This is a genomic window from Caballeronia sp. INML2, assembly GCF_023631365.1.
GTDB lineage: Bacteria > Pseudomonadota > Gammaproteobacteria > Burkholderiales > Burkholderiaceae > Caballeronia > Caballeronia turbans.
Window position 1 is genome coordinate 1 of sequence record NZ_JALQDH010000004.1, and the last position, 55674, is coordinate 55674.

Annotated in this window: 60 protein-coding genes (1 of these 60 only partly in view); 43 read left to right on the plus strand and 17 right to left on the minus strand. The window is 64.2% G+C overall.

Going from position 1 to position 55674, the window contains the following annotated elements; all coding sequences use genetic code 11:
- The 3 genes from NCT32_RS00825 to NCT32_RS00835 all read right to left on the minus strand — a co-directional run.
- The coding region (locus NCT32_RS00825; protein WP_250489844.1) for an alpha/beta fold hydrolase at positions 1-295 on the minus strand (295 nt) is incomplete at its 3' end.
- A gap of 94 nt (positions 296-389) precedes the next feature.
- Complete coding sequence (locus NCT32_RS00830) at positions 390-1613, minus strand: DUF3108 domain-containing protein (RefSeq protein WP_250476191.1); 1224 nt, start codon at positions 1611-1613, stop codon at positions 390-392.
- 93 nt (positions 1614-1706) lie between these two features.
- Positions 1707-2525: an IclR family transcriptional regulator gene (locus NCT32_RS00835; RefSeq protein WP_409241413.1), complete on the minus strand. Its 819-nt coding sequence runs from the start codon at positions 2523-2525 to the stop codon at positions 1707-1709.
- An 83-nt stretch (positions 2526-2608) separates the two neighbouring features.
- Here NCT32_RS00835 and NCT32_RS00840 point away from each other — a divergent pair, with 83 nt between their 5' ends.
- The 7 genes from NCT32_RS00840 to rfaE2 all read left to right on the plus strand — a co-directional run bounded on the left by NCT32_RS00840 (position 2609) and on the right by rfaE2 (position 9675).
- A complete protein-coding gene (locus tag NCT32_RS00840) occupies positions 2609-3595 on the plus strand; it encodes a fumarylacetoacetate hydrolase family protein (protein WP_250476193.1) in 987 nt (328 codons plus the stop codon).
- A 109-nt stretch (positions 3596-3704) separates the two neighbouring features.
- Positions 3705-4874, plus strand: a complete 1170-nt coding sequence (locus tag NCT32_RS00845) for an ABC transporter substrate-binding protein (RefSeq protein WP_250489845.1) — start codon at positions 3705-3707, stop codon at positions 4872-4874.
- A gap of 19 nt (positions 4875-4893) precedes the next feature.
- The gene (locus tag NCT32_RS00850; RefSeq protein WP_061116822.1) at positions 4894-5721 is read left to right on the plus strand and encodes an enoyl-CoA hydratase/isomerase family protein; all 828 of its coding nucleotides are present in this window, start codon (positions 4894-4896) and stop codon (positions 5719-5721) included.
- A gap of 40 nt (positions 5722-5761) precedes the next feature.
- Positions 5762-6526 (plus strand): PhaM family polyhydroxyalkanoate granule multifunctional regulatory protein, encoded by a 765-nt coding sequence (locus tag NCT32_RS00855; protein ID WP_061116823.1) that lies wholly within the window; start codon positions 5762-5764, stop codon positions 6524-6526.
- Between the two features lie 258 nt (positions 6527-6784).
- Positions 6785-7789, plus strand: a complete 1005-nt coding sequence (locus NCT32_RS00860; RefSeq protein ID WP_061116824.1) for a MerR family transcriptional regulator — start codon at positions 6785-6787, stop codon at positions 7787-7789.
- Between the two features lie 382 nt (positions 7790-8171).
- Complete coding sequence (locus NCT32_RS00865) at positions 8172-9047, plus strand: acyl-ACP desaturase (protein WP_061116825.1); 876 nt, start codon at positions 8172-8174, stop codon at positions 9045-9047.
- A gap of 145 nt (positions 9048-9192) precedes the next feature.
- A complete protein-coding gene (gene rfaE2, locus NCT32_RS00870; RefSeq protein ID WP_250476195.1) occupies positions 9193-9675 on the plus strand; it encodes a D-glycero-beta-D-manno-heptose 1-phosphate adenylyltransferase in 483 nt (160 codons plus the stop codon).
- Between the two features lie 15 nt (positions 9676-9690).
- Here rfaE2 and NCT32_RS00875 read toward each other — a convergent pair whose 3' ends face one another.
- Genes NCT32_RS00875 through NCT32_RS00885 form a run of 3 tightly spaced genes read right to left on the minus strand, consistent with a single transcriptional unit; the run spans position 9691 to position 11656 of the window.
- Positions 9691-9930 carry a hypothetical protein gene (locus NCT32_RS00875; protein ID WP_061116826.1) on the minus strand — a complete coding sequence of 80 codons (240 nt, stop codon included), beginning with the start codon at positions 9928-9930 and terminating at the stop codon, positions 9691-9693.
- Positions 9931-9962: 32 nt separating this feature from the next.
- Positions 9963-10772, minus strand: a complete 810-nt coding sequence (locus tag NCT32_RS00880) for a type III pantothenate kinase (RefSeq protein WP_250489846.1) — start codon at positions 10770-10772, stop codon at positions 9963-9965.
- Entirely contained in the window at positions 10769-11656 is an 888-nt protein-coding gene (locus tag NCT32_RS00885; RefSeq protein WP_061116828.1) for a biotin--[acetyl-CoA-carboxylase] ligase, read from the minus strand. The genes NCT32_RS00880 and NCT32_RS00885 overlap by 4 nt, the downstream gene beginning before the upstream one ends.
- A gap of 230 nt (positions 11657-11886) precedes the next feature.
- On the opposite strand from NCT32_RS00885, the gene NCT32_RS00890 reads away from it, so the two are divergent.
- From NCT32_RS00890 to NCT32_RS00920, 7 genes are all read left to right on the plus strand, one after another.
- Complete coding sequence (locus NCT32_RS00890) at positions 11887-13014, plus strand: ABC transporter permease (protein WP_061116829.1); 1128 nt, start codon at positions 11887-11889, stop codon at positions 13012-13014.
- A gap of 5 nt (positions 13015-13019) precedes the next feature.
- The gene (locus NCT32_RS00895; protein ID WP_061116830.1) at positions 13020-13898 is read left to right on the plus strand and encodes an ABC transporter ATP-binding protein; all 879 of its coding nucleotides are present in this window, start codon (positions 13020-13022) and stop codon (positions 13896-13898) included.
- A 48-nt stretch (positions 13899-13946) separates the two neighbouring features.
- Complete coding sequence (locus NCT32_RS00900; RefSeq protein ID WP_061116831.1) at positions 13947-14906, plus strand: MlaD family protein; 960 nt, start codon at positions 13947-13949, stop codon at positions 14904-14906.
- A 13-nt stretch (positions 14907-14919) separates the two neighbouring features.
- Positions 14920-15546 carry an ABC-type transport auxiliary lipoprotein family protein gene (locus tag NCT32_RS00905; RefSeq protein ID WP_061116832.1) on the plus strand — a complete coding sequence of 209 codons (627 nt, stop codon included), beginning with the start codon at positions 14920-14922 and terminating at the stop codon, positions 15544-15546.
- Between the two features lie 49 nt (positions 15547-15595).
- Positions 15596-16768: a VanZ family protein gene (locus tag NCT32_RS00910; RefSeq protein WP_250476197.1), complete on the plus strand. Its 1173-nt coding sequence runs from the start codon at positions 15596-15598 to the stop codon at positions 16766-16768.
- 71 nt (positions 16769-16839) lie between these two features.
- Positions 16840-17169 (plus strand): ferredoxin, encoded by a 330-nt coding sequence (locus NCT32_RS00915; RefSeq protein WP_061116834.1) that lies wholly within the window; start codon positions 16840-16842, stop codon positions 17167-17169.
- Positions 17166-17792, plus strand: coding sequence for an alpha/beta hydrolase (locus tag NCT32_RS00920; protein ID WP_061116835.1), 627 nt, complete (start codon positions 17166-17168; stop codon positions 17790-17792). The genes NCT32_RS00915 and NCT32_RS00920 overlap by 4 nt, the downstream gene beginning before the upstream one ends.
- Here the strand turns inward: NCT32_RS00920 and NCT32_RS00925 are convergent.
- Positions 17761-18012, minus strand: a complete 252-nt coding sequence (locus NCT32_RS00925) for a hypothetical protein (protein WP_143756291.1) — start codon at positions 18010-18012, stop codon at positions 17761-17763. The two genes, NCT32_RS00920 and NCT32_RS00925, sit on opposite strands and share 32 nt — an antisense overlap.
- Before the next feature lie 193 nt (positions 18013-18205).
- On the opposite strand from NCT32_RS00925, the gene NCT32_RS00930 reads away from it, so the two are divergent.
- The 3 genes from NCT32_RS00930 to NCT32_RS00940 are packed head-to-tail and all read left to right on the plus strand — an operon-like array spanning position 18206 to position 20713.
- Positions 18206-19420 carry a D-alanyl-D-alanine carboxypeptidase family protein gene (locus NCT32_RS00930; RefSeq protein WP_061116944.1) on the plus strand — a complete coding sequence of 405 codons (1215 nt, stop codon included), beginning with the start codon at positions 18206-18208 and terminating at the stop codon, positions 19418-19420.
- A gap of 49 nt (positions 19421-19469) precedes the next feature.
- Positions 19470-20393, plus strand: coding sequence for a D-amino acid aminotransferase (locus NCT32_RS00935; RefSeq protein WP_250476198.1), 924 nt, complete (start codon positions 19470-19472; stop codon positions 20391-20393).
- Between the two features lie 11 nt (positions 20394-20404).
- Positions 20405-20713: a DUF493 family protein gene (locus NCT32_RS00940; protein ID WP_250489847.1), complete on the plus strand. Its 309-nt coding sequence runs from the start codon at positions 20405-20407 to the stop codon at positions 20711-20713.
- Here the strand turns inward: NCT32_RS00940 and NCT32_RS00945 are convergent.
- The gene (locus NCT32_RS00945; RefSeq protein WP_061116838.1) at positions 20697-21650 is read right to left on the minus strand and encodes a transcriptional regulator GcvA; all 954 of its coding nucleotides are present in this window, start codon (positions 21648-21650) and stop codon (positions 20697-20699) included. The two genes, NCT32_RS00940 and NCT32_RS00945, sit on opposite strands and share 17 nt — an antisense overlap.
- Positions 21651-21773: 123 nt before the next feature.
- On the opposite strand from NCT32_RS00945, the gene NCT32_RS00950 reads away from it, so the two are divergent.
- From NCT32_RS00950 to NCT32_RS00975, 6 genes are all read left to right on the plus strand, one after another.
- Positions 21774-22100 carry a DUF2917 domain-containing protein gene (locus NCT32_RS00950; RefSeq protein WP_061116839.1) on the plus strand — a complete coding sequence of 109 codons (327 nt, stop codon included), beginning with the start codon at positions 21774-21776 and terminating at the stop codon, positions 22098-22100.
- Between the two features lie 82 nt (positions 22101-22182).
- A complete protein-coding gene (gene lipB / locus NCT32_RS00955; RefSeq protein ID WP_250476199.1) occupies positions 22183-22965 on the plus strand; it encodes a lipoyl(octanoyl) transferase LipB in 783 nt (260 codons plus the stop codon).
- Positions 22962-23948 carry a lipoyl synthase gene (gene lipA / locus NCT32_RS00960; protein WP_061116841.1) on the plus strand — a complete coding sequence of 329 codons (987 nt, stop codon included), beginning with the start codon at positions 22962-22964 and terminating at the stop codon, positions 23946-23948. The genes lipB and lipA overlap by 4 nt, the downstream gene beginning before the upstream one ends.
- 426 nt (positions 23949-24374) lie before the next feature.
- Positions 24375-25664 carry a dicarboxylate/amino acid:cation symporter gene (locus NCT32_RS00965; protein ID WP_061116842.1) on the plus strand — a complete coding sequence of 430 codons (1290 nt, stop codon included), beginning with the start codon at positions 24375-24377 and terminating at the stop codon, positions 25662-25664.
- A 33-nt stretch (positions 25665-25697) separates the two neighbouring features.
- Complete coding sequence (locus tag NCT32_RS00970) at positions 25698-27689, plus strand: ATP-binding protein (RefSeq protein WP_409219247.1); 1992 nt, start codon at positions 25698-25700, stop codon at positions 27687-27689.
- A gap of 29 nt (positions 27690-27718) precedes the next feature.
- Positions 27719-29053, plus strand: a complete 1335-nt coding sequence (locus NCT32_RS00975) for a sigma-54 dependent transcriptional regulator (protein WP_250476201.1) — start codon at positions 27719-27721, stop codon at positions 29051-29053.
- A 55-nt stretch (positions 29054-29108) separates the two neighbouring features.
- Here NCT32_RS00975 and NCT32_RS00980 read toward each other — a convergent pair whose 3' ends face one another.
- On the minus strand, positions 29109-29645 hold the full coding sequence (locus NCT32_RS00980) for a peroxiredoxin (protein ID WP_061116845.1): 537 nt from the start codon (positions 29643-29645) through the stop codon (positions 29109-29111).
- A 311-nt stretch (positions 29646-29956) separates the two neighbouring features.
- Between NCT32_RS00980 and NCT32_RS00985 the strand changes: the two genes are divergently transcribed.
- A complete protein-coding gene (locus tag NCT32_RS00985; RefSeq protein WP_250476202.1) occupies positions 29957-30406 on the plus strand; it encodes a hypothetical protein in 450 nt (149 codons plus the stop codon).
- A 379-nt stretch (positions 30407-30785) separates the two neighbouring features.
- Here the strand turns inward: NCT32_RS00985 and NCT32_RS00990 are convergent, their stop codons facing one another.
- Positions 30786-32330, minus strand: coding sequence for a YifB family Mg chelatase-like AAA ATPase (locus NCT32_RS00990; RefSeq protein ID WP_061116846.1), 1545 nt, complete (start codon positions 32328-32330; stop codon positions 30786-30788).
- Between the two features lie 86 nt (positions 32331-32416).
- Positions 32417-32683: an accessory factor UbiK family protein gene (locus NCT32_RS00995; protein WP_061116946.1), complete on the minus strand. Its 267-nt coding sequence runs from the start codon at positions 32681-32683 to the stop codon at positions 32417-32419.
- 445 nt (positions 32684-33128) lie between these two features.
- Here NCT32_RS00995 and NCT32_RS01000 point away from each other — a divergent pair, with 445 nt between their 5' ends.
- The 7 genes from NCT32_RS01000 to ptsP all read left to right on the plus strand — a co-directional run bounded on the left by NCT32_RS01000 (position 33129) and on the right by ptsP (position 40611).
- A complete protein-coding gene (locus NCT32_RS01000; RefSeq protein ID WP_014190273.1) occupies positions 33129-33467 on the plus strand; it encodes a P-II family nitrogen regulator in 339 nt (112 codons plus the stop codon).
- 31 nt (positions 33468-33498) lie between these two features.
- Positions 33499-34974 carry an ammonium transporter gene (locus NCT32_RS01005; RefSeq protein WP_061116847.1) on the plus strand — a complete coding sequence of 492 codons (1476 nt, stop codon included), beginning with the start codon at positions 33499-33501 and terminating at the stop codon, positions 34972-34974.
- Between the two features lie 276 nt (positions 34975-35250).
- Positions 35251-36540: a glutamate--cysteine ligase gene (gene gshA / locus NCT32_RS01010; RefSeq protein ID WP_061116848.1), complete on the plus strand. Its 1290-nt coding sequence runs from the start codon at positions 35251-35253 to the stop codon at positions 36538-36540.
- 52 nt (positions 36541-36592) lie between these two features.
- A complete protein-coding gene (gshB, locus tag NCT32_RS01015; RefSeq protein WP_061116849.1) occupies positions 36593-37549 on the plus strand; it encodes a glutathione synthase in 957 nt (318 codons plus the stop codon).
- Positions 37550-37834: 285 nt separating this feature from the next.
- Positions 37835-38323 (plus strand): PTS sugar transporter subunit IIA, encoded by a 489-nt coding sequence (locus NCT32_RS01020; protein WP_061116850.1) that lies wholly within the window; start codon positions 37835-37837, stop codon positions 38321-38323.
- A 36-nt stretch (positions 38324-38359) separates the two neighbouring features.
- Positions 38360-38629: an HPr family phosphocarrier protein gene (locus NCT32_RS01025; protein WP_061116851.1), complete on the plus strand. Its 270-nt coding sequence runs from the start codon at positions 38360-38362 to the stop codon at positions 38627-38629.
- A 221-nt stretch (positions 38630-38850) separates the two neighbouring features.
- Positions 38851-40611, plus strand: a complete 1761-nt coding sequence (gene ptsP / locus NCT32_RS01030) for a phosphoenolpyruvate--protein phosphotransferase (RefSeq protein ID WP_250476223.1) — start codon at positions 38851-38853, stop codon at positions 40609-40611.
- Here ptsP and NCT32_RS01035 read toward each other — a convergent pair.
- The 4 genes from NCT32_RS01035 to gpmA all read right to left on the minus strand — a co-directional run bounded on the left by NCT32_RS01035 (position 40608) and on the right by gpmA (position 45399).
- Positions 40608-41825, minus strand: coding sequence for an autotransporter strand-loop-strand O-heptosyltransferase (locus NCT32_RS01035; RefSeq protein ID WP_250489848.1), 1218 nt, complete (start codon positions 41823-41825; stop codon positions 40608-40610). The genes ptsP and NCT32_RS01035 overlap by 4 nt on opposite strands.
- Positions 41826-41928: 103 nt before the next feature.
- Positions 41929-42699 carry a molybdopterin-synthase adenylyltransferase MoeB gene (locus NCT32_RS01040; protein ID WP_061116947.1) on the minus strand — a complete coding sequence of 257 codons (771 nt, stop codon included), beginning with the start codon at positions 42697-42699 and terminating at the stop codon, positions 41929-41931.
- Positions 42700-42802: 103 nt separating this feature from the next.
- Positions 42803-44386, minus strand: a complete 1584-nt coding sequence (locus NCT32_RS01045) for a S41 family peptidase (protein WP_061116854.1) — start codon at positions 44384-44386, stop codon at positions 42803-42805.
- 266 nt (positions 44387-44652) lie between these two features.
- Positions 44653-45399 carry a 2,3-diphosphoglycerate-dependent phosphoglycerate mutase gene (gene gpmA, locus NCT32_RS01050; RefSeq protein WP_250476226.1) on the minus strand — a complete coding sequence of 249 codons (747 nt, stop codon included), beginning with the start codon at positions 45397-45399 and terminating at the stop codon, positions 44653-44655.
- Between the two features lie 182 nt (positions 45400-45581).
- Here gpmA and NCT32_RS01055 point away from each other — a divergent pair, with 182 nt between their 5' ends.
- The 5 genes from NCT32_RS01055 to NCT32_RS01075 all read left to right on the plus strand — a co-directional run bounded on the left by NCT32_RS01055 (position 45582) and on the right by NCT32_RS01075 (position 48386).
- Positions 45582-46007, plus strand: coding sequence for a rhodanese-like domain-containing protein (locus NCT32_RS01055; RefSeq protein ID WP_061116856.1), 426 nt, complete (start codon positions 45582-45584; stop codon positions 46005-46007).
- Positions 46004-46264, plus strand: a complete 261-nt coding sequence (gene grxC, locus NCT32_RS01060; RefSeq protein ID WP_061116857.1) for a glutaredoxin 3 — start codon at positions 46004-46006, stop codon at positions 46262-46264. The genes NCT32_RS01055 and grxC overlap by 4 nt, the downstream gene beginning before the upstream one ends.
- A 64-nt stretch (positions 46265-46328) precedes the next feature.
- Positions 46329-46799 carry a protein-export chaperone SecB gene (secB, locus tag NCT32_RS01065; protein WP_061116858.1) on the plus strand — a complete coding sequence of 157 codons (471 nt, stop codon included), beginning with the start codon at positions 46329-46331 and terminating at the stop codon, positions 46797-46799.
- Between the two features lie 28 nt (positions 46800-46827).
- Complete coding sequence (locus NCT32_RS01070; RefSeq protein ID WP_061116859.1) at positions 46828-47826, plus strand: NAD(P)H-dependent glycerol-3-phosphate dehydrogenase; 999 nt, start codon at positions 46828-46830, stop codon at positions 47824-47826.
- A 29-nt stretch (positions 47827-47855) separates the two neighbouring features.
- Complete coding sequence (locus NCT32_RS01075; RefSeq protein WP_250476227.1) at positions 47856-48386, plus strand: O-acetyl-ADP-ribose deacetylase; 531 nt, start codon at positions 47856-47858, stop codon at positions 48384-48386.
- Here the strand turns inward: NCT32_RS01075 and trmL are convergent.
- Together trmL and NCT32_RS01085 are read right to left on the minus strand one after the other, a co-directional pair.
- Positions 48359-48829, minus strand: a complete 471-nt coding sequence (gene trmL / locus NCT32_RS01080) for a tRNA (uridine(34)/cytosine(34)/5-carboxymethylaminomethyluridine(34)-2'-O)-methyltransferase TrmL (protein ID WP_250489849.1) — start codon at positions 48827-48829, stop codon at positions 48359-48361. The two genes, NCT32_RS01075 and trmL, sit on opposite strands and share 28 nt — an antisense overlap.
- A 22-nt stretch (positions 48830-48851) precedes the next feature.
- Positions 48852-49610, minus strand: coding sequence for a phosphoribosyltransferase family protein (locus NCT32_RS01085; protein WP_409241417.1), 759 nt, complete (start codon positions 49608-49610; stop codon positions 48852-48854).
- Between the two features lie 175 nt (positions 49611-49785).
- Here NCT32_RS01085 and NCT32_RS01090 point away from each other — a divergent pair, with 175 nt between their 5' ends.
- The 7 genes from NCT32_RS01090 to NCT32_RS01120 form a co-directional block, all read left to right on the plus strand.
- Positions 49786-50766: a methyltransferase domain-containing protein gene (locus tag NCT32_RS01090; protein ID WP_250476229.1), complete on the plus strand. Its 981-nt coding sequence runs from the start codon at positions 49786-49788 to the stop codon at positions 50764-50766.
- A 232-nt stretch (positions 50767-50998) separates the two neighbouring features.
- A complete protein-coding gene (locus NCT32_RS01095) occupies positions 50999-51472 on the plus strand; it encodes a DUF2244 domain-containing protein (RefSeq protein ID WP_250489852.1) in 474 nt (157 codons plus the stop codon).
- Between the two features lie 44 nt (positions 51473-51516).
- The gene (gene coxB / locus NCT32_RS01100; protein WP_061116863.1) at positions 51517-53130 is read left to right on the plus strand and encodes a cytochrome c oxidase subunit II; all 1614 of its coding nucleotides are present in this window, start codon (positions 51517-51519) and stop codon (positions 53128-53130) included.
- A 95-nt stretch (positions 53131-53225) separates the two neighbouring features.
- Positions 53226-54836, plus strand: a complete 1611-nt coding sequence (gene ctaD / locus NCT32_RS01105) for a cytochrome c oxidase subunit I (RefSeq protein ID WP_061116950.1) — start codon at positions 53226-53228, stop codon at positions 54834-54836.
- A 63-nt stretch (positions 54837-54899) separates the two neighbouring features.
- Complete coding sequence (locus NCT32_RS01110) at positions 54900-55040, plus strand: cytochrome oxidase small assembly protein (RefSeq protein ID WP_008351762.1); 141 nt, start codon at positions 54900-54902, stop codon at positions 55038-55040.
- Positions 55041-55049: 9 nt separating this feature from the next.
- The gene (locus NCT32_RS01115; RefSeq protein ID WP_061116864.1) at positions 55050-55622 is read left to right on the plus strand and encodes a cytochrome c oxidase assembly protein; all 573 of its coding nucleotides are present in this window, start codon (positions 55050-55052) and stop codon (positions 55620-55622) included.
- Between the two features lie 4 nt (positions 55623-55626).
- Positions 55627-55674: the 5' end (the start) of a DUF2970 domain-containing protein gene (locus tag NCT32_RS01120; RefSeq protein WP_061116865.1), read on the plus strand. It continues 156 nt past the right edge of the window; only the first 48 of its 204 coding nucleotides appear in the window; its start codon is at positions 55627-55629; the stop codon falls past the right edge of the window.

The window sequence follows — 55674 nt, forward strand, 5'->3', positions numbered from 1 at the left end:
CCTGAGCGCCGCTCGACAGCCCGACGACAGGCGCCGCCGGCGCGCCTAGCCTCTCGAGCAGAACCGCGCGATCGTCGGCGAGGTCGTCGATCGGGAACGGACCCCGCGACCCGGCCGTGGCGCCGTGGCCGCGCAAGTCATAGCGCAGGACAGTAAAGTCGTTGCGGAAGTAGCCGGCCATCTGATCCCAGACGGAGAGGTCGCCGGCAAGCTGATGGATGAAGACGAGCCAGGGACCGCCGCCTTCGTTGTCGAGAACATAGCGTGTGTCGATGCCATTGATCGTCAGCTGCATATCGGTTCCGTAAGAGTGCGGTTTGCGATGCTGTTACCGAAGCAAAGCACTGCGCTTCGGCCGTGAACCCGTGTCACGCAGTGTGACGGCCGCGTTACGGTTTGTCCGGCTGGGACGTCGCAGGCGGGGCGGGCGCGGTTTCCTCAGACGCATCTTGCGTGCCCGAGGTGACACCTTGTCCTGCCGACGAAGGCATGCTGAGGCTGCCGGCCCAGAGCAGCTCGATCTGCATTCCGTTCGGTTCGGTTTGCAGAATCCGCACGGGCAGCCAGCCGATCGACGGCGCGAGCCAGATGTCGAGCTTACGGCGGTCGCCTTCCTTGCGGGGCAGACGCGTGAAATGGCGGGCGCTCGTAAAGCCGCCGCGCGCCTGCACGGTTTCATCGCCGACGGTTTCTATCGGCCAGATCTCGTTGCTGTCGTTGTCCGCGACGCTGAATTGCCGCGTGACGCCCGGCTTGTATGTGTCCGGCGCGCCGCGCACGAGACTCGCCAGCTGCATGACGACGCTGAAGCGGTCCTGGGCGCCATCCGCGAGCGGCTGACTCTGCGGCGTCTTCGTATAGACGATCTGCTTCGCCTCGCGATTGAAGATGGCGACGTCGGCGGCGCGGCGGCCGCGCTGTTCCGAATACTGTTCCGGCGCAATGCCGAAGCCGTCGATATGACCCTTGCTCGAATACACATATGGACCGACGAAAGGCAACGGGATCGACACGACCATTTCGTAATGCTGGCCGTCGTTGATCCAGTGGATCGTGCCGGTCTGGTTCATCATGCCGTTCACGAGCGTGTCGTAACGCAACTCGCCCGAGGGCGGAACGCTGAGCTTGTCGCCGGAGACGGCGGCGGGTTGCGCCGCGGGCGATGGCGATGGCGCTTGCGCCTGTGCTTGCGCTTGCGCGGGCGCCGACGCCGACGCCGCCACGCCTGCGTCCGCCGCCGGCGCGTCCGGCTGAGGCGTCGCCGCGGTCAACACCGGAGCGGGAGCGGGCGCCGCTGTGGGCGCGGGGGCGGCTGGCTTGCGCGGCGTCGGAGTGGGCACGCGATCGGCCGGTTTGGGCGGCTGCGGCTGCGGCGCGGGCGGCGCAATCGGCTTGGGCGTCAGCAATTCGACCTGTACGGGCGGCGCCTCCGGCGGCACATTCGTCGGCTGCCGATTGTGCTCGATCCACCGCATCGCGCTCCAGTGCAGGCCCGCGACGATCAGTACGACCAGCACCCAGCGCCCACAGCGGCGCGGAATGGCGGAATCGAAAACAGCGTGGGGCGGCTCGCCCGACGCGGGGCGAGGACGGCGGAATTGAAACAGTGACATCGTGGAGGCGTGAAAGGGAGCAGTGCGGGCCAGGCGAAACGCGTAAGACACGCGCAATGAAAGCGATGTTCCTTACCGCATCGACGGGCGCGGTCAGCGCTCGCCCGCTTTATATCCCAATTCGTACGACAGGCCGCGCGCGCATTCTCGCAGGGCGGAATCGATTTCGCCGCCCCAACGCGTATCGAAGGTGCCTTCGTGACCGAGCGCGATAAGCCCGAGCGCGAGCTCGCCGGTCGAGTCGAAGACCGGCGTGCAGAACGCGTGGATCGTCGGCAGCAGCATGCCTTCGACGCGCGCCGCGCCGTGCTCGCGCACCTCGGCGAGAAGCGGCTCGACGTCGGCCATCGTCTGCTTCATGGCGGCGAGTTCGCGGTCGAGCATCGGTTGTGTCTTGCTGCGCGGCAGATAGGCGGCGAAAAGCAGGCCGGTCGCGGACGAGAGCAGCGGCATCACGTCGCCGAGCTTGAGCGACGCCTTCGCCGGATGACTCGATTCCATCCAGTGCACGACCGTCGGTCCCTGATTGCCCCACACGGCAATGCCGACCGTCTGATCGAGCCGGTCGCGCATCTGCGCGAGCGCGATGCGCGCGAGCCTCACGCCGTCGACGCGCGCGAGCCGCGCCAGTCCCATCTGCAACGCGAATCCGCCGAGTTCGTAGCGCCCCGACACCGGATCCTGCGACGCCACGCCAAGCCGCAGGAAACTCACGAGATAGCGATGCGCCTTCGCCGGGCTCATGCCCGCGCGCTGCGCGAGATCGCGCAGCATCATCGCGCGCGGCTCGTTGGTGAGCACGTCGAGCAGCCGGAAGCCGACTTCGATCGATTGAATGCCGGAGCGCGTTTTCTCCTCGGTGGCGTCGAGGTGGTCTTCGTCGTCGGGAAGAGCGGATTGGGTCGATTGCATGAAGCGCGAAATCACAGCCAGGGGATTCACCATCGTAAAATAGATTTCCCTTAACGTCATCTCAAGTCAACGACTCCCGCTCTATGAAACTTGCCACGCTGAAGGACGGCACGCGCGACGGCCAACTGATCGTCGTCTCGCGCGAGCTGCGCACGGCGGCCATCGCCGATGAAATCGTTTCGACGCTGCAACGCGCGCTCGACGACTGGACCTTCTACGCGCCGCAACTCATGGACGTCTACGAGGCGCTGAACGCCGGCCGCGCGCGCAACACGTTTCAGTTCGATCCGAAAGCCTGCATGGCGCCGCTGCCGCGTGCGTTCCAGTGGGCGGACGGCTCGGCGTACGTGAATCACGTGGAGCTCGTGCGCCGCGCGCGCAACGCGGAAATGCCGCCCGAATTCTGGACCGATCCGCTCATGTACCAGGGCGGCAGCGATGATTTCATCGGCCCGACGGACGACATCGTGTGCGCGACCGAATCGTATGGCATCGACTTCGAGGCGGAAGTCGCCGTCATCACGTCCGATGTCCACATGGCCGCGATGCCCGACGAAGCGCTCCGCAGCGTGCGTCTGCTGATGCTCGTGAACGACGTGTCGCTGCGCAATCTCATTCCCGCGGAACTCGCGAAGGGCTTCGGCTTCTTCCAGAGCAAGCCCGCGACCGCGTTCTCGCCCGTCGCCGTGACGCCCGACGAGCTCGGCGACGGGTGGCGCGATGGGCGGGTGCATCGGCCGATGATCGTGCACTGGAACGGCAAAAAGGTCGGCCAGCCGGATTGCGGCACGGACATGGTGTTCCACTTCGGGCAACTGATCGCGCACGCGGCGAAGACGCGCAACCTGCGCGCGGGCTCGATCGTCGGCTCGGGCACGATCTCGAACAAGGACGCGAAGCGCGGCTACTGCTGCATCGCCGAGAAGCGGTGTCTCGAAACCATCGAGCACGGCGCGCCGCAGACGGACTTTATGAAGTTCGGCGACAGCGTGAAGATCGAGATGTTCGACGAAAGCGGCAAGTCGATCTTCGGCGCGATCGATCAGGCGATCGTCCCGCCCGGGCACTGAATCCACGCATCGCAACGGGTTTCGCCCGATGCGATGCGCGCAAGCCTCGCCTTACACTTTGCCGGCTGCATGTGCGCGGCAGAAGAACTATCAAAAAAAGGAGACTCGGATGGCGGCAGGCAAGTGGAAATTTCTGGCGGGCGCGGCGCTCACGGTCGCCGCAACGACAGCGGCATTCGCGCAAACGGCGCAGCACGTGAAGATCGGCCTCGTGTTGTCGCTCACGGGGCCGGCCGCGTCGCTCGGCATTCCCGCGCGTGACACCGTCGCGCTGCTGCCGAAAGAGATGGGCGGCAAGCCGGTCGATTACATCGTGCTCGACGATGCTTCCGACACCACGCAAGCCGTTCAGTCGACCAAGAAGCTCATCAGCGAGGATCAGGTCGATGCGATCATCGGCTCGTCGATCACGCCGAACTCGCTCGCGATGATCGATGTCGTCGCGCAAGGGCAGACGCCGATGATCTCGCTCGCGTCGTCGTCGAAGATCATCGAGCCTGTCGACGACAAGCGCCGCTGGGTGTTCAAGACACCGCAAACCGACGCGATGATGGCCTCCGCGATCGCCGAACACGCGAGCAATCACGGCGTGAAGACGCTCGCGTACATCGGACAGGCGGACGCGCTCGGCGAGACCTTCTACGCCGAAGTCGCGAAGTTCGCGCAATTGCACAAGATCGAAGTGGTCGCGAACGAGCGCTTCAACCGCACCGATCCGAGCGTGACCGGGCAAATCCTCAAGATTCTCGCGGCGAAGCCGGATGCGGTGGTCGTCGGCGCGGCCGGCACGCCCGCCGCGTTGCCGCCGAAGACCCTCGCGCAGCGCGGCTACAAAGGCAAGGTCTATCACAATCACGGCGTGGGCAATCGCGACTTCCTGCGCGTGTGCGGCGCGGACTGCAACGGCACGTTCCTGCCCGCGAGCCCGGTGCTCGTCGCCGCGCAGTTGCCCGACGATCATCCGGCCAAGCGCCTCGCGCTCGAATACATCAAACTGTACGAAGCGAAGCAGGGCGCGGGCACGGTATCGGCGTTCGGCTCGTATGCGTGGGACGCGGGCATGCTGCTCAATCGCGCGGTGCCGATCGCCCTGAAGGCGGGCGCGCCGGGCACGCCGGCATTCCGTGGCGCGTTGCGCGATGCGCTCGAAGGCACGAAGAATTTCTCCGATACCAACGGGCAGGCCAACATGACGCCCAACGATCACATCGGCCTCGATCAGCGCGCGCGCGTGATGGTCGAGATCCGCGACGGCAAGTGGATCTATCAGCCGCGCTAACTCTCGATTGAACAGAACCATGAGCGATCTCTCCTTCTACGCGAGCTACAAGTCGCTGGAGTTGCGCCGCCGTCCGCACGGCGTGCTCGAAGTGGTGATGCCCGGCGCGGGCGCGAACAAGAGCGGCCTGTCTACCGCCGACGCCAACATGCATCGTGAGCTGGCGGATATCTGGCGCGACATCGATCGCGATCCCGAAACACGCGTCGCGCTGATCCGCGGCGAAGGCAAGGGCTTTTCGGCGGGCGGCGATCTCGGGCTCGTCGAGGAGATGGCGAACGACTTCGATGTGCGCGCGCGCGTATGGCGCGAGGCGCGCGATCTCGTCTATAACGTGATCAACTGCGGCAAGCCGATCGTCTCCGCGATGCATGGCCCCGCGGTCGGCGCGGGACTGGTCGCGGGCCTGCTCGCGGATATCTCGATCGCGACGAAGTCGGCGCGCATCATCGACGGGCACACGCGCCTCGGCGTCGCAGCGGGCGATCACGCGGCGATCGTCTGGCCGCTGCTGTGCGGCATGGCGAAGGCCAAGTACTATCTGCTGCTATGCGAGCCGGTGAGCGGCGAGGAAGCGGAGCGCATCGGTCTGGTGTCGCTCGCCGTCGACGAGAACGAACTGATGCCGAAGGCGATCGAGGTGGCGAATCGTCTTGCACAAGGCTCGCAAACCGCGATCCGCTGGACCAAGTACGCGCTGAACAACTGGCTGCGCTCGGCGGGGCCGACCTTCGATGCGTCGCTCGCGCTCGAATTCATGGGTTTCGCGGGGCCGGACGTCCACGAAGGCATGCGCTCGCTGCGCGAGCGGCGCGCGCCGGACTTTCCGGGCGGCGCGCCGTTCTGAGCTACGCGAATCTCACACGCACGAAAACAAGGAGAGTCGAATGACCGATAACACTGGCGGCACGCCGCCCTACACGATTCCCGGTTTTCCCGGATTCGGCCAGGCCGACATGATGGGCAAGATGTGGGAACTGATGCGCCTGAATCCGTTCGCCGCCGCGATGCCGGGCGGCGGGCAGGGCGTGGGTCCTTCCCTCTCGATGATGTCCGACATGCTCGCGCCGCTCACGAACATCGAAGAACTCGACAAGCGCGTGACGGACATGCGCGCCGTCGAGCACTGGCTGAAGCTTAATCTCAATATGCTGCAATCGGCGATTCAGGCGCTCGAAGTGCAGCGCGCGACGCTCGCGACGCTGCGCGCGTTCGGGGCGTTTGCGCAGTCGTCTGTCGAGGGTGCGCAAAGCGCGGCCACCGAGAATGCGAAGGCCGCGACCGCAGGCTGGCCGATGAGCGGCGCGGCCAAAGCGGACGCGCCGAAACAGGAGCCCGTGCGCGAAGCGCCGGCGAGCGGAACATCGGCGCAAGGCGAGACGGCGGCGGGCGACGCGTCCGCACCGCCGCCCGGCTTCGACCCTGCCGGCTGGTGGAACGTGCTGCAATCACAGTTCAATCAACTGGCGCATCTCGCCATGCTGCAGCCGGGCATGACTGGCCCGCTGAACCCGACGGGCGAATCGGGCGAGCAGCCCGCCGCAGACGAGACCGACGCCGGGCAGCCGGCGCACGGCGACGCGGATAAATCCGAGGCCGCCGCGAAAAAAGCGCCCGCTCGCAAGGCTGCGCCGCGCAAGAAGCCCGTCTGAGTTCGCGTCTACTGGCGCTCCCGTTCTGATCCCATGCCGGCGGCGCGCAATGCGCCGCCAGTTCCTTCGATGCGCAACGTTGCATCGAACCGCGTCTCGCGCCATTGCTTCGTCTACGTGCCGAAATGTATTTCAGCCCCGACGAGCGTCTCGATTTTGTCTATGATGAAACATCGACGTCGATAGGACTTGTCCACCTTTAATACCGGGCACGTAATCTGCATCGAACGCGACGTGTGGTTTCGAAACGATTTGTCCATGACGAACTCATCAGAACAAGACTTCGATTCAGAGCCGGTTTCCGATGGCGCCGACGCGCCGGAACCCGACCCGCCGCGCACTGCGGCGACGGGCGTCACGGGAATCGGCATTGGCGCAATCGCTCAGGAGATTGGTCTGACGAAGGACACGCTGCGTGTCTGGGAGCGCCGTTACGGCTTTCCGCAGCCGATGCGGTCGCCCGGCGGCGAGCGGCTCTATCCGCAGGAGCAGGTGACGAAGCTGCGGCTCGTGAAGCGCCTGCTCGACGCGGGGCACCGGCCGAGCAAGGTGCTCGGGCAATCCATCGATTTATTGCAGCAGCTGGCCGAGAGTTCGGGCGTCGGGCAGGACGCGCCGGACGCCGAGCTGGATCATCTGATCGCGCTGTTGCGTACGAGCGCTTACGACGAGTTCCGCTTCGTGCTTCTCAAACGCGCGACGCGCGACGGGCTCGAGCGTTTCGTGCTGGATGTCGCGGCGCCGTTGTCGGCGCGGATCGGCAATGCGTGGGCGGCGGGCACCTTGCAGGTCTATCACGAGCATCTGTTCAGCGAAGCGATCCAGTCGGCGATGCGCACGCTGTTGCGTCCGCTCTCCGACGCCGTGCGCGGGCGCGGCGGCCGTCCGCGCGTACTGCTCACGACGCTCTCCGGCGAGGGCCACGGCCTCGGCATCCTGATGGCCGAAGCGATGTTCACGCTCTCCGAGTGCGATTGTGTCCAGCTCGGCCTGCAGACGCCGTTGCACGATATCGTCAATGCAGTAGCGGCGCATGACGTCGATATCGTTGCGCTGTCGTTTACCGCGGTGCTGCCGGCGCAGTCCATCGCGAACGGCCTCACCGACCTGCGCAACCTGCTTCCGCCGCATGTGCGCATCTGGGTCGGCGGAAGCAGCCCGGCGCTGCGTCGCAAGCTCGACGATGGCGTGCAACACGTCGCAGGGTTGACCCCGATCGATGAAACTGTCGCGCAATGGCGTGAATCGACCGTGCTAAGATGAAAAACGCTCGCCGCGGCGAGCTTTAAGCGCGGAGTTCGCGTGGCATGCGCGTCGCTGTCATGTGAGCACGTCATACTGGCCGGCCCGCACGGTTTCGGCGGCAGGATCGCGCCACTTGAAGATACCCCAGGCACAGGTTTCGCTCCTCACCCACGGTAGAACAAGACGCACAACAGCAACATCTGCACGGGGAAGTGCAGTGTTTCGCAGGGCGCGAGCGTCCCGCAGCGCCAAATTTGCGCGCTCGTTGTCGCTTTTCGGCTTTGGCCGACCGAATCCCGCGTAAAATTGAAAGCTTGGCTGCTTGCGTGCAAGCTTTTCGCGCAACTCAGCCAAAGTCAATACAGATATAACGTCGCATAAGTGGCATCAGGGGTGGACAATGAACACCATGCTTTATCCGGAACTTTATAAATCGCTGGAATCCGTCCGCTGGGATATGGAGAAGGACATTCCTTGGGACAAATTCGATGCGTCCCTGCTCACCGACGAGCAGGCCAGGACGATCAAGATGAACGCGATCACTGAATGGTCCGCTCTCCCCGCAACGGAAATGTTCCTGCGTGACAACCACGATGACAGCGACTTCTCCGCTTTCATGAGCGTGTGGTTCTTCGAGGAACAGAAGCACTCGCTGGTACTGATGGAGTATCTGCGGCGCTTCAAGCCCGACATGGTGCCGACCGAAGAGGAACTGCACGCGGTGCGCTTCGAATTCGACCCGGCGCCGCCGCTTGAAACCTTGATGCTGCATTTCTGCGGTGAAATCCGTCTGAACCACTGGTATCGCCGCGCGGCCGAATGGCACACGGAACCGGTCATCAAGCACATCTACGAAACCATTTCGCGCGATGAAGCCCGCCACGGCGGTGCGTATCTGCGCTACATGAAAAAGGCGCTCGCGAATGCGGGCGACACCGCGCGCGCCGCGTTCGCGAAGATCGGCGTGCTGATGGCCTCCGCGCGCCGCACGGAAAAGCCGCTGCATCCGACCAATCTGCATGTGAATCAGGCGCTCTTCCCGCGCGATACCGTGCAGTCGCGCCTGCCCGACCCGGAATGGCTCGAGCGCTGGCTCGACGACCAGATCCGCTTCGACGACAGCTGGGAGAAGAAGGTCGTCGAACGTATCTTGCACAACCTGTCGATTCTGTTCGAGCGTTCGTTTGCGACCGCACAGGAGCTGAATCGCTATCGCAAGGAAGTGACGCAGCGTCTGCAAGCCGCGTCGGGCGGGGCGGCCGAGCAACCGGCCTGAGCGTCAGGCCTCCACGCCTTGAAGACGAGACGGCCCGCCGGGTAGAACCGGCGGGCCGTTTGCATGTGTGTCCGCATCGATTCGAATTGCGTGCAAAGCGCCGTGGCACAATGCGCGCTTTCAGCACATCGCAACCCGCGCCGCCATGCCCGCCATTTTCGAACGCAAGATCACCACGCGCGAAGCGCTCGCCGCGCGCCGTCCGGCCCTTACCGGTCCCGTCGTCTTCACCAATGGGGTCTTCGACATTCTTCATCGCGGTCACGTGACCTATCTCGCCGACGCGAAAGCGCTCGGCGCGACGCTCATTGTCGGCGTGAACAGCGATGCCTCCGTGCGCACGCTCGGCAAGGGCGACGATCGCCCGATCAATCGCGAGGACGATCGCATGGCGCTGCTCGCGGCGCTGGAGAGCGTCGACTGGGTCGTAAAGTTCGAAGAATCGACGCCGCTGGAACTCATCGGCGCCTTGCGCCCGGACGTGCTCGTGAAAGGCGGCGACTACGACATGGACAAGCTGGCGGAATCGGCGCTCGTGCGCGGCTGGGGCGGCAAGGCGCTCGCCATCGCGTTCGAGCACGATCGATCGACGACCGCGCTGCTCAAAAAGGTCCGCGCGCAGTCCTGATTCGCGCTCGCGATTTCATTGCCCGAGCGGCGCGGCCTGCACGTTGGCGGCAGGCGCCGGTCCGCCGACACGCGGCTGATCGAACGCTTCCTCGGGCCCGAGCGGGCGCGTCGCGAGCGCTTCGGGATGGACCTGCTGCAACAGATGATGCGGCTCGCGCGCGCCCGCGGCGGGAAGCGGGCCGAACATGCCGCGCATGACCGCGAACATCAGCAAGTTGGCGAGAATCAGAAGGGCGATCAGCCAGCGCAGCATTCTTTGCTCCGTCCGTCAGTCAAATCAGTTAATCAGGATGAATGCCGCGCCGTCGCGTCGCGCGCAATGAGCGCGAGCCCGGACAGCACGAGGGAATCGTGGCGCGTATGCGGCACGTCGAGCGCGCCCGCGATTTCATTTGCGGCGCCGCCGCCGAGCACCAACCGGACGTCAGCTTGCCAGTCCGCTTTCAGGTCATGCCACGCGCGCTCGATGAGCGACGCCTGCGCGAGCAGGCAGCCGGCCGAAAGCGCGGCGGCGGTATCGGTGGCGAAGAGACTGCGCGTCTGATTCAGCGCCTCGCGCGCCGATGCGGCGTCGAGCGTCGGCAATTGCGCGGTGTGGCTGCCGAGCGATTCCATCATCAGCGACCAGCCGGGCGCGATCAGGCCGCCCGTGAAGACGCCGTCGGCGCGTAATGCTTCGAGCGTCGTCGCGGTGCCGAAGGTCGCGACGAGCAGATGCTCGCCGGGATACGCGGCGCGCGCGGCGATCATGCCGGCCCAGCGATCGCTGCCGAGACGCGTCGGGTCGGCGTAACTGTTGATCACGCCGCACTGCTCGGCGCGCGCGCGCACGACGGTGCGCGGCAGCGTCGGCCAGCGCGCGTCGATCAAACGTTGCATGCGGTTCTGCACCGGCATGCCCGCGACGTTCGAAATCCATGCGCTCGCCGGCGTCGGCAACTCGGACCATTCGCCGAGCGCGGCGTCATCGGCGACGGTCGAATGATGCGCGTGCTCGAAGGCGCCGGTCGTCAGCGACGCGCCGGTTTCATCGACGAGCGACCACTTGATGCGGCTGTTGCCCGCGTCGATGAGCAGATACGGCGCTTCGCTCACGGACGCTCCCTCGCGAGGCGCAGCGTGAGTTCGCCGGTCGTGACGGTGCGCGGGCCCTCGGGCGCGTCGATCAGCAACTGGCCGCTCTCGTCGACGCCCGATGCGATCCCGCGCGTCACTTCCATGCCTTGATCGATCAGCACGACCTCGCGCCCGGCCCACGCGTGCGCGTCGAGCCAGCGCTGGCGAAACGGCCTGAAGCCTTCGGCTTCGAAACGCGGCAGCGCCGCGTCGAGCGCGTTGAGGAGCGCGGCGAGGGTGTCGGTGAGATTGGCGTCGGGCCATGCGCGCGCGAGCGTGGCGGGCGCGGTGCCGGGCGCGGACTGCGAGGCCTTGCGATTCGCATCGTCGACCTGGGCGGCGAGCTGTTCCGCGCCATGCAGGTTCAAGCCGATGCCGATCACGACCGCCGTCGCGTCCGGCGTGTTCCACGCGGTTTCGATCAGGATGCCGGCGAGCTTCCCGTCGTCGAGCAGGACGTCGTTCGGCCATTTCAGCGCGGGCCGTGCGGAAGGCGAAAGCGGCAGATGCGCAAGCGCATCGAGCACCGCGACGCCGATGGCGAGACTCAGCCCCGACAGCCCTTCGATCGGCCGCTTCAGCACGCAGCCGACCGACATCAACAGCGCATTGCCCGGTTCGGCGAGCCACGCGCGGCCGCGCCGTCCGCGTCCGGCGGTCTGCGAATACGCGACGCGAGCTATCGGCGCGGGCGTGCTGCCGCGACGCGACGCGCGCAAGCGCTCCATCAGGTCGGCGTTCGTCGAGCCCGTTTCGTCGACGATGTCGATGGTCCAGTCGCGGGCGGGCCGTTCGGCGAGCGTCGCGAGCCGGGTGCGGTCGATGCGCCAGGGCGCGTCGGGGGCGAAGGGAGTTGAGTTCATGGCGGATATTGTAGCGGCGCGATGGGCGTTTTTCGCCTGCTGCGGCGGCGTCCGCTCCGCGCGCCCGAACCTCGCCTCGTAACGTGCGGCGCCGGGTCCGGGCGCCTGCTGCGCGGGACCGCCCGCGAATTTGTCCGTTCGCCATGCGCGCCACCATCGCCGCGCCTCGATGGCACACTTCGCTACAATGTCCTCTCCCTTTCAACCGCGTCTCACCGCGCCATCGATCCTTGGACTTCGACACGCCGCCGCGCCTAAGAGTGGAAGCCGGCCAGCACGGCAAGGTGGTCCGGCTCTCGGGCCAGTGGACCGCGCTCGCGCTCGCCCGCGACCGCGCGAAGAGCGGCGTCACGCGGCGGCTGCGCGCCATCGGGCGTGAGGCGATCAGCCAGTGGGATCTGTTGTCCGTCGAGCGGCTCGATCACGTCGGCGGTCAGGCGCTGTGGCGTGTCTGGGGCCGCAGGATGCCTGCGACCGTCGCACTGTCGGATACCCAGCGCGAAATCTTCGAGCGCGTCGCGCTGCTCGATGCAGAGCGCGAGGAACCCGAGCCCGTCGATCGCGTCGATCCCGTCACGCGCCTCGGCCAGCTGATCTTCGGTTTCTTCGATCACCTCTACGACGGTCTCGCAATGTTCGGCGGCTTCATGCTCGATCTCGCCGGGCTCGTCCGGCGTCCGCAGCGCATTCCGTGGACGGAAATCTCGGCGAACATCTACAGCGCCGGCGCACAGGCGCTCGCGATCACCGCGCTCGTCGCGTTTCTGATCGGCATCGTGCTGAGCTATCTGTCCGCGCAGCAGTTGCAGGCGTTCGGCGCAAATCAGTACATCGTGAATATTCTCGGGCTGTCGGTGATCCGCGAGCTCGGACCGGTGCTCTCCGCGATTCTCGTCGCCGGGCGCTCGGGTTCGGCGATCACCGCGCAGATCGGCGTCATGCGCGTCACGGAGGAACTCGACGCGATGCAGGTCATGGGCATTCCCCACGGCCTGCGGCTCGTGCTGCCGCGCGTGGTCGCGCTCGGCGTCGCGATGCCGCTGCTCGTCATGTGGACCAACATCATTGCGTTGACGGGCGGCGCGCTCGCGGCGAAGCTCGTGCTGTCCATCGACATGAACTTCTTCATCCGCTCGCTGCCGTCGGTGGTGCCGATCGCCAATCTGTGGATCGGGCTCGGCAAGGGCGTCGTGTTCGGCATGCTGATCGCGCTCGCCGCGTGTCATTTCGGCTTCCGCATCAAGGCGAATTCGCAGAGTCTCGGCGAAGGCACGACGACGTCCGTCGTGACGTCGATCACCATCGTCATTCTCGCGGACGCCGTGTTCGCGATCCTGTTTCAGCACGTCGGACTCTGACCGCCATGTCGACCACGCTCGCCACCGCCGTTCGCCATCAGCCGCCGCCCGTCATCGCGGAGCCGGTGATCGAGGTGCGCGATGTCACCAAGCGCTACGGGCGCACGGTGATCCACGAGCATCTGAATCTGGATGTGCGGCGTGGCGAGATCGTTGCGCTCCTGGGCGGATCGGGCTCGGGCAAGACGACCCTCGTGCGGCAGATTCTCGGGCTGGAATCGCCGACATCGGGCACCATTCGCGTGCTCGGCGAGGAATGGGCGCGCATGGACGAAGAAACGGCGAAAATGCTGCGCACGCGCTCCGGCATGATGTTCCAGCAAGGCGCGCTGTTCTCGTCGCTGACTGTATACGACAACATCGCCCAGCCGTTTCGCGAGCTCGGCAAGATTCCCGAGGATCTGATCCGCGAATTCGTGATGCTGAAGCTCGAGATGGTCGGGCTGTCGTGCAAGCATGCGAGCAAGATGCCGTCGGCGCTGTCGGGCGGGATGGTGAAGCGCGTGGGCATCGCGCGGGCGATCGCGCTCGAACCCGAGCTGCTCTTTCTCGACGAACCGACCGCCGGCCTCGACCCGAAGGCATCCGACGAGTTCGTCGATCTGATCGCCACGCTGCATCGCGCGCTCGGGCTGACCGTCGTCATGGTCACGCACGATCTCGATACGATGGTCGCGCTCTCGACGCGCGTCGCCGTGCTCGCGGACCGGCGCGTGCTCGTCGCGGCGCCGGTGGAGGAGGCGTGCGCGGTGGATCATCCGTTCATTCGCGAGTATTTTCTCGGGCGGCGCGGGCGTCGCGCGCTGCAGGCGCTGCCGCCCGAGCGTCGCGCGAAACTGCCGCCGGCCGCGCTCGAGGACGCGCCGATCGCCGTCAACAAATAGCCGAACGACGCTCCACCGACGCCGCCGCGAAGTCAAAGGAATCTGCCGATGGAAAACAAATCACACGCGTTCTGGACCGGGCTCTTCACGATCGCCCTCGTGCTGGCCATCGCTTTCGCCGTGTTTTTCTTCAACGTGGATCGCACCGTGCGCGTGCCCTACGACCTGATCGCGCGCACCAACGTGACCGGCCTTTTCACGGACGCGTCCGTGCGTTATCGCGGTCTGGGCGTCGGCAAGGTGGAGTCGATCCGCTTCGACAAGGCGCATCCGGGGCAGATCCGAATCCGCATTCTCGTCGACAAGAACGCGCCGATGACGCATTCGACCTTCGCGACGCTCGGCTTTCAGGGCGTGACCGGCATCGCGTTCGTGCAGCTCGACGACACCGGCAATGATCCGAGTCCGCTTGCTTCGTCGCCGCAGCACGTCGCCGAAGTGCCGATGCGACCGGGTCTTTTCGAACAGTTGCAGCAGCGCGGCGACGTGATCCTGAAGAAGTTCGAGCGCCTGTCCGAAGACGCCGACAAGTTCCTCTCCGACGACGTGCGCAATCAGCTCATGGCCACGACGAAGAGCCTGCAGGGCGCGGCGGACAGCATCGCGACGCTTGCGGGGCAGGTGCAGCCGGTCACGGCGCAGTTGCCGCAGACGCTGAAGCAGATCAACACCACGCTCGCCTCGACCAACCAGCTCGTGCAGAACCTGAATCGTCCGGATGGCCCGTTCGTCATCAATCTGAACAAGGCGGGCAAGGCCGCCGAGGACGCGAGCGCCGCGCTAGCGGACATGAACGAGTCGCTGCGCTTCGTGACGGCGCGCGTCGGCTTCGAGGCGTTGCCGCGCTTCTATTCGTTCAGCGACGACGTGAGCGCGGCCGCGCGTTCGGTCGATCGCGCCGCCGACGCGTTCAGCACCAATCCGCGCAGCGTGCTCTTCGGCGCGCCGCAAAAGGAGCCGGGACCGGGCGAGCCGGGCTTCACGTGGCCCGCGAAAGCGGCGCATTGATCGAGAAAAACACATGGCAGACATCGACATGAAAGGAGCAGTCGCGGCGTTCGCGCTCGCTTGCGTCACCTTGCTCGCGGGCTGTGGATCGACGTCCACCGCGATGCCGAACGCGCATTACGACCTCGGCGCGCCGCCTGCGGCCGGCGCGACGGCCAACGCCTTGCCGACGCCGCCGGTGAAGGTGCTCGCGGTGGCCGCGCCGCGCAGCCTGGAAACCGATGCGTTCGCGTATCGCCTGAGCTACGTAGACGCCCAGCGCACGGGCAGCTATTCGGACAGCCACTGGACGATGCCGCCCGCGCAGCTCCTCACGCAGCGTCTGCGCAACGCGCTCGCGGCGCGCGGCCCGATCCTGTCGGGCGCCGATCCGGTGCGCGCCGTGCCGCTGCTCGAAGTCGAGCTGACGAGCTTCGAACAGGTCTTCGACGCGCCCGAGCAAAGCCATGGCCTCGTGTCCGTGCGCGCGACGCTGACGCAGCAAGGCCGCGTGGTCGGACAGCGTAGTTTCGCCGCGAGCGCGCCTGCGCCGAGCGCCGATGCATCCGGCGGCGCGCGGGCGCTCGCGGCCGCATCGGACGATGTAATCGCGCAGCTTTCCGCGTGGCTCGCCGCACAACCCCTTTCCGCTTCGCGATGACCTTCTGTTGTTTCACCATCCGCCCAGCGCGGAGGCGTCCGGGCGGCTCATGACGATCAAGCAATGGCAGCGCCGCCCGTCGGCGTTTTCCCGGCAGGCGCTCGCCGCATACGCGGCGCTCGTGGTCTACGGTTCGCTCTATCCGTTCTCGGGCTGGCGCTCGCTGGGCCTGAGTCCGTTCGCGTATCTCGCCGATCCGCTGCCGCAGTATCTGACCGCCTTCGATGTCATCACGAACGTGCTCGGCTACATGCCGCTCGGCTCGCTGATCGTGCTCGCGCTCTATCCGCGCTTTCGCGGCACGCTCGCGGTGGGCGCGGCGCTCGCCGGCGGCGCGTTGCTGTCCGGCACGATGGAAGCCATTCAGACGTATTTGCCGACGCGCGTCGCCTCGAATCTCGATCTCGCCGCCAATGCGTTCGGCGCGCTCGTCGGCGGCGTGCTCATCGCGCCCGCGACGAGTGCGCTGCTCGACCGCGGCCTGCTGCGGCGCATCCGCTTCACGTGGTACGAGCGCGACGCGGCGTATGTCATCGGGCTGTCGGCGCTGTGGCCGTTCGCGGCGATGTTCCCCGCGCCGTATCTCTTCGGCGGCGGCGACCTGCCGCGCGTGCTATGGGACGAGCTCGACCCGTCGATGCAAGACGCGATCCTCGCGTGGACGCCTGCGCCATGGGACATCGAAAGCTGGCCCGACCGGTTGGGCGCGCTGCTCCCGGACGACGCCTGGGAAGCGCTGATCACGTCGACGAGCCTCTTTGCGGCGCTCGTGCTCGCGACGCTGCTCACGCGCAAGCGCGCGCCGCGCATCCGGCTGATGCTCAGCCTCGTCGCGATGACGCTCTTCGCGAAAGCGGGCGCGACTTTCCTGCAATCGCGCGCGGGCCTGACCTTCGACTGGGCGACGGACGGCGCGCTCGAAGGCATTGCCATCGCGGTGACGGCGGGCGTGCTGTCGGTGTCGCTGCCGCGCGGACTGCGCGCGGCGCTCGCGGGCGCCGCGCTCGTCGCCTCGCTCGCGCTCGTCAATCTGCTGCCGGTGAATCCGTATTTCGACATCGTGCTCGCCGACTGGCGGCAGGGACGCTACCTGCATTTCAACGGGCTCGCGCACTGGCTCGCGTGGGTCTGGCCGTATGCGGCGCTCGGCTGGCTCGCGTCCGCGGCCGAGCGCGCGTGGCTCGCGCGGCGTCGCGCGCGCAAGGCGAGCCGCCCGGCGTGACGCCCGGCGTGTCGCGGCGGGCACGAACATCGCTCGCTATAATCGACCGACACTCTCATCGCACCCCGCTCATGGATTCCTTCTACAAGTATCACGTGTTCTTTTGCCTGAATCAGCGCGACGCCGATGCGCCGCGCCCCAGTTGCGCGAACTGCAACGCACAGGCCATGCAGGAGCACGCGAAAAAACGCGTGAAGCAACTCGGCCTCGCGGGCGAAGGCAAAGTGCGCATCAACAAGGCCGGGTGTCTGGACCGCTGCGAGCTCGGGCCGGTCGTGGTCGTGTATCCGCAAGGCACGTGGTACACGTATGTCGATGAAACCGATATCGACGAAATCGTGGAGTCGCATCTGGCCAACGGAAAAATCGTCGAACGTCTTCTCATCGATCAACCGGCATGAACGCGCAAACCGAAAAATTTCTGATCGACGGGCCGGTCGGCAAGATCGAATGCGCGCTCGACCGTACCGATTCAGCGCCGCGCGGCATCGCGCTCGTCGCGCATCCGCATCCGCTCTTCGGCGGCACGATGGACAACAAGGTCGCGCAGACGCTCGCGCGCACTTTCGTTCAGCTCGGCTACACGACGTATCGCTCGAATTTTCGCGGCGTCGGCGCGACGGGCGGCGAGCATGACAACGGCATCGGCGAGCAGGACGATCTGCTCGCGCTGATCGACCACATGCGCGCGCAACCCGGGCAGGCCGACGTGCCGATCGTGCTCGCGGGCTTTTCATTCGGCACCTTCGTGCTGTCGCATGTCGCGAAGCGCATGCTCGAAGCGGGCAAGCAAATCGAGCGGATGGTGTTCGTCGGCACGGCCGCGAGCCGCTGGGAGGTCGCGCCAGTGCCGGACACCACCCTCGTGATCCACGGCGAAGTCGATGACACCGTGCCGATTCAATCCGTCTACGACTGGGCGCGGCCGCAGGAACTGCCGGTCGTCGTGATTCCGGGCGGCGAGCATTTCTTTCACCGCAAGCTGCATATTCTCAAGCGCGTGATCGTCGACGCGTGGCGCTGAGCACGCGCTCGACCCGCGAGCGGCGCAAGGCTTCTGAAGGGCTGTGCGCGCGCATCGTTTCCTGATCGGTAAAAGCGGCTAAGCGCAGCCTGAAAAACGTTAAAACGCGCGGCAGAAGGGCAGATTCAAAGGAAAACGGAAGCGGGCCACGCGTATAATGGCGCAGAATTTTTTCGCTGTTTCCGGCCGTGCGATGCTCCGACGAACTTGTCGCGGTCATCGAAACTCCGGCTTCCGAGAACCGTTTTCGCGTCCGTCTGTCGAACGAGCGCTTTTCGCCGCGGCGCCCCGTGCCGCTGTCCTGGCGATCAGCCCGACCGACAGCGACGGTCAGCCTGTTCAACCCGTGCTTCGCCGATCATCCGATCCCCGATCGTCCTCGTCGCAGCCTGCTTTTTCCGCCGATCGATCCTATGCGCTTTGTCCCTGCCGGCCTGTCTCTCCCTTCTGTTTCCATCGTTCAACATCGCGCCATCAAAGCCGCACTCGTGCTGCCGGCCGTGCTGGCCGCCGCGAGCGCCTTCGCGCAAGTGCCGCCGCCCGACGTGACCGCGCGCTCGTGGGTGCTCGTCGATGCCACCAGCAATCAGGTGCTCGCGTCGGGCAATCCCGATGAGCGCGTCGAGCCCGCATCGCTCACGAAGCTGATGACCGCGTATCTCGTCTTCGACGCGCTGAAGGCGAAGAAGATCAACATGGATCAGACCGTCATGCCGAGCGAGGCCGTGCGCCGCGTGCGCACGGACGAGTCGCGCATGTTCATCGAGGCGAACAAGCCGGTCACCGTGCACGATCTCGTCTACGGCATGATCGTGCAGTCGGGCAACGATGCGGCCATCGCGCTGGCCGAACTCGTCGGCGGCAGCGAAAGCAACTTCGTGCAGTTGATGAACGCGGCAGCGAAGCGCATCGGCATGACTCACACGAACTTCGCCGATGTGAACGGCATGCCCGATCCGCAGCACTACACGACCGCCGGCGATCTCGCCGTGCTGTCCACGCGCCTCGTGCGCGACTTCCCCGAGTACTACAGCATCTTCTCGGTGAAGGAATTCACGTACAACAAGATCAAGCAGCCGAACCGTAACCGCCTGCTGTGGCTCGATCCGACCGTCGATGGCCTCAAGACCGGCCACACGAAGGCCGCGGGCTATTGCCTGATCGCGACCGCGAAGCGCTCGCTCGTCGGCGTGCCCGATGCGAGCCGCCGTCTCGTCGCCGTGGTGATGGGCGAGCCCAAAGAGCACAACCGCGTGCAGGACAGCCTGAAGATGCTGAACTACGGCTACACCGCGTACGACGCACTGCGTCTGTACAAGGCGAATCAGGTGATCGAATCGCCGCGCGTGTACAAGGGCGCCGCGGACAACGTGCAGGCGGGCGTCACGACGGATCAGTACATCACCGTGCCGAAGGGTTTGGGCGAGAAGGTCAAGCCGACCGTCACGCACAACGATCTGATCGTCGCGCCTATCAAGAAAGGCCAGCAGATCGGAACCGTCAAGATGATGGCGGACGGCAAGGAGGTCGCGCAGTTCCCGCTCGTGGCGCTGCAGGACGTGCCGGAAGCGGGCATCTTCGGCCGCCTGTGGGATTCGGCGCTGCTCTGGTGGCAGAAGCGCAAATAATCGAAGTCAGCGAAGTTTGAGCGGCAGTTTTGAGAAAGGAGCGGTCCCGATGAGCCAAGCCGAAGTTTTCGATCCGACGGTTTATCTGAACGGTGAGTGGGGGCCGCTTTCCGAAGCGCGCATTCCCGTGCTCGACCGCGGGTTCATCTTCGGCGACGGCGTGTATGAAGTCGTGCCGCTCTACGGGCAAGCCGATGGCACGCGCCTGCCGTTCCGGCTCAAACAGCATCTCGCGCGGCTGAATCGCAGTCTCGGCAAGATCCGTATCGACAATCCGTTCGACGATGCCGGCTGGCGTGCGTTGATCGATCGCGCGATCAGCGAAAACGCCGGCAACGGCGACGCGCTCGTCTACATTCAGGTCACGCGCGGCGTCGCGAAGCGGCGCGGGCATGCATTTCCGGCCGGCCTCACGCCGACCGTGTTCGTCATGCTCGGCCAGCTCGTTTTTCCGAGCGTGGCGGATCGCGCACGCGGCGCGGTGGCCGTGACCGCCGAGGACAAGCGCTGGCTGCATTGCGACATCAAGTCGGTGTCGCTGCTCGGCAATGTGCTGATGGCGCAGCACGCCGCGGAAAACGACGCGCTCGAAACCATCCAGTTGCGCGATGGCTTGCTGACCGAAGGTTCGTCCTCGAATGTGTGGGTCGTGAAGCGCGGCACGCTGCTCGGCGCGCCGCGCGGACCGCGCATCCTGGAAGGCATCCGCTACGGGCTCATCGAGGAGCTGGCGAGCGAGGCGGGCATTCCATTCGAGGAGCGCGACATCACGGAAGCCGAATTGCGTTCGGCCGACGAAGTCATGATCAGCTCCGCGACGAAGGAAGTCATGCCGATCACGACGCTCGATGGAAAAAGCGTCGGCGACGGCCGTCCCGGTCCAATCTATGCTGCGCTGTACGACGCCTACCAGCGGGCCAAGGCGCGCGAGTTCGCGCACGAGGCCGCGCGAGCCAAGCCAGGCGCGAAGTAAAGGAGAACGCCATGTCTGCCAAGCCACAATCCACCGATCCAACAGATTCCGCCGCGCACAGCGCCGACGAACTGTTCGACTTTCCCTGCGACTTCCCGATCAAGGTAATGGGCAAGACGCATCCGGAATTCCACGACACGATCGTCAGCCTGCTCAAGGAGTTCGACCAGGATTTCGACGCCTCGCGTGTCGAGGCCCGTCCGTCGTCCGGCGGTAATTACACCGGTCTCACCTGCACCGTGCGTGCGCGGAATCGTCCGCATCTCGACGACATCTATCGCGCGCTCACCGGCCATCCGATGGTCAAGGTAGTGCTTTGAGCTTACTCGCCGGCGCGTCGCACACCGCCGGCGTGCGCTCGTAGAGCAGCCTGAACTGCTCGGCTTCCTCGAACACCCATTCCCTGAACGCCTGCACGCGCTTCGTCTGAAGGAGCGCCGTCGGACACACGAAGTAGTACTTCCACGGACTCGGGCCGTCTATGTTGAAGAGGCGCACGAGCCGTCCCGCGATGATCTCCTGCATCGCGAGCGATCGCCGCACGAGTGCGACGCCTTGTCCGTCGATGGCCGCCTGCAGCAGATTCGACGAATCTTCATACAGCACGCCGCGCTTCGGCTCCGGAAGATCCGTGAGGCCGGCCGCGTCGAACCACGGGCGCCACAATTCCTCATCCGACCGCAAGAGCGGCGTGGCCGCCAGATCGCCGGGCACGCGCGGCAACGCGCCGCCGCGAAAATTCGGCGAGCACGCGGGAAAGAACACCTCGTCCAGCAACTCCTCCGCGTGCAGACCCGCGTACTTGCCGTAGCCGAAACGGATGGCGACATCCACATCGTCGCGGTTGAAGTCGGTGAGCGCGTTCGTCGACAGCAATTCGAGATCGACTTCCGGATGTTTCTCGATAAACCGGCCGACGCGCGGCGTCAGCCACCGCGCCGAAAACGACGACAGCATCGACACGATCAGCCGCCGGTCGCGATCGCCCGAGCGGATGCGGCGCGTGGATTCGGCCAATGCGACCAAGGCCGCGCGCACCTCCGCGGCGTATTGCCTGCCCCGGTCGGTGAGACGCACGCGCTTGCCGTCGCGCGCGAAGAGCGACACGCCCAGTTCGGCCTCCAGCGCGCGGATCTGATGACTGACCGCGCCGTGCGTGACGAAAAGCTCGTCGGCGGCGCGGGAGAAGCTCTCGTGACGGGCGGCGGCCTCGAAGGCACGCAACGCGTTCAGGGCGGGAAGCTGTCGGAGGTCCATGTGGATCGTTGGCGTGGTCGTTGTCAATACAGCTCACATAGCGGTGAAAATTGATCGTTTTGTCTGATGCCTTGCCACGCCTAGGATTGTAGTCATCGAAACGTTCCTCTGGCGGAGTGGATCATGCGAGAAATATCAACAAGCGTCACCTTCGAAATCAAGCCCGGCGAAACCGTGCCGATGCGCATCGCGCGAGGCTCGCGTCTGACGGTCCACGGCACCGCCGTCTGGGCGACGCGCAGCAACGACATCGAAGACTACTGGCTCGTCCCCGGCGACCACCTCAAGCTGCGCGAACGCGAGCGGCTCTGGCTTTCCGTCGAAGGCGACCGTCCGGCGCACGTCGTCTTCACGATCCTGCCGCGCTGCGACGAGCGTGCGATGCACTGGCTTTCGACGCGCATCGAGCGTCTTGCCCAACGTCTTCGCGCCGGATGGCGCACCGTCTGAGCCAACTATTCGAATTTGCCATCGAAGGCATGCGAATTCACCATCGGCGGGCATGGGCCTATTTCGGTAAACTACCGGCACCATGTCCGCCACACCGCTCGCAGTCCCACAAGAAATTCACGACGCGCCCGACACCGTGCTCAGTTCCGGTGAGTTTCCGGTTGCGTTGCGCTGGCGCGGCCTCGAGCCGTACAGCCAGAGCTTCGACGCCATGCGGGCCTTCACCGACGCCCGCACGCCCGACACACCGGACGAAATCTGGCTCGTCGAGCATCCGCCGGTTTTCACGCTCGGTCTCGCGGGCGATCCGGCGCATCTTCTGCTCGCCGAAAGCGGTATTCCGCTTCTCAAGGTGGATCGCGGCGGACAGATTACCTATCACGGGCCGGGACAGATCGTCGCTTATCTGCTGATCGATTTGCGTCGCCGCAAACTCATGGTGCGCGAGCTGGTGCGGCGCATCGAAGAGGCCGTGATCGAAACCCTCGCGACGTATAATCTCGCGACCGACCGCAAGGCCGGCGCGCCCGGCATCTATGTCACGCGGCCATCGGCGCGGCAGGTCGAACATAATGCGAACGTTCGTTCGCATGAACGTCATGAAGGCGCGAAGATCGCCGCGCTCGGACTCAAGATTCGCAACGGCTGCAGTTATCACGGCGTGAGCCTCAATGTGAGCATGAACTTGCAGCCGTTCCTCGCAATCAACCCGTGTGGCTACGCGGGGCTCGAAACGGTCGACATGGCGACGCTCGGCGTCGTCGCCGACTGGCGCGACGTAGCTCTCGTGCTGGCCGTTCGGCTGGCACTTCAAATCGGCGGCCTCCCCGCAACTACCGCCGCAACAACCGGATCGACCGAATGACTGACGCAACCGCAAACCTGGCCGGCGATACCGCTGCTCCCGCCTACGACGCCACTGCCAAGCAAAAGGCCCAAGCGAAGACGTCGCGTATTCCGATCAAGGTCATCCCCATCGAGAAGCTGAAGAAGCCGGACTGGATCCGCGTGCGCACGGCGACGGGGAACTCACGCTTCAACGAGATCAAGCACATCCTGCGCGAGCACAACCTGCATACGGTGTGCGAGGAAGCGAGCTGCCCGAACATCGGCGAATGCTTCGGCAAAGGCACCGCGACGTTCATGATCATGGGCGACAAGTGCACGCGCCGCTGCCCGTTCTGCGACGTCGGTCACGGCCGCCCCGATCCGCTCGATGCGGACGAGCCGCTGAATCTCGCGCGCACCATCGGCGCGTTGAAGCTGAAGTACGTGGTGATCACGTCCGTCGATCGCGATGATCTGCGCGACGGCGGCGCGGCGCACTTCGTCGAGTGCATCAAACAGGTCCGCGAGCATTCGCCGGAGACGCGCATCGAGATTTTGACGCCGGACTTCCGCGGCCGTCTGGATCGTGCGATCGGCATCCTTACCGCCGCGCCGCCCGACGTGATGAACCACAACCTCGAAACGGTGCCGCGTCTCTACAAGGAAGCGCGTCCGGGTTCGGATTATCACCATTCGTTGAAGCTCCTCAAGGACTTCAAGGCGCTGCATCCGGAAGTCGCGACGAAATCGGGCCTGATGGTCGGCCTGGGCGAAACGGAAGAAGAAATTCTCCAGGTGATGCGCGATCTGCGCGCGCACGACGTGGACATGCTGACGATCGGCCAATACTTGCAGCCGTCGGAGCACCACCTGCCGGTGCGGGCTTACGTCCATCCGGATACGTTCAAGATGTACGAGGAAGAGGCGTACAAGATGGGCTTCACGCACGCGGCTGTCGGCGCGATGGTGCGGTCGAGCTATCACGCGGATTTGCAGGCGCACGGGGCGGGCGTGGTCTGAGCGCTTCTGGCTGACCGAAAAGAGAAACCCACGGGCGACCGTGGGTTTTTTCATGGCTGAACCGAAACCGCAGCCGTCCGGATCGCCGGACGTCCCTATTCCGGATTTCCAGAAACACAGATTCCGCATGATCGCTTCATAAAAAAGATCTAGATAAATCAAAGGTTTAAAAACAAGTAGAACTGGCATCGCCCTTGCGATATAGAGTGCACGGCCGATGAGCCGCCCATAAAAGTCAAGGAGACAACCGATGACCCCTCTCGCACCCAAACGCCCCTGAATCCGTCGACGAAGCGGCTATCGCTACGCGGCGCGTTTCGGCGTGCGCATCCCACAGTTTCATCCGCGCACCGGGAAAGCTTCCGCAGGTTCAAGCTCGCCGCTGGCCGTACTTCCGCCAATTGCTAGTCCTTGCCTGGAAACATCGTGAAAAAACCTATCTATAAAGTCCTGTACGTGCAGGTGATCGTCGCCATCATCATCGGCATCGCGCTCGGGCACTTCCAACCGAATCTCGCCACCGACATGAAGCCGCTCGGCGACGGGTTCATCAAGCTCATCAAGATGGTGATCGGGCCGATCATCTTCTGTACTGTCGTGACCGGCATTGCCGGCATGGAAGACATGAAGAAGGTCGGGCGCGTCGGCGGCAAGGCGCTCCTGTACTTCGAAGTCGTGTCCACGTTCGCGCTGATCCTCGGCCTCGCCGCGACGCACATCCTGAAGCCCGGCGTCGGCTTCAACGTCGATCCGGCCACGCTCGATCACAAGGCTGTCGATTCCTTCGCGACGAAGGCGCACGGCCAGAGCACGGTCGACTTCTTCATGCACATCATCCCGGACACGCTGGTGTCGGCGTTCGCGCAGGGCGAAATCCTCCAGATCCTGCTGATCGCGCTGCTGTTCGGCTCGGTGCTCGCGCATATCGGCGAGCGAGGCAAGGTCGTGACGAGTTTCATCGAGGGGTTGTCGAGCATCCTGTTCGGCATGGTCGGCATCATCACGAAGCTCGCGCCGATCGGTGCGTTCGGCGCGATGGCGTTCACCATCGGCAAGTACGGCATCGGTTCGCTGCTGCCGATGCTCAAGCTCGTCGGCACCTTCTATCTGACGTCGTTCATCTTCGTCGTCGTCGTGCTTGGCGCCATCGCGCGCATGGTCGGCTTCAACATCCTGAAGTTCATCGCGTACATCAAGGAAGAAATGCTGATCGTGCTCGGCACGTCGTCGTCGGAAGCGGCGCTCCCGCAACTGATGCTCAAGCTCGAAAAGCTCGGCTGCTCGCGCTCGGTCGTGGGTCTCGTCGTGCCGACCGGCTATTCGTTCAACCTCGACGGCACGAACATCTACATGACGATGGCTGTGCTGTTCATCGCCCAGGCAACCAACACCGACCTCTCGTGGGGCCAGCAACTGACGCTGCTCGCGGTGACGATGCTCACATCGAAGGGCGCGAGCGGCGTGACCGGCGCGGGCTTCATCACGCTGGCGGCGACGCTGGCCGTCGTGCCGACCATTCCGCTCGCGGGCATGGTGCTGATCCTCGGCATCGACCGCTTCATGTCGGAATGCCGCGCGCTGACGAACATCGTCGGTAACGGCGTGGCGACGGTCGTCGTGTCGGCGTGGGAGAAGGAACTCGACCGCAGCAAGCTGAAGGCGGCGTTGTCACGCGAGGTCGACGTGACCGATACGGAAGAAGTGAAGTCCGTCTAAGCAGCGCCGGCGACCCCTTCCGGACACGCGATCATGCAAGCGGCGAAGCCTCAGTCCGAGAGTGCTTCGCCGCAATCGCTTGCGGCGTCCGCAAAGCCTTATCCAGAAGGCGCCTATGCCACAATGACAGATCCTCACTCGCGGGAATCTGCTCACGTGACGCGCCGCATCCTCGTGTTCTTCGCGCTATGCGCCGCGCTCGTGGCGTGCTGCGCGCTCACGTGGCAGCTCGCGTGGCAAAGCGGCATCGACGAGCTCAGGCTCAATGCCGCCGCGCGCGTCGATCGCACGACGAACACGCTCAAGAGCACGCTCGACCGCTACGAATATCTGCCGTATCTGCTCTCGCGGCATCCTGTCGTGCAGAACGCGCTGGATCATCCCGATAAGGCCAATGTCGAGCGCGCGAACCGCTATCTCGAAGATCTCAACGCGCGCGCGCATGCCACAGTCACCTATCTGATCCGCTCGAACGGGATCAGCGTCGCCGCGAGTAACTGGAATGCGGCGGACAGCTTCGTCGGCGTGGACTATAACTTCCGGCCGTATTTCATCGATGCGATGAAGGGCGGCGTCGGCCGGTTCTTCGGCATCGGGACGATTTCCATCGAACCCGGCTATTACATTTCGCAGCCGGTGTACCGCGAAGGCACGCGCGAGGTCATCGGCGTTGCGGTCGTGAAGCTCAATCTGGAATGGCTGCAAGGCGCCGATGCGGCCGAGCCGCTCATCGTCACGGACGATCACGGCGTCATCTTTCTCTCGTCGGTGCCGGCGTGGAAATATCACACGGTGCGGCCGCTGCCGCAGAACATCGAGGCTTCGGTGTATGCGACGCGCCAGTACGCACAGCAGGCGATCACGCCATTGCCGATGACCGTCGTGAAGACCTTCAGCGACGGCGCGCAGATCGTGCGTGTCGGCGGCGGGCGCAACGCGCCGGCGTTTCTCGCGACGCATCGTTCCATCGGCGAGCCCGACTGGCAACTGATCACGATGGCCGCGCTCGATCCCGTCGAAAGCGCCGCGCAGAACGCGGTCATCGTCACGGCGCTCGTGTTCGTGTCGCTGTGCCTGCTCGCGTTCTACTGGCGCATGCGCCGCGCGCGCGTGCGAGAGATGATCCGCAGCCGCGAGTTGCTGCAGACCGCGTATGCCGAGTTGAACCAGCGTGTCGCGGAGCGCACGGCCGATTTGTCCGAAGCGAATGCGCAACTGACGAAAGAAGTCAACGAGCGCACGCGCGCGGAGCAGGACTTGCGCGCGGCGCACGACGAGCTCATTCAGGCGAGCAAGCTCGCCGCGCTCGGCCAGATGGCGGCCGGCATCACGCACGAACTGAATCAGCCGCTCGCCGCGTTGCGCAGTTTCTCCGACAACACCCGCGTGCTGATCGAGCGCGGCGATCAGGCGGCGGCGCGTGAGAATCTCGAAGCGATCGCATCGCTGACCGAGCGCATGGGCAACATCACGAATCAGCTCAAGCTCTTTGTCACGAAGGCGCGGCCAAAGAACGCACGTGCGGACGTCGCGCGCGCATTGCGCCAGGTGTTCTCGATGCTGCGTCCGCGCATGAAGAATGTCGTCATCGATATCGCGCCGGAGCTCGCCGAAGGCAGCGCGCCTGTGTTCGTGCGTTGCGAGGATTTGCGGCTCGAGCAGGTGTTCATCAATCTGATCGGCAATGCGCTCGATGCGGTCGCGTCGTGCGACAAGCCGCGCATCGTCATCGAACTGAACACGCGCGCGGACACGATCGAACTCATGGTGCGCGATAACGGCCCCGGCATTCCCGCCGACGCGCTGCCGCGTCTTTTCGAGCCGTTCTTCACGACGAAGGAAATGGGGCAGGGCCTGGGCCTCGGGCTCGCGATTTCCTCGGCGATCGCGCGTGACTATGGCGGCACGCTCGTCGCGCGCAATCGCGAGGCGCCGATCGTCGCGGACGGACCGGAAGGCGGTACGCAGGCCGACGCGGACGGATCGTACGGCGCAGAATTCGTATTGACGCTGCGTCGCGCGTAGCATCCGAAACTTTGAATCGAGACAAGACAATGACGCCCGGTTTGCAGGTGATCTTCATCGAAGACGACGAACTCGTGCGCCGCGCGAGCGTGCAGACCCTGCAACTCGCGGGCTTCGACGTGACCGGCCACGGCAGCGTCGAGTCCGCCGCGCGCGCGATCGACGCGAGTTTCCCCGGCGTGATCGTGAGCGATATCCGTCTGCCCGGCGCGAGCGGCCTCGATCTGCTCGCGCAATGCCGCGAGCGCGCGCCCGAAGTGCCGGTGATCCTCGTCACCGGCCACGGCGATATCTCGATGGCCGTGCAGGCGATGCGCGACGGCGCGTATGACTTCATCGAAAAGCCGTTCGCCTCCGAGCGATTGATCGAAGCGGTGCGCCGCGCGCTCGAGCGCAGATCGCTGGTGCTCGAAAATCAGGCGTTGCGGCGGGAGCTGGCGGGACAAAGCCGCATCATCGGGCGCAGTCCGGCGATCGAGCAGGTGCGGCGGCTGATCGCGAACGTCGCGCCGACGGATGCCTCCGTGCTCATCAACGGCGATACCGGCGCGGGCAAGGAACTGATCGCGCGAAGCCTGCACGAAATGTCGCCGCGTCGCGACAAGCCGTTCATCGCGGTGAATTGCGGGGCGCTGCCGGAGCAGATGTTCGAATCCGAGATGTTCGGCTACGAACAGGGCGCGTTCACCGGCGCGCAGAAGCGGCGCATCGGCAAGCTTGAGCATGCGTCGGGCGGCACGCTTTTTCTCGATGAAATCGAAAGCATGCCGCTCTCGTTGCAGGTCAAGCTGCTGCGCGTGCTGCAGGACGGCGTGCTGGAGCGGCTCGGCTCGAATCAGCCGGTGCGTGCGAATCTGCGTGTCGTCGCGGCCGCGAAGGGCGACATGAACGAACACGTCGCCGACGGCACGTTCCGCCGCGACCTGTTGTACCGGCTGAACGTGGTGACGATCACGCTGCCGCCGCTCAACGAACGGCGCGAAGATATCGTCCCGCTCTTCGAACATTTTCTGCTCGATGCAGCCGTGCGCTACGAGCGGCCCGCGCCGCTCATCACGGATCGCCAGCGCGCGGATCTGATGCAGCGTGACTGGCCCGGCAACGTGCGCGAGCTGCGCAATGCGGCGGATCGCATGGTGCTCGGCATTCTCGATGATGGCGGCGCGGCCGCACTCGACCTGTCGACGCAATCGCTCAAGGAACGCACCGAGCAGTTCGAGCGCGCGGTGATCGCGGAGGCGCTTGAGCATTGCGGCGGCGCGGTCGCTGTGGCCGCGGACCGGCTCCAGCTCGGCAAGGCGACGTTGTACGAGAAGATAAAGCGGTATGGAATCGTCGTGAAAGGCGATTCGTCCGAGCGATAAAAAAAGCCCGCTGGTTGCGCCAGCGGGCTTTTTTCTGATTTTCGGAAGCGGCGCTTTAGGCCGAACCGAGCGCCTTGTCGAGCAGTTGATCGAGTTCCGCGAACGTCGGCTCGCCGACATAGCGCTTCAAAATCTTGCCGTTCTTGTCGATGACGAAGGTCGTCGGCGTCAGTTGTACGTTGCCGAACTGCTTCGCGGCGCTGCCGTCGTCCATCGCGACCTTGAACGGCAGGTTGCGCGTCTGCGCGTAGTTGCTGACGTACATCGGCGCGTCGTAGTTCATCGCGACCGCCACGAACTCCAGGCCGCGGCCCTTGAACTTGTTGTACGTGTCGATCATCTGCGGCATTTCCTTCATGCAGGTCTCGCAGCTCGTCGCCCAGAAGTTGACGAGGTAGACCTTGCCCTTGAGATCGCCCGACGTGGAAATCTTCTGTCCCGAAAGCAGCGTGAAAGTCGCATCCGGCACCTTCTGCTGGCCGCCGAAGGCGAAATACCCGGTGCAGGCGATCACGCCCGCGACGAGCGCCATCACGATGTAGCGCAGCGGGCTCTTGGCGCGCGTGGATGTGTCTTGCGTGGATTGGGACATGTTGAACCTCATGTTGCTCATTTCCGCAGTTTGCGGACCCCGCCGCCGGAACGGAGACTGCTGGCTATTTTAGCGCCAATTTCGGGATGGATTCCTGACGCGCCGATAAGTCCGGCATTGCAGCGCGATAATGATGCTTTTCCACGCAGCGGTTCCTTATGAAGCGAGTTTTCTCCGTGTTTCCGTCTCTCTGGCATCGTGCAACATCGCGCATTCTTCCGAGCCTGAAGTCGGCCACCAAATGGGTGTGCGCATCTGTCGCATGCGGCGCCTTACTCGCGTGCACGCCCTCGTACGACTGGCGCACCGTGATGAACAACGACGATGGCTACGAAGTGACGTTGCCCGCGAAGCCGCGTTCGGAGGAGCGGCAAATCGAAATTGCCGGCCAGTCGATGACGATGCGCATGCAAACCGCCGAAGCCGGCGATGCCGTCTTCGCCGTCGGCACGGTGGTGCTGCCGCATGCCGACCCGCAATTGCAGCGGGCGACGCTCGATTTCCTTCAGCAGGGGCTCGCGCGCAACGTCAACGCGCAACCGGGCGCGCGTGCGACGCAAATCGAACTCGCCGCCGGCGGGCGCGTGCTTGGAAGCGAGATGGAAGTGAAAGGCGAAGGCGGCGAGAAACACCAGTCGCGGACGATTCAGGCGAGATTCGTCGCGCGCGGCGCGCACGTCTATCAACTGGCGATCGTGTCGGACAAAGCGCCGCCCCGAGAGCAGGCAGAACAATTCTTTACGTCCTTCAAACTCTTTTAGAGGAAGGCCTCGAATTCTGCACGCGTTGATTTAAGAGCGTCCTGCATTCGCGAAAACAAGCTAGGTTTCCTCGTAAGTTTACGCGCTAATTCACGGATTCATATGGACTTTTTCCGCTATCCACAATGTCTGTGGATAACATTGTGGAAAAGAATGTGCGGTGGCGCGCAAAAGCCCAGTTCATACGGTTTACGTTAGTTTGCCTTCGTTCGTGGCAAGTTAAATAATTCAATAAAATCAATGGTCTGCAAAAACGACTGGAAACGGGGGTTTGATCGGATGAAAGATCGTCCCGGATCGGTTCAGTGTGCATAAGTCAAGTCTTGACAAGCACTTTTCGTGGTAGCAGGGCTTGGACCCGTGCTTGGCAGCGTCGACACTAGGCAGCCGTCGGCAGCCGCCGATACTGAACTGCCTCCGCGACGTGCGATGCATTGGGCATATCGGCACCGGCGAGGTCGGCGATCGTCCGCACGACTTTGAGCACGCGGTAGTACGCGCGCGCCGACCAGCCGAAGCGTTCGCCCGCCGCGCGCAACAACGCTTCTCCGGTCGAATCGGGGCGGCAGACTTCGTCAGCCTCGCGACCGTCGAGGTCGCGGTTGATCTTGCCCTGACGCTGCACCTGAATGTCGCGCGCCGCCGCGACGCGCGCCGCGACCGTGGCGCTCGGCTCACCGCGTTTCACGTCGCGCGCCGACAGTTCCGCCGGCGATAGTGCCGGCAGTTCGATTTGAATATCGATGCGGTCCATCAGTGGCCCGGACAGTTTGCGAAGATAACGTGCGGCGACATCGGGTGAGCAGCGGCACCGTCCGCTCGGGTCGCCCCGCCAGCCGCACGGACATGGGTTCATCGCGGCGACGAGCTGGCAGGCCGCCGGAAAGTCCGCCTGCTGCGCGGCGCGCGAAATCGTGATTTGGCCGACTTCGAGCGGTTCGCGCAGGGTCTCCAGCACTTTTCGATCGAACTCGGGAAACTCGTCGAGAAACAGGACGCCGAGATGCGCGAGCGTGATCTCGCCCGGCTGCGGCGGATTACGCCCGCCGACGAGCGCCGCCGCACTCGACGAATGATGCGGCGCGCGAAACGGCCGTCGCCGCCACTGCCCGGGCGTGAAGCCGAGCGAGCTCGCCGAGAGGATCGCCGCGGAGGTGAGCGCTTCGTCGTCGTTCATTGGCGGAAGCAGGCCCGGCAAGCGCGCGGCGAGCATCGATTTGCCCGCGCCGGGCGGTCCCACCATCAGCAGATGATGTCCGCCCGCGGCGGCCACTTCGAGCGCGCGCCGCGCGGCGGGATGGCCGATCACGTCGGCGAGATCGGCGGCGGGCTCGGCTATCGGCGCAAGCGGCGCGGCGTGCACCGGCCTGAGCCGCGCATCGGGGACACCGTTCAGATGCGCACAGAGCGTAGGCAAGTCCGCCGCGCCGAACACCTCGATGCCCGGCACGAGCGCCGCCTCCGCCGCGCTTGCGAGCGGCACGTAGATCTCCGGGATGCGCGTATCCGGATCGCGGATCGATGCATAGTGACGCGCCGCGCCGCAGACCATCGCGAATGCGCCGCGCATCGGACGCAGCGCGCCGGTGAGCGACAGTTCACCGGCGAACTCGCGATGCTCGAGCGATTCGGCCGGGATCTGACCGCTCGCTGCAAGAATGCCGAGCGCGATCGGCAGATCGAAGCGGCCGCTTTCCTTCGGCAGATCGGCTGGCGCGAGATTGACGGTGATCCGGCGGACGGGAAAATCGAAACCGCAGTTCTGAAGCGCGGCGCGCACGCGCTCCCGGCTTTCACGGACTTCGAGATCGGGCAGGCCGACGATGGAAAACGACGGCAACCCGTTGGCGAGATGGACTTCGACGACGACTTCGGGCGCGCGCCCAGGAGCGGGCGCGCGGCTGCGTACCACGGCAAGCGACATGATTTCACCTGAAACGGCGCTTCGACCGCGCCGGCAAAAAAACTAGAAACTCACGGCTCGCTAGCCGAGGTATGCAGGACCGGCGCTCAGTCCTGCGTGGTGCTGGAGCCTGCGCCCGCGAGACGCTGCTCCAGTTGCGCGACGCGCTTCTCGAGTTCCTCCAGACGTGCGCGTGTGCGCACCAGCACCTGCGTCTGCGTGTCGAATTCCTCGCGCGTCACGAGATCCAGCTTCGAGAACCCCTGCGAGAGCATCGCCTTCATATTTTTTTCGACGTCTTTCGCGGGCGAATTCTTGAAGAGATCGCTCATCTTCTGCTGCAAATCGTTGAAAACGTCGTTGGGCTGCTTCATCGTTTCTCCCTTCTTGCACAAAAAAAGTGCATTCATTGTTAGGTCAGTGCCCCGTTTTTTCGAATGTTCGAAATTGGTGCGCGCGACTCACTGCGCCGGCATGCCCGGGGCACCGTCGAGGCGCCGCGATTTTAGCGCTGCCGCGCGCTCGCGTTGTCCGCCCATGCCCCTTTTTGCGGGACCTCCAGACCACTCTAGCAACGAACCTACCCCGGCGCCAGCATGCGCGGCGCGCGTTGGCCGTTCGGCCGACCCTTCGAACGAAGGTTTCCGTAAACCGCCGAAACCCGCATGAGTGCTCGCATGGCATACGAGTTGCATAACTGGCGCGGACCTTTTCTGCACGCTTCTTTGAGCGGCCCCGGCAGGGCAGACGTCGCGGTAACACCCAGCGCATCCCGCTTTAGAAGGCATCGAAGGATCAGCACACCACAGCGAGGGACTCATGAAGCTCATTACCGCAATCATCAAGCCGTTCAAGCTGGACGAAGCGCGCGAAGCGTTGTCGGCCATCGGCGTCTCGGGCATCACGGTGACCGAGGTGAAAGGCTTCGGCCGACAGAAAGGGCACACCGAGCTTTATCGGGGCGCGGAGTACGTCGTCGACTTTCTGCCGAAAGTGAAGATCGAGGCGGCCGTATCGGACGACATCGTCGATCAGGCGATCGAGGCCGTCGAGCGCGCCGCGCGCACGGGAAAGATCGGCGACGGAAAGATTTTCGTCACCGCGATTGAACAGGTCATTCGCATCCGCACCGGCGAGACCGGCGCCGACGCGCTCTAACAAGAAATTGGCGATAAGAGGAACCAGAAGAATGCGTAACTTTTTGATGTCACTGCTGGTGGCGGGCGCGCTGGTCGGCGCGAATGTCGGCACCGCTCTCGCCCAGGATGCGTCCGCTCCGGCCGCTGCCTCGGCACCCGCGTCGTCCGATACCGCCGCAAGTGCACCGGCCTCCGCCAACACGGCGATGGCGTCGTCGGCGGAAGCCGCATCGGCGGCGGCAGCAGCGTCGGGCGCGTCGGATGCAGCGCCCGCCGCGCCGACGGAACCGGTCATGATCGATTCGTCCAAGATCAGCTCGGGCGACACCGCCTGGATGCTGACCTCGGTCGCCCTCGTGCTCTTCATGACGATTCCGGGTCTCGCGCTCTTCTATGCGGGCATGGTGCGCAAGAAGAACGTGCTCGCCACGGCGATGCAGAGCTTCGCGATCTGCTGTCTCGTGACGATTCTCTGGACCGTCGTCGGCTACAGCATCGCGTTCACACCGGGCGGCTCGTTCATCGGCGGCTTCTCGCGCGTGTTCCTGCACGGCATGGCCTACATCAAGGGCGACAAGGCGACCACGCTCACCGTGAGCCACCTCGCCACGACCATACCGGAGTCGGTCTACTTCGCGTTCCAGCTGACGTTCGCGATCATCACTCCGGCGCTCATCACCGGCGCATTCGCCGACCGCATGAAGTTCTCCGCGATGCTCGTGTTCATGACGCTGTGGTCGCTGATCGTCTACTCGCCGGTCGCGCACATGGTCTGGGAACCGACCGGCTGGCTCGCGTCGGCTGGCGTGCTCGACTTCGCGGGCGGCACGGTGGTTCACATCAACGCCGGTATCGCGGGCCTGATGTGCTGTCTGGTGCTCGGCAAGCGCGTCGGCTACGGCCGCGAAGTGATGGCTCCGCACAATCTCGTGCTCTCGCTGATCGGCGCGTCGATGCTGTGGGTGGGCTGGTTCGGCTTCAACGCGGGTTCGGCGGTGGCGGCTGACGGCCGTGCCGGCTTCGCGATGCTCACGACGCAGATCGCCACGGCGTTCGCCGCATTCGGCTGGATGTTCGCGGAGTGGATCACGAAGGGCAAGCCGTCGGTGCTCGGCATCATTTCGGGCGCCGTCGCGGGTCTGGTCGCGGTGACGCCGGCGTCGGGCTTCGTCGGCGTGACGGGCGCGATCGTGATCGGCATCGTCGCGGGCGTGGTCTGCTTCTGGTCGGCGACGTGGCTCAAGCACAAGTTCAACTACGACGACTCGCTCGACGCGTTCGGCGTGCACGGCGTGGGCGGGATCATCGGGGCGTTGCTGACGGGCGTGTTCGCCGTGAAGGACATCGGCGGCTTCGACGGCAGCGTGCTCGTGCAGGCAAAGGGCGTGCTCGTCACGCTGGTCTACAGCGGGGTCGTCAGCTTCATCCTGCTCAAGGTCATCGACATGACGATGGGCCTGCGTGTCACGGAAGAACAGGAACGCGAAGGTCTCGACGTCACGCTGCACGGCGAGCACGTCGAATAAGGATTCGTCGCAACCGGACGTCCGGGGAGGGCGTCGGTTGCCACGTAAGGAACGAGCGCAGCGACTTCGCCCGCCTTCACGGCGGGCTTTTTTTCGCTGAACGGTTTTCGTCGGGCTTTCGTCGAACCACTCGCGCGCAACGGATCGTGTGAAAGGGCGAACCGGGCGTTCGTACTCGGGTGTCAATGGCCGGGAGACCTTGTCGACTGGTGGTTCATACCCAGTTAGGCAAAGCAATTGCTCTACAATCTTTCGTCCCCAGTTCGCGAGTGATCAATGGTTCCGCACCTAGTTACGGCGTTAAGTGGCCCGCTGCTCGACCTCGAGCGGAAGATCCTCGAGGCCATGCCCGCTATCGAGCGCTGGTTCCGGCTCGAATGGCAAGAGCACACGCCGCCGTTTTACTGTTCGGTCGATCTGCGCAACGCGGGGTTCAAGCTCGCGCCCGTCGACACCAATTTATTTCCCGGCGGTTTCAACAATCTGCCGCAGGAAGTGCTGCCGCTTGCGGTGCAGGCGGCGATGGCGTCCATCGAGAAAATCTGCCCGGACGCGAAGAATCTGCTCGTGATTCCCGAGCGCCACACGCGCAACGCGTTCTATCTCGAGAACGTCGCGCGCCTCGCGCTGATCATGCGGCAGGCCGGACTCAATATCCGCTTCGGGACGCTTGACGAGAACATTCACGGTCCGGTGACCATCGCGCTCGCGGATGGCCAGAAGATCGTGCTGGAGCCGCTCGAACGCACGCCGCGGCGTCTGGGCCTGAAGAACTTCGATCCCTGTTCGATCCTGCTCAACAACGATCTCTCCGCGGGCATCCCGCCCGTGCTGGAGAATCTGCATGAGCAGTATCTGCTGCCGCCCTTGCACGCCGGCTGGGCCGTGCGCCGCAAGTCGACGCATTTCTCCTGCTATGACGACGTCGCGAAGAAGTTTTCGAAGCTCGTCGAGATCGATCCGTGGATGGTGAATCCGTATTTCGCGCACGTGGAAGGCGTCGATTACGAAGCGCGCACCGGCGAGCAAGCGCTCGCCGAGGCCATCGACGGCGTGCTCAAGAAGATTGCGAAGAAGTATCGCGAATACGGGATCAGCGAGCGGCCGTATGTCGTGATCAAGGCGGATGCCGGCACCTACGGAAAAGGCGTGATGACCGTTCACGACGCGAGCGAGGTCGCCGCATTGACCAAGCGCGAGCGCACGAAGATGAACGACGCGAAGGAAGGACTGCAAGTCCACGACGTGATCGTGCAGGAAGGCGTGCATACCTTCGAGCGCGTGGAGAATGCGGTTGCCGAGCCGGTGGTGTACATGATCGACCGGTATGTCGTCGGCGGTTTCTATCGCGTGCACGAGTCGCGTGAGCGCGACCAGAACCTCAACGCGCCGGGCATGCATTTCGTGCCGCTCGGTTTCGAGCACACCGCGCTTCCCGACACGCACGCCAAACCCGGCGCCGCGCCGCCGAACCGCTTCTACATGTATGGCGTCGTCGCGCGGCTCGCGTTACTGGCGGCATCGCTCGAGCTCGAGAAGACCGATCCGGAAGCCATTCAGGTGTGATACGGCGGCTTGCGGTAAGCTCGCAGGCCGCGCACCGAACTAGCGAATTGTCATGAACATCCTCTTTATCGCCGACCCGCTCGATCGCTTCAAGATCTACAAGGACACGACCTACGCGATGATGGCCGAAGCCGCGCGCCGCGGCCACGTGCTCTTTGCGTGCGAGCCGCAGCATCTCGCGTGGACGGGAAGCCGGGTCGAGGCGAGTGTGCGACGCATTGCGATCGTCGGCGACGAGGCGAACAGCGACCGCTGGCCCTGGTATGCGGCCGAGCAGGCGGAGCATCTGCCGCTCACGCATTTCGATGCCGTGCTGATGCGCAAGGACCCGCCCTTCGATCTCGAGTACGTCAACGCCACATGGCTGCTGGAGATCGCCGAGCGCAACGGCGCGCGCGTCTTCAACAAACCGCAGGCGATTCGCGATCATTCGGAGAAGCTCGCCATCGCGGAATGGCCGCAGTTCGTCACACCCACGCTCGTCACGCGCGACGCAGCGCGTTTGCGTGCCTTCCACGCCGAACATGGCGACGTGATCCTCAAGCCGCTCGACGGCATGGGCGGCATGGGCGTGTTCCGCGTGAAGGCGGACGGCATGAATCTCGGTTCCATCGTCGAGATGCTGTCGGAGGACGGCGCGCGCACGGTCATGGCGCAACGGTTCATCCCCGAAATCAAGGACGGCGACAAGCGCATCCTCGTGATCGGCGGGCAGCCCGTGCCGTACTCGCTCGCGCGCATTCCGCAGGGCAGCGAAGTGCGCGGCAATCTCGCGGCGGGCGGTCTTGGCCGCGCGCAGCCGCTGTCGGCGCGCGATCGTGAAATCGCCGAAACGCTCGGGCCGGTGCTGCAAGCGCGCGGCTTGCTGCTCGCCGGGCTGGACGCGATCGGCGACTACCTGACCGAAGTCAACGTGACGAGCCCGACGTGCTTCCGCGAGATCATGGATCAGACCGGCTTCGACGTCGCCGGCATGTTCATCGACGCGCTCGAGCGCGCGGCCGACTGAGTCCGCCGGCGCACGGAGCGCGCGCGGACAGCGCGTCAAACTCAACTCGGCGGCACTGTTACAATTGACTTCCCGCTGGCTGCGGTTTTGGGGCGCAATCGCGTCTTAAAGCTCGGTTAAGCATCGAGGCGCAGGCTGGAGATCATCGAGTGGAAGCGGTTGATTTCCGCCTGATCCGCGCCCACGTAGGAGTTGTGTTCCGCGCCGCTCGCGCGCTTTCGAGCGAACTTTGTACGTTATCGTCTGACTTTTGCCGATAAATCGTCGCTGGGGCAATATCCTGACATGGCTGGCATCCTGATCATCGCGCATGCACCTTTCGCCACCGCGCTACGCGAGTGCGTGGCTCATATCTACGGCGGTCTGCCGGCGCGCATCGGCGTCATCGATGTGATGCCGGACTGCGATCCGGTCGAAGTTCGCGCGTTCGCACGCGCCGAGATCGATCGTCTGAAGGAAGAAAACGGCGCAATCGTGCTCACCGACGTGTTCGGCGCGACGCCTGCGAATATCGCGGCGAGCCTCCACGATACCGACGTGCGCGTGCTCGCCGGCTGCAACCTGCCGATGCTGGTGCGCGCCGTGTGCTACCGCGCGACGCCGCTCGACACGCTGACCGAAAAAATCCTGCAGGGCGGCTCGAAGGGCATTCAGGAACTGGATTCGTCCACGCCGCTCAACCCCTGCGCCCTCGCGACGAAAGCTGCCGGCTCGCCCGATCCGGCGTGCTCGGCGAGCGCGGATCTCGTCAGCACGAAGGCCGCCAGCCACTGACGCCGCTCAATTCATCTATCTAGCGTTCGGAGCATCATGCTGCAACAAGAAACAACAATCGTGAACAAGCTGGGGCTCCACGCACGCGCTTCGGCGAAGCTCACGCAACTGGCGGGCAACTTTCAATGCGAAATCTGGATGAGCCGCAACGGCCGCCGGATCAACGCGAAGAGCATCATGGGCGTGATGATGCTGGCGGCGGGCATCGGCAGCACGGTGACTATCGAAACCGAAGGCGCCGACGAAGCCGAAGCGATGCAGGCAATGCTCGCGCTGATCGCCGACAAATTCGGGGAAGGGCAGTAAGCGCTTCGCCGCCCTGGAGATTCAATGAAGAGCCGCGCATCGACGCGGCTTTTTCGTATCTGCGTCACGCGCTCGCGTAACTTCGCGCAACCGTTCCGGCCCTGACGCCGCAGTGTGTTCAGGGACTTACCGCGTCAATCGAACTTATAATGGACGCGCGGTTTGCGCCCGCCGAGGGGGCTCCCGGCAGACCGCGACAATCAAAATTAGAGGAGGTGCGCGTGTCCTTCACGCTGCATGGAATTCCCGTCTCGCGCGGCATCGCCATTGGGCGCGCGTACCTGATCGCGCCGGCAGCGCTCGACGTAGATCATTATCTGATCGAACCCGATCAGATCGACGCCGAAATCGCTCGTTTTCACGCGGCGCAGGCGGGCGTGCTCGCCGAGCTCGAAGCACTGCGCGACGATCTTTCCGCCGACGCGCCCAGCGAAATGAGCGCGTTCATCAACGTTCATACGATGATCCTGAACGACGCCATGCTCGTGCAGGAAACCATCGATCTCATCCGCACCCGCCGCTACAACGTCGAGTGGGCGCTTACCGAGCAACTGGAAATTCTCGGCGGCTATTTCGACGAAATCGAGGATGAATACCTGCGCGAACGCAAGGCCGACGTCGAGCAGGTGGTCGAGCGTCTCTTGAAGGCGCTCGCCGGCGCGCCGACGGCCGCGTCGCTCGTCGTGCATACGGCCGCGAGCAACGGTCACAACGAGATGATCGTCGTCGCGCACGATATCGCGCCGGCGGACATGCTTCAGTTCAAGACGCAGGCGTTCAAGGGCTTCGTGACCGATCTCGGCGGCCGCACGTCGCACACGGCGATCGTCGCGCGCAGTCTCGGCATTCCGGCGTCCGTCGGCGTGCAGCAGGCGAGCGTGCTGATTCGCCAGAACGATCTCATCATCGTCGATGGAGATCACGGCATCGTCATCGTCGATCCGGCGCCGATCGTCCTCGAAGAGTATTCGTACCGGCAAAGCGAGAAGGTGCTGGAGCAGCGCAAGCTGCAACGCCTCAAGTTCTCGCCGACGCAAACGCTCTGTGGCACCAAGATCGAGCTGTGCGCGAACATCGAACTGCCGGACGACGCCCAAGTCGCGGTCGAGGCGGGCGCGATGGGCGTGGGCCTGTTCCGCACGGAATTCCTCTTCATGAATCACAAGGATCAGTTGCCGGAGGAAGAGGAGCAGTTCGAGGCGTACAAGCGCGCGGTCGAACTGATGAACGGCAAGCCGGTGACGATCCGCACGATCGACGTCGGCGCCGACAAGCCGCTCGATTCGATGAGCGGCGGCGACGGCTACGAGACCGCGCCCAATCCCGCGCTCGGCCTGCGCGCGATCCGCTGGAGCCTGTCCGAGCCGCAGATGTTCATTACGCAGTTACGGGCGATCCTGCGCGCGTCGGCGTTCGGCCCGACGAAGATCCTGATTCCGATGCTCGCGCACGCACAGGAGATCGACCAGACGCTCGATCTGATCCGCGAGGCGAAGCGTCAGCTGGACGAGGAAGGCATCGCGTATGACCGGCAGATTCAGGTCGGCGCGATGATCGAGATTCCCGCTGCGGCCATCGCGGTGAGGCTGTTCTTGAGCCGGCTCGATTTTCTGTCGATCGGCACGAACGACCTGATCCAGTACACGCTCGCGATCGATCGCGCGGACAACTCCGTCGCGCATCTCTACGACCCGCTGCATCCGGCGGTGCTGAACCTGATCGCATTCACGCTGCGCGAGGCGAAGCGCGCGGGCGTGCCGGTGTCGGTGTGCGGGGAAATGGCGGGAGACCCCTCCGTCACGCGTCTGCTGCTCGGGCTTGGACTCACCGAATTCTCGATGCACCCGAGCCAGTTGCTCGTCGTGAAGCAGGAAATCTTGCGCTCGAATCTGAAGGCGTTCGACAAACCGGTCGCGGACGTGCTCGCGGCTTACGAGCCTGCGGAGCTGCAGGCCGCGCTCGCGCAGCTCCAGAAGGTCTAGGCCAGACCGTGATCGGCGATCAGTCGTTCCACCTGAGCGATGACCTGCTCGGGTGAGATCGCCGAACTGCATTGAAAGCGCCCGGGTTTGTCGCGGCGGCGCGGACACCACTGAAAGTCTCTGTCATCGAAGTCGCAAGTCGTGTCGTTGAAGCAACTGTTGCATGCGTGGAAATTGATCACGCGATACGGCGTGCGGAACTCGGTATGCGGATGGGTGAAGCCGCTGATCATCACCACGGGCGTGCCCGCCGCCCACGCGAGCCAGGACAGTCCGCTGCTGAGTCCCACAAAAAAATCCGCGTGCCTGAGCAGGGCCGCCCGCTCTTCGAGCGGACGATCGCCGGTGAAGTCCTCGCAGCCTTCCGGCATCGTGTTGAGGGCGCCATCGGCGCCGTATTCGCGATGCCGATCGATGCAAAGGACACGGTATCCCCGCGATTTCAGATGGTCGATCAGTGCCGGCCAGCCACGCGGGTTGTTCCAGTACTTGCACTGCGCCGTCGATTGCGTCGCGATGCACACGTAGCGCTGAGCGAGAGGCCGCGCCGAATCCGCAACCACGATGTTCGGCCGTCGCTCTTTGCATGGCACGCCAAGCAGATACGCGGCCGCATCCTGCAGGCTGCTCATCCGCGGATCGGTTGGCTGGTGATCGCGATCGGTGTACGGCGAGAAGAAGCCGAGAAGGTACGTGGCGTAGAACGGTTCATCGAGCGAATCGGCGGATTCGGGCGACACGAAGCGCATCTCCGGGTAGCCCTTCACGAATAGCGCTTGCAGATGCGCGGGCAGCGCGACGTGAACTTCGCACTGCTCCTGCAGCCGGAAGGCTTCCACGGCAGGCATCCACGCGAGCGTGTCGCCGAGCGCCGTGCCGGACGGACGAATCAGGACGTGACGGCCGCGCGCGTCGTACGCGTGACGAAAAACGAGGCGCTCGCCGTCGAACACCTGCAGTTCGAAGCGCACGAAATATTTACGCCTGCTCGTGACGATCGAATCGGCTTCGACGGCCTCGTCGAAAACCAGGCTGAACGTGTCCAGGTCGACCATGCGGACTCGCCAGCCGTCGACCGGCACCCGCACGCGGCACCCGTAATTGAAATCATAGAGAATGCCTTCCGGTCCGACGAATTTCGGAAGCGATGGCCGGACGAACGCGCTTTGTGTAAGGCCGCGCTGCGTGCTTGCCGATGAAGTGACGATGCTCAAGTGACGATCCGGTCTTTGACGGCGCACCCGCTGCCGGGCGGTCGATTGAAGGATCGGACAGCTTAAGTGGATTGACCCGAACGCCGCCTAGGACGTGACCCAATTAGCGCGCCGCTTCACGAATCGCCGCGTTTGCGCAGACCGGGCAATCCGGCTGTCGCGCGATCTTCATCGTGTTCCATTCCATGCGCAGCGAGTCGAGCATCATCAGCCGGCCCGCAAGCGTCTCGCCGAAGCCGCCGATCGCGCGCAGCGCCTCGGCCGCCTGCATCGCACCGATGATGCCGACCGTCGGCGCGAACACGCCCATCGTCGAGCACGCGACTTCCTCGAACGGCTGATCCGGCGGAAACACGCACGCGTAGCAGGGCGAGTCCGGCGAGCGGAAATCGAAGGTGCTGATCTGCCCGTCGAAACGCAACGCCGCGCCCGACACGAGCGGCACGCGATGCGCAACGCAAGCCGCGTTGATCGCGTGGCGCGTTGCGAAGTTGTCGCTGCAATCGAGCACGACCGAGCTGCCGGGCACGTTGGCATCGAGCCATGCGGCGTCCGCGCGCGTGCTCACCGCGATGACTTCGACACCGGGATTCAATGCGTTCAATGTCTCGCGAGCCGATTCCACTTTCAGCGTGCCGACCGATCGCGTCATGTGCACGATCTGCCGCTGCAGATTCGTGAGATCGACGGTATCGGCATCGACCAGCGTGATCTTTCCGACACCCGCCGCCGCGAGATACATCGCCGCGGGCGCGCCGAGGCCGCCTGCGCCTATGATGATCGCGTGCGCGTCGAGAAAGCGCTCCTGCGCCTCGATGCCGATTTCATCGACGAGGATATGGCGGGAGTAGCGAAGGAGTTGATCGTCGTTCATCGCGGAAAGAATCGGCTTGCTCGAACGAAGCATTCTAAGCGCGCAAAAGAGAAAAGGCTTCGCAACGTCATGCTGCGAAGCCTTTTGCCGGACTACGGGAAACTTACTTCGATTGCTGCGCGGTCGGCGACGAGGCCGGCTGCGCGCCCGACGCCGGCGCGGAGCCCGGCGTGGCCGGCAGCGCCGGAGGCGCCACGACCGGCGCCGATGCCGAACGCGGCGGCTTGTTCTGCGCGAGCTTGCGTTCGCTGTACGACTTCGACTCCACGACCTGCTTGCCTTCGAGCTTGTTCAGCCCTTGCTGGAGCATGAAGTCGTCCGAACTGCCGAACTCGACCGGCTTGCGCTCGCGATCCTTGCGGCGCTGCTCGGGCGTCTTCTTGTCGTTTTGCTCTTCGAGAATGCGCAGTTGCTCCAGGCGATCGGCCTCGCGCTGTTCCTGCTCCTTCTTCTCGTTCGGATCCTGCGTGTTGGCGAGGTGGTTCGAGTAGTCCACTTCGCGCGTGACGAGCGCGTCATCCGGATCGCCGTCCGCGTACTGATCGACCGGAACGTCCGGGCGCACGCCCTGGTTCTGAATCGACTTGCCGCTCGGCGTGTAGTAGTAGGCAGTCGTCAGGCGCAGCGCGGAGTCGGCGGTCATCGGGCGAACCGTCTGGACGGAGCCCTTGCCGAACGTCGTCTTGCCCACGATGAGCGCGCGGTGATGATCCTGCAGCGCGCCCGCGACGATTTCCGAAGCCGACGCCGAGTAGGCGTTGGTCAGCACGACCATCGGCACCTTCTTGAAGATCTCCGGCACGCTCTTGAGCGGATCGGAATCGAAGGAGGGCAGGCGGTAGTTGTCGTAGGTGTCGCGGAAGGTCTGCTTCGCGTCCGCGATTTGTCCATTGGTCGACACGACCACGGCGTTGTCCGGCAGGAATGCGCCCGCGACGCCGACCGCGCTTTGCAACAGGCCGCCGCCGTTGTTGCGCAGGTCGAGCACGAGCCCCTTCAGATTCGGCTGCTGACGCGCCAGATCCTGCAGCTTCGCGGCGAGATCCGGCACCGTGCGCTCCTGGAAGCTCGTGATGCGGATATAGCCATAGCCCGGTTCCGGCACTTTCATCTTCACCGACTGCACGCGGATCACGGCGCGCGTCACGGTGAGCGGGAAGGTGCGGTCGTCGCTCTTGCGGAAGATCGTGAGCGTGACCTTCGTGCCCGGTTCGCCGCGCATCTGCTTCACGGCTTTATCCAGCGTCATGCCGCGCACCGGCTTGTCGTTAATGCGGGTGATGAGGTCGCCCGGACGAATGCCGGCGCGGAACGCGGGCGTGTCCTCGATCGGCGAGATCACCTTGATGAGCCCGTCTTCCGAAGAAATCTCGATGCCGAGGCCCGCGAAGCGGCCCTTGGTCTGCTCCTGCAGTTCTTCGTAATCGGTCTTGTCGAGATACGACGAGTGCGGGTCGAGGCTCGACACCATGCCCTTGATGGCGGCGGTGAGGAGCTTCTTATCGTCGACAGGTTCGACGTACTCGTGCTTGATTTGCCCGAAAACTTCGGCGAACAGCCGCAATTGTTCGAGCGGCAGCGGCGAGGAGGCGGATTGCTGTGCGGATGCGGAAATCTGCAATGTTGCGAGTGCGCCGGCAGCAACGCCTGCGGCGATCAGGCCGAAATTTTTCAGGTTCTTTCGCATAGGGGGTGCGGTCGGAATCGAATGAGCAGCAACGTAGGTGACGGGCCAGTATACCCGCTCGTCTTGATCGACGACTTAAACGCAACTTAAATGCCAGAGGCTTTGACGCCTCGCAGCGTAGGGTTGCGCACGTTTCAACGCCAATATGTCGATGCCGCCGGCACGCCGTCAGCCGCGCGTCATATGCGGCGAGGGCGCTTTTTACGACGCCCTCGCATGCGAATCGCACCGCGCGACCAAGTCATCGCGCGGCCTGCGATACGGCCTCAGCCCGCCTTGCCCTGCTTGGCGACAGCGGCCTGCGCAGCCGCGATGGCTTCCGGATCGCCCAGATAGTAGTGCTTGATGGGCTTCAGGTTTTCGTCGAGCTCGTAGACGAGCGGCACGCCGTTCGGGATGTTCAGCCCGACGATGTCGTCATCGGAGATATTGTCCAGATACTTGACGAGCGCGCGGATCGAGTTGCCGTGCGCCGAAATGACGACCTGCTTGCCCGACTTGATGGCCGGCGCGATCGACTCGTTCCAGATCGGCAGCACGCGTGCGACCGTGTCCTTCAGACACTCGGTGAGCGGCAACTGCTCGCGCGGCACCTTGGCGTAGCGCGGATCGTTGTACGACGCGCGCTCGTCGCCCGGTTCAAGCGCGGGCGGCGGCGTGTCGTAGCTGCGGCGCCATACGAGCACCTGATCGTCGCCGTACTTCTTGGCCGTCTCGGCTTTGTTCAGACCCGCGAGCGCGCCGTAGTGCCGCTCGTTCAGACGCCACGAATGCACGACCGGGATGTACATCTGGTCCATCTCGTCCTGCACGTGCCACAGCGTGCGGATCGCGCGCTTGAGCACCGAGGTATAGGCGATATCGAACGTGTAGCCAGCTTCCCTCAACAGCACGCCGGCCTGACGCGCCTCCCGGTTGCCCTGCTCGGTCAGGTCGACGTCGACCCAGCCGGTGAAGCGGTTTTCCTTGTTCCACGTCGATTCGCCGTGGCGGATGAGCACTAGCTTGTACATGATTTCGGTCGGTCAGTTGAAAAAGCGGGTGCGCCGATCGCACCCCGTCATCCTGCGCGTGCAGGCGGGGCGTCGCCATCGGCCGGACGGCGGAGGCCATCGCGGGAAACGGTTATTTTATAATGCTCCGATTGCCCCAATTCCCCTTTCTTCCTTTCCTACTAAATTCTGGCGGCCCTGACGTGACGTTTTTCACCAATTACACGAATATCGCACTCATTGTCATCGCGCTCGTTTCCGGCGCGCTGCTCCTCTGGCCCGCCATCTCGCGGCGCGGGCGAGGCGGCATTTCCGCTGCCGAAGCCACCACGCTCATCAACCGGCGCAATGCCGTGATCGTCGATCTGCGGCCGGCTGCCGAATTCGCGAAAGGGCATCTGCCGCAGGCACGAAACGTCGAATTGACGGAGCTTCAAGCAAAAATCGGCCAGATCGCAAAGAATAAGAGCAATCCGGTCGTGCTCGTTTGCCAAACCGGTCAAGAATCGCAGCGTGCGAGCCGCGCCGTGTCCGAAGCGGGTTACGCCGAGGTCCACGTTTTGCAAGGTGGAGTCGACGCCTGGCAAAAAGCCGGCATGCCGGTGGTGAAACAAGGAGCAGTCAAGTGAAGAAAGTGATGATGTACAGCACGGTCGTGTGCCCGTATTGCCAGATGGCCGAACGTCTTTTAAAGTCCCGCGGGGTCGAGACAATCGAGAAGATCCTGATCGACCGTGAACCGGGCCGGCGTGAGGAAATGATGACGCGCACCGGCCGGCGCACCGTGCCGCAGGTTTATATCGGCGAAACGCATGTCGGCGGATACGACGATCTGTCCGCGCTCGATCGCAAAGGCGGTCTCGTGCCGCTGCTCGAATCCGCCTGAAGGCACACTAGCGGCGCGTTCAATGAATAGACGCGCCGCATACCGAATTACCTAGGGAATTACTATGTCCGACGAGAACAATCAGCCGTTTTTCAATATCCAGCGCATCTATCTGAAGGACATGTCGCTCGAGCAGCCGAATTCGCCGGCCATCTTTCTCGAGCAGGAAATGCCGTCGGTCGAAGTCGAAGTCGACGTGAAGGCCGACCGGCTCGCCGAAAGTGTCTTCGAAGTGCTGGTCACGGGCACCGTGACGGCGAAGGTCGCGGGCAAGGTCGCGTTTCTGATCGAAGCGAAGCAGGCAGGCATCTTCGATATCCGCAACATTCCGGCCGAGCAGATCGATCCGCTCGTCGGCATCGCGTGCCCGACCATCCTGTTCCCGTACTTGCGCTCGAACATCGCCGATGCGATCACGCGCGCCGGTTTCCCGCCGATTCACCTCGCGGAAATCAACTTCCAGGCGCTGTACGAGCAACGCATCGCCCAGCTCGCGAACGCGCAGGAAGGCGCGGCCAACGGCGCGACGCATTAACCTTGACTCTGCCGAACCGGAGCCGAGCATGAAAGTAGCCGTTCTCGGCGCCGGCGCGTGGGGCACCGCACTTGCGGGCCACCTTGCGACCCGGCACGACACGAAGCTCTGGGCGCGCGACGCCGCGCTCATCGAATCCCTCTCCCGCACGCACGAAAACACGCGCTATCTCGAAGGCGTCGCGTTGCCGCACACGCTCGCATTCGAGGCGGATTTCACGGCGGCGCTCACACACGCATCGGCCGACGAAGCGTTGTGTGTCGTCGCGACGCCTGTCGCCGGCTTGCGTGCACTGTGCCGCGCGATGCGGCAGGCCGGCGTCGTGCCGGCGCATATCGTCTGGCTTTGCAAAGGCTTCGAGGCGGATACGCAATGTCTCCCCAACGAAGTCGTCGCCGCCGAACTGCCGGCGCATCGCAGCAACGGCACGCTCTCCGGCCCGAGCTTCGCGCGCGAAGTGGGGCAGGGCTTGCCGGTCGCGCTGACGGTCGCGAGCACGTCCGCGCAACTGGGCGCGCGCACGGTCGCGGCGTTCCACCACGGCGCGATGCGCATATATACCGGCGATGACGTCATCGGCGTCGAAGTGGGCGGTGCCGTCAAGAACGTGCTGGCGATCGCCACGGGCATTTCGGACGGCCTCGGCCTCGGTCTGAACGCGCGCGCGGCGCTGATTACGCGCGGGCTCGCGGAGATGTCGCGGCTGGGCGTCGCGCTCGGCGGCCGCGCGGAGACATTCAACGGTTTGACCGGCCTGGGCGATCTCATTCTCACCGCGACGGGCGATCTGTCGCGCAATCGGACGGTCGGCAAGCAACTCGCGAGCGGACGTACGCTCGACGAAATCCTCGCGGCGCTCGGCCACGTCGCGGAAGGCGTGCGATGCGCGCGCGCGGTGCTTGGACTCGCGCAATCGCGTGGCATCGAGATGCCGATCACACAGGCGGTATGCCGCGTGCTCTTCGAAAACGTGGCTCCGCGCGATGCGGTGCAGGCGTTGCTGAGCCGGGACGCGAAGGCCGAATAGCATCGCGTTCATCCGCAAGGAGGTGTGCGATGGTCAAACTGGAAGCGCAGGTCGTTGACATCACCACGCTCGACGTCGACGCTATCGTCAATGCGGCGAACAAATCGCTGCTCGGCGGTGGTGGCGTCGACGGCGCGATTCATCGAAAGGCGGGCAAGGGTTTGCTGCGCGAATGTGAGACGCTCGGCGGCTGTGAAACCGGCGATGCGAAAATCACCGGCGGCCACGATCTTCCCGCGAAGCACGTCATTCACGCGGTCGGTCCGCGCTGGAGCGGCGGCCACAGAAAAGAGCCTGAGCTGCTCGCAAACTGCTACCGCCGCTCGCTCGAACTCGCTCAGGAAGCCGGCTGCGAGTCGCTCGCGTTTCCCGCGATCAGTTGCGGCATCTACCGCTTTCCATCGGACCAGGCCGTGCGGATCGCGGTGCGGACCGTCATCGACACCTTGCCCTCCACGCCTGCTGTGCGACACGTCGTCTTTGCGTGTTTTCAGGACGACATGCTCGCGCTCTATCAGGCCGAGTTCGATGCTCAGGCGCCGCCTTCGAAGCCCGCCTGACGCCACGCCTCGAACGTCACGATCGCCACCGTATTCGACAGATTCAGGCTGCGATTGCCGGGCCGCATCGGCAGGCGCACGCGCTGTTCCGTCGGAAAGCGCTCCAGCAATGCGGGCGCGAGGCCGCGCGTCTCGGCCCCGAACACGAACCAGTCGCCTGTCTTGAACGCGTGATCGAAGAACGGCGTCGAGCCGCGCGTGGTAAACGCGAACATGCGCGTGGCATCGGGTGCTTCTTTGGCAATGAAGGCATCCCAATTCGCATGCACGTTCATTTCGGCGTACTCGTGATAGTCGAGGCCAGCGCGGCGCATCTTCGCATCGCCGAGCGGGAAGCCGAGCGGCTCGATCAGATGCAGGCGCGCGCCCGTGTTCGCGCAGAGGCGGATCACGTTGCCGGTGTTCGGCGGAATTTCGGGTTCGACGAGTACGACGTTGAACATGGATTGCTGTGAATGAATGTGGTTAATCTTTCGGCGTACGGAGCGCCACGAAATTGGTCACGCGGCGCGCACCGGCATGCTTGAGCGTGCGGGCGAGGGCGTCGAGCGTCGCGCCGGATGTCATCACATCATCGACCACGCCCACGTGTCTCCCGCGCACATCGCCCGAAACGGCGAACGCGCTCGCGACATTGCGGCGGCGCGTTTCCTGATCCAGCCGCGATTGTGCCGATGTGTGCCGCACACGCGTCACGACAGACGCGTCGCTTCGCACGTTCATCATGCGCGCAAGCGGACGCGCCATCGCCCACGCCTGGTTATAGCCGCGTGCGACGAGCCGGGCATGGGACAGCGGCACGGGCACGATCAGGTCCGGCGCGGGCAGATCGCTGTCCTCGAAGACAGCAAGCAAATGCCGCGCAATTGTTTCGCCCGCTGCAAGCCGCGCACGAAACTTCAATTCGACGACGAGCGTATCGAGCGGCGCGCGATAGTCTGCGAGCGCGAGCGTGTCGTTGAACGCGGGCGGCGATTCGAGGCACGCGGCGCAGTGCGCACGCGTGTCGTCGCGTTCCCGTCGGAGTAAAGACGCGGACAGCGGCAGCGCGCATGTCGCGCAGCGCAGACGCGGCTCGTTCCAGTACTGCGCGTCGCAACCGTCGCACAGCAGTCTTTGCGACAAATTGCCGCACAACGCGCACTGGCTCGGCAGCGCGTAGGCGGCGAACCGTTTCGCGGCCGACGCGAATTCGCGAAGGCGCGCTGCCATGGGCGTTTGAATTGGAGGACGGTTGCTGTCGGCTTTCATGACGGCGAGATCGGGAAAATCACGGCTCGAAGCGCTAACACGCCCATTCGTTGCGCCTCAGGAAGCGTTTATGCCTCGTATCAGCACTTCGCACGGGTTGTTTTCGAGACGACCGAGTATACTTCGCACTCTCCGCAAAAAGATCGACATGTCCCCGACATCCCCTGAAACCGGCCGTTCGGCCTATGATCCGCGCCGCTTGCGCGCGATCTTCGACGATCGCGCCGCCGCCTTCGACGAGGTCGCGTTTTTGCCGCGCGAAATCGCGCAGCGCATGCGCGAGCGTCTCGAATACATCAAGGTCGCGCCGGTGCGCGTCCTCGATGCGGCGTGCGGCGTCGGGGCGGACTTGGGCGGTCTGCGGGAAAGGTTTGCAGAGGCGTCGGTGACCGGCATCGATATGTCGTCCGCGATGCTCGCGCGCGCCCGTGCCGCCGAAGCGGCGGACGCCGACAATGGCGCGGGCTGGCGTCGCTTTCTTCCGTCGACCCTCGCGAAGGCGTTCGGCGCACGCGGCCCGCAACTCGCACAGGCCGATTTCTCCGAGCTGCCGTTCGCACCAAGTGCGTTCGAGTTGCTGTGGTCGAACCTCGCATTGCATTGGCATCCGCGTCCGGACGTCGTTTTTCCCGAATGGCAGCGCGTGCTCAAGGTGAACGGCCTGCTGATGTTCAGCACGTTCGGCCCGGATACGTTGCGCGAGCTCAGAGCCGCGTATCGGGAAGCAGAGCGCACGCTCGGGCTCGATCCCCAACCGCACACGATCGATTTCGTCGACATGCACGATCTCGGCGACATGCTCGTGGAAAGCGGCTTCGAAATCCCGGTGATGGATCAGGAAGTCCTGACCATCACATACAAGTCGCCCGAATCGCTTTTCGCCGACGTGACGCGCTGGGGCGCGTATCCGTTCGAGCGCGCGTTCGGCGCAGGGCGCGCGGATCCGAAAAACGTGCGCAGCGCGGTGCATCAGGCGCTCGACGCCCTTCGTCGCGACGACGGCACGATCCCGCTGACCTTCGAAGTGATCTACGGCCACGCCTGGAAAGCGGTGCCGCGCACGACGGCCGAAGGACACGGCATCGTGCGTCTGCAAGATATCGGCCGAGGCTCGAAACCGAAACGCTGAATCGGTAAATAGGGCGTTCGTTATGTCTGAAATTTGCGCGAAAAATGCGCGCAAAAAGGTGCGTCAAAAGGGCGCAGAGGCTTGTGGCGCTTGGCTCTGCGACGTTACGACCCTTGCTTGTGGATGCCACTTAACACGCCTATAATGCGTCAGTTTGTCGCCTGGGTTGACACAAATTTGGGCGAAATCCGAGCGAAAGTATGTGATTACGTGCGGATTGATGGAGGCAGCGATGCAAGCCAGCCAGACGCTGACGGAGTCCGAGCCGGTCATCAAAGACTGGCTGATGAAGCGAAACTGCTCGGTGTCGCCGCGTCAGTTCGTGGGCTTCTATCTGTCGCTTGCGTTGTTTTCGCTGGCAATCGCAACGCCGCTGTTCCTGAATGGCGCCTGGCTGGTGCTGCCGTTCACCGGGGTCGAGTTGGCGGTCGTGGGCATCGCGTTCGTGATTTACGCGCGCCATGCCGTCGACTACGAACGAATCCGGCTGTATCAAAACCGGTTGTTGATCGAACAGATGAACGCCGAAGTGCTGACGCAGTTCGAGTTCAACCCGCGCTGGGTGCGGGTGGAAGCGGGCGCGACGCCGAGAGAACCGCTCACGATCGTATCGCGCGGTCAATCGGTGAAAATCGGACAACGCCTTGCACAGCATCGTCGCAAACAATTTGCTGCCGAGTTGCAGGCGTCGCTGAGACGCCTTTGAGAGGAGCCGGCAGGCGCATGATGCAACGGGGGTCGAGGGTTTGAATGGAAAATTTGGGTAAGGATGCTATGAAAACAATCAAGCGAGCCCTCTCGGGCGTGCTGGCGGCAGGCGCACTGCTCACCGCCGGCGCGGCCCTGGCGGTCGAAAACAGTCCAGGCGGTCCCGCTGTCAACGAGATCAACTTCCAGCAGCCTGTGACGAAGATCGCCGAGGAGCTCTACGGCCTCCATATCTTCATGCTCATCATCTGTACCGTCATTTTCATTGGCGTGTTCGGGGTGATGTTCTATTCGCTCTTCAAGCATCGCAAGTCGAAAGGCTTCAAGCCGGCCAACTTCCACGAAAGCACTACGGTCGAAATCATCTGGACGATCGTGCCGTTCATCATCGTCATTCTGATGGCGCTGCCGGCAACGAAGGCCGTCGTCGCGATGAAGGACACCTCCAACGCCGACCTCACGGTGAAGGTCACCGGCTACCAGTGGAAGTGGGGCTACGACTACGTGAAGGGTCCGGGCGAGGGCATCAGTTTCCTCTCGACGCTCTCCACGCCGCGCAGCGAAGTGAACGGCCAGAAGCCGATTTCGACGCTGTATCTGCAGGAAGTCGACAACCCGCTCGTGGTGCCGGTCGACAAGAAGATCCGCATCATCACCACGGCGAACGATGTCGTGCACTCGTGGTACATCCCGGCGTTCGGTGTGAAGCAGGATGCGATTCCGGGCTTCGTGCGCGATACCTGGTTCAAGGCCGAGAAGGTGGGCACCTATCGCGGCTTCTGTACGGAACTGTGCGGCAAGGAGCACGCGTACATGCCGGTGGTGGTCGAAGTGCTGTCGGCTGACGACTACGCGAAGTGGGTCGACGCGCAAAAGAAGAAGATGGCCGCCGGCGCCGACGATCCCCTCAAGACCTACACGATGGAAGAGCTGAAGGCGCGCGGCCAGCAGGTCTACACGTCGAACTGCGCGGTCTGCCACCAGCCGACCGGCAAGGGTGCGGGCCAGTTCCCGGCGCTCGACGGCTCCAAGATCGCGAACGGCTCGATCGCCGACCATCTGAATATCGTGCTGCACGGCAAGGGTGCGATGCCGCCGTGGCAAGGCGTGCTGAACGACGTCGAGATTGCATCGGTCGTCACGTTCGAGCGCAACAACTGGGGCAACCACACGGGCGACCTCCTCCAGCCGAAGCAGGTGATCGACGCCAAAGCGGGCAAGATGCCGGCAGGCGGCGGCACTGCGGCGGCGGCATCGGCGCCTGAGGCTGCGAGCGCCGCGCCCGCGGCAGCCGAAGCAGGCGCGCCTGCGGCATCGGGCGCCGAAGCGTCGCAAGCCGCCGGGCTGCCCGCGAGCATCTACTTCGAGACGGGCAAGGACACGCTGCCCGCCGACGCGAAAAGCGCGGTGGAGGCCGCCGCCGCCTACGCAAAGGCGCATCCGGACGCGAAGATTGCGCTGTCCGGCTTCACCGATGCGACCGGCGGCGCCGATCTGAACGCCGATCTCGCGAAGCGCCGCGCGCAAGCCGTGCGCGACGCGTTGAAGGCCGCGGGCGTGTCGGAAGACCGTATCGTGCTGAAGAAACCGGAAACCATCACGGGCGGCGCCGATAACAAGGAAGCCCGCCGCGTGGAAATCAGTCCGGCTGCTTGACGTGCCGAGCGTGTCGCTTTCCTTCGCCCGACAGCAACGGAAAGCCACGCGTCATTGCCAAGTGCCCCGAGTATTCGCTTTAGGAGATGATTGTCATGTCTAGCATCGGACACGATGTAGGCGCAGGTCACGACCACGCGCACGACCATGCGCACGAGACGCCGCATGGCTGGCGCCGGTGGCTCTTCGCCACCAACCACAAGGACATCGGTACGCTGTACCTGTTGTTCTCTTTCATCATGTTCCTCTCGGGGGGCGTGATGGCGCTCGGCATCCGTGCCGAGCTGTTCGAGCCGGGCCTGCAGATCATGCGTCCCGAGTTCTTCAATCAGCTGACCACCATGCACGGCCTCATCATGGTGTTCGGCGCGATCATGCCGGCGTTCGTCGGTTTCGCGAACTGGATGGTGCCGCTGCAGATCGGCGCATCGGATATGGCGTTCGCGCGGATGAACAACTTCAGCTTCTGGCTGCTGCCGGCCGCTGCGGTGCTGCTCGTCGGCTCGTTCTTCGTGCCGGGCGGCGCAACCGCCGCGGGCTGGACGCTCTACGCGCCGCTCTCCACGCAGATGGGCCCGGGCATGGACTTCGCGATTTTCGCGGTCCACATCATGGGTGCGTCGTCGATCATGGGCGGGATCAACATCGTCGTGACGATCCTGAACATGCGCGCGCCCGGCATGACGCTCATGAAGATGCCGATGTTCGCGTGGACGTGGCTCATCACCGCGTACCTGCTGATCGCCGTGATGCCGGTTCTCGCCGGGGCGATCACGATGGTGCTCTTCGACCGTCACTTCGGCACGTCGTTCTTCAACGCGGCGGGCGGCGGCGATCCGGTCATGTACCAGCACATCTTCTGGTTCTTCGGTCACCCCGAGGTGTACATCATGATCTTGCCGGCGTTCGGGATCGTGTCGCAGGTGATCCCGGCGTTCTCGCGCAAGCCGCTGTTCGGCTATAGCTCGATGGTGTACGCGACCGCGTCGATCGCGATTCTGTCGTTCATGGTGTGGGCGCACCACATGTTCGCGACCGGCATGCCGGTGACGGGCCAGTTGTTCTTCATGTACGCGACGATGCTGATCGCGGTCCCGACGGGCGTGAAGGTGTTCAACTGGGTGGCGACGATGTGGCGCGGCGCGCTCTCCTTCGAGACCCCGATGCTCTTCGCGATCGGCTTCCTGTTCGTGTTCACGATGGGCGGCTTCACGGGCCTGATCCTGTCGATGGCGCCGCTCGACATCCAGATGCACGGCACGTATTACGTGGTGGCGCACTTCCACTACGTGCTCGTGGCGGGTTCGCTCTTCGCGCTGTTCGCGGGCTGGTACTACTGGGCGCCGAAGTGGACCGGCTGGATGTACAACGAAATGCGCGGAAAGATCCACTTCTGGGCGTCGATGATCTTCTTCAACATCACGTTCTTCCCGATGCACTTCCTGGGTCTCGCCGGCATGCCGCGCCGCTATGCGGACTATCCGGCGCAGTTCACGGACTTCAACCAGGTCGCGACGATCGGCGCATTCGGCTTCGGCCTCGCGCAGGTGTACTTCCTGTTCGCGGTCGCGCTGCCTACTTATCGTGGCGGCGGTGAACTCGAGAAGGCGGGCGACAAGCCGTGGGATGGCGCGGAAGGCCTCGAATGGACCGTGCCGAGCCCGGCGCCGTTCCATACGTTCGAGCATCCGCCGACGGTCGAATAAGTAGTCAGTCTGGTTCGCGGGGCTTCGTTGAACGTGCCCCGCGAACGAAAAAGTCAGGAAAGCATGGCCCCGAATCCACAAAAAAGACGCACGCCCGAGGAAATTCGCGCGGGCAACAAGCGGCTCGGAATCATCATGGTGTTGGTTGCCGCCGTCTTCTTTCTGGGTATCGTCGTCAGGCAATATCTGTTGTCGCGAGGGTAGGAAAGCAACGTGTCCACTCAGCAGGAAAATTCGCATGTCGACCGGTCCTTCAACCGGTCGATGCTGGTTAAGCTCTTCGTCGTGGCGGCGCTGATGTTCGGCTTTGGCTTCGCGCTCGTGCCGATGTACAGGGCGATCTGCCAGATCACGGGCATCAACAATCTCGTGCAGCGCGATGTCGGTGCGCGTGAGGCGAAGAATACGCAGGTCGACATGACCCGCACGATCTCGATCGAGTTCGACGCGAACGCGCGCGGGCCGCTGAGGTTCAAGCCCGAGCAGAACACGCTGGATATTCACCCGGGCGAAGTGATGACGGTGATGTACGACGTGACCAACGAGCAGAATCGCACGGTGAACGCGCAGGCGATCCCGAGCTATGCGCCGAAGCAGGCCACCGAGTACTTCAAGAAGATCGAATGCTTCTGTTTTACGCAGCAGACGCTCGCGCCGAACGAGACCAAGCGCATGCCGGTCGTGTTCGTCGTCGATCCGAAGCTGCCGAAGGATGTGAAGACGATCACGCTGTCGTACACGTTCTTCGAGTTGAACGCGCCGAAGTCGGTCGCGAAAGGTTCATGACGCCATGCGCGCGGACACGCCGAACAAGGGCGGTTTTCTCAAGCTCGTGAAG

Coding starts and splice junctions, on each gene's coding strand:
- NCT32_RS00830 (WP_250476191.1), bottom strand. CDS start 1,613: ATGTCACTGTTTCAATTCCGCCGTCCTCGCCCCGCGTCGGGCGAGCCG.
- NCT32_RS00835 (WP_409241413.1), bottom strand. CDS start 2,525: ATGCAATCGACCCAATCCGCTCTTCCCGACGACGAAGACCACCTCGAC.
- NCT32_RS00840 (WP_250476193.1), top strand. CDS start 2,609: ATGAAACTTGCCACGCTGAAGGACGGCACGCGCGACGGCCAACTGATC.
- NCT32_RS00845 (WP_250489845.1), top strand. CDS start 3,705: ATGGCGGCAGGCAAGTGGAAATTTCTGGCGGGCGCGGCGCTCACGGTC.
- NCT32_RS00850 (WP_061116822.1), top strand. CDS start 4,894: ATGAGCGATCTCTCCTTCTACGCGAGCTACAAGTCGCTGGAGTTGCGC.
- NCT32_RS00855 (WP_061116823.1), top strand. CDS start 5,762: ATGACCGATAACACTGGCGGCACGCCGCCCTACACGATTCCCGGTTTT.
- NCT32_RS00860 (WP_061116824.1), top strand. CDS start 6,785: ATGACGAACTCATCAGAACAAGACTTCGATTCAGAGCCGGTTTCCGAT.
- NCT32_RS00865 (WP_061116825.1), top strand. CDS start 8,172: ATGAACACCATGCTTTATCCGGAACTTTATAAATCGCTGGAATCCGTC.
- rfaE2 (WP_250476195.1), top strand. CDS start 9,193: ATGCCCGCCATTTTCGAACGCAAGATCACCACGCGCGAAGCGCTCGCC.
- NCT32_RS00875 (WP_061116826.1), bottom strand. CDS start 9,930: ATGCTGCGCTGGCTGATCGCCCTTCTGATTCTCGCCAACTTGCTGATG.
- NCT32_RS00885 (WP_061116828.1), bottom strand. CDS start 11,656: ATGAACTCAACTCCCTTCGCCCCCGACGCGCCCTGGCGCATCGACCGC.
- NCT32_RS00895 (WP_061116830.1), top strand. CDS start 13,020: ATGTCGACCACGCTCGCCACCGCCGTTCGCCATCAGCCGCCGCCCGTC.
- NCT32_RS00900 (WP_061116831.1), top strand. CDS start 13,947: ATGGAAAACAAATCACACGCGTTCTGGACCGGGCTCTTCACGATCGCC.
- NCT32_RS00905 (WP_061116832.1), top strand. CDS start 14,920: ATGGCAGACATCGACATGAAAGGAGCAGTCGCGGCGTTCGCGCTCGCT.
- NCT32_RS00910 (WP_250476197.1), top strand. CDS start 15,596: ATGACGATCAAGCAATGGCAGCGCCGCCCGTCGGCGTTTTCCCGGCAG.
- NCT32_RS00915 (WP_061116834.1), top strand. CDS start 16,840: ATGGATTCCTTCTACAAGTATCACGTGTTCTTTTGCCTGAATCAGCGC.
- NCT32_RS00920 (WP_061116835.1), top strand. CDS start 17,166: ATGAACGCGCAAACCGAAAAATTTCTGATCGACGGGCCGGTCGGCAAG.
- NCT32_RS00925 (WP_143756291.1), bottom strand. CDS start 18,012: ATGACCGCGACAAGTTCGTCGGAGCATCGCACGGCCGGAAACAGCGAA.
- NCT32_RS00930 (WP_061116944.1), top strand. CDS start 18,206: ATGCGCTTTGTCCCTGCCGGCCTGTCTCTCCCTTCTGTTTCCATCGTT.
- NCT32_RS00935 (WP_250476198.1), top strand. CDS start 19,470: ATGAGCCAAGCCGAAGTTTTCGATCCGACGGTTTATCTGAACGGTGAG.
- NCT32_RS00940 (WP_250489847.1), top strand. CDS start 20,405: ATGTCTGCCAAGCCACAATCCACCGATCCAACAGATTCCGCCGCGCAC.
- NCT32_RS00945 (WP_061116838.1), bottom strand. CDS start 21,650: ATGGACCTCCGACAGCTTCCCGCCCTGAACGCGTTGCGTGCCTTCGAG.
- NCT32_RS00950 (WP_061116839.1), top strand. CDS start 21,774: ATGCGAGAAATATCAACAAGCGTCACCTTCGAAATCAAGCCCGGCGAA.
- lipB (WP_250476199.1), top strand. CDS start 22,183: ATGTCCGCCACACCGCTCGCAGTCCCACAAGAAATTCACGACGCGCCC.
- lipA (WP_061116841.1), top strand. CDS start 22,962: ATGACTGACGCAACCGCAAACCTGGCCGGCGATACCGCTGCTCCCGCC.
- NCT32_RS00970 (WP_409219247.1), top strand. CDS start 25,698: ATGCAAGCGGCGAAGCCTCAGTCCGAGAGTGCTTCGCCGCAATCGCTT.
- NCT32_RS00975 (WP_250476201.1), top strand. CDS start 27,719: ATGACGCCCGGTTTGCAGGTGATCTTCATCGAAGACGACGAACTCGTG.
- NCT32_RS00980 (WP_061116845.1), bottom strand. CDS start 29,645: ATGTCCCAATCCACGCAAGACACATCCACGCGCGCCAAGAGCCCGCTG.
- NCT32_RS00985 (WP_250476202.1), top strand. CDS start 29,957: ATGAACAACGACGATGGCTACGAAGTGACGTTGCCCGCGAAGCCGCGT.
- NCT32_RS00990 (WP_061116846.1), bottom strand. CDS start 32,330: ATGTCGCTTGCCGTGGTACGCAGCCGCGCGCCCGCTCCTGGGCGCGCG.
- NCT32_RS00995 (WP_061116946.1), bottom strand. CDS start 32,683: ATGAAGCAGCCCAACGACGTTTTCAACGATTTGCAGCAGAAGATGAGC.
- NCT32_RS01000 (WP_014190273.1), top strand. CDS start 33,129: ATGAAGCTCATTACCGCAATCATCAAGCCGTTCAAGCTGGACGAAGCG.
- NCT32_RS01005 (WP_061116847.1), top strand. CDS start 33,499: ATGCGTAACTTTTTGATGTCACTGCTGGTGGCGGGCGCGCTGGTCGGC.
- gshA (WP_061116848.1), top strand. CDS start 35,251: ATGGTTCCGCACCTAGTTACGGCGTTAAGTGGCCCGCTGCTCGACCTC.
- gshB (WP_061116849.1), top strand. CDS start 36,593: ATGAACATCCTCTTTATCGCCGACCCGCTCGATCGCTTCAAGATCTAC.
- NCT32_RS01020 (WP_061116850.1), top strand. CDS start 37,835: ATGGCTGGCATCCTGATCATCGCGCATGCACCTTTCGCCACCGCGCTA.
- NCT32_RS01025 (WP_061116851.1), top strand. CDS start 38,360: ATGCTGCAACAAGAAACAACAATCGTGAACAAGCTGGGGCTCCACGCA.
- NCT32_RS01040 (WP_061116947.1), bottom strand. CDS start 42,699: ATGAACGACGATCAACTCCTTCGCTACTCCCGCCATATCCTCGTCGAT.
- NCT32_RS01045 (WP_061116854.1), bottom strand. CDS start 44,386: ATGCGAAAGAACCTGAAAAATTTCGGCCTGATCGCCGCAGGCGTTGCT.
- gpmA (WP_250476226.1), bottom strand. CDS start 45,399: ATGTACAAGCTAGTGCTCATCCGCCACGGCGAATCGACGTGGAACAAG.
- secB (WP_061116858.1), top strand. CDS start 46,329: ATGTCCGACGAGAACAATCAGCCGTTTTTCAATATCCAGCGCATCTAT.
- NCT32_RS01070 (WP_061116859.1), top strand. CDS start 46,828: ATGAAAGTAGCCGTTCTCGGCGCCGGCGCGTGGGGCACCGCACTTGCG.
- NCT32_RS01075 (WP_250476227.1), top strand. CDS start 47,856: ATGGTCAAACTGGAAGCGCAGGTCGTTGACATCACCACGCTCGACGTC.
- trmL (WP_250489849.1), bottom strand. CDS start 48,829: ATGTTCAACGTCGTACTCGTCGAACCCGAAATTCCGCCGAACACCGGC.
- NCT32_RS01090 (WP_250476229.1), top strand. CDS start 49,786: ATGTCCCCGACATCCCCTGAAACCGGCCGTTCGGCCTATGATCCGCGC.
- NCT32_RS01095 (WP_250489852.1), top strand. CDS start 50,999: ATGCAAGCCAGCCAGACGCTGACGGAGTCCGAGCCGGTCATCAAAGAC.
- coxB (WP_061116863.1), top strand. CDS start 51,517: ATGGAAAATTTGGGTAAGGATGCTATGAAAACAATCAAGCGAGCCCTC.
- ctaD (WP_061116950.1), top strand. CDS start 53,226: ATGTCTAGCATCGGACACGATGTAGGCGCAGGTCACGACCACGCGCAC.
- NCT32_RS01110 (WP_008351762.1), top strand. CDS start 54,900: ATGGCCCCGAATCCACAAAAAAGACGCACGCCCGAGGAAATTCGCGCG.